Source organism: Streptomyces sp. NBC_01016 (assembly GCF_026341035.1).
Lineage (GTDB): Bacteria > Actinomycetota > Actinomycetes > Streptomycetales > Streptomycetaceae > Streptomyces.
The window spans coordinates 1,246,110-1,302,456 of record NZ_JAPEOQ010000001.1 but is presented as its reverse complement, the minus strand read 5'-3'; the positions used below and the strand labels follow the sequence as shown (position 1 = coordinate 1,302,456).

Annotated in this window: 51 protein-coding genes, 9 tRNA genes, 1 other RNA gene and 2 pseudogenes (1 of these 63 running past the window's edge); 25 read left to right on the top strand and 38 right to left on the bottom strand. The window is 69.5% G+C overall.

Going from position 1 to position 56,347, the window contains the following annotated elements; genetic code table 11:
* From OG746_RS45600 to OG746_RS06135, 4 genes and pseudogenes are all read left to right on the top strand, one after another.
* Positions 1-146 (top strand): annotated as a pseudogene (locus tag OG746_RS45600) (IS110 family transposase); its annotated part reaches 533 nt to the left of the window's first position; the annotation flags it as partial.
* A 341-nt stretch (positions 147-487) separates the two neighbouring features.
* A complete protein-coding gene (locus OG746_RS06145) occupies positions 488-994 on the top strand; it encodes a sporulation delaying protein family toxin (RefSeq protein ID WP_266712332.1) in 507 nt (168 codons plus the stop codon).
* Positions 995-1,078: 84 nt separating this feature from the next.
* On the top strand, positions 1,079-1,681 hold the full coding sequence (locus OG746_RS06140) for an SdpA family antimicrobial peptide system protein (protein ID WP_266712330.1): 603 nt from the start codon (positions 1,079-1,081) through the stop codon (positions 1,679-1,681).
* Complete coding sequence (locus OG746_RS06135) at positions 1,675-2,649, top strand: sporulation-delaying protein SdpB family protein (protein WP_266712328.1); 975 nt, start codon at positions 1,675-1,677, stop codon at positions 2,647-2,649. Before OG746_RS06140 ends, OG746_RS06135 begins: the two co-directional genes overlap by 7 nt.
* Here the strand turns inward: OG746_RS06135 and OG746_RS06130 are convergent.
* From OG746_RS06130 to OG746_RS06100, 8 genes and pseudogenes are all read right to left on the bottom strand, one after another.
* On the bottom strand, positions 2,562-2,918 hold the full coding sequence (locus OG746_RS06130) for a GntR family transcriptional regulator (protein ID WP_266712326.1): 357 nt from the start codon (positions 2,916-2,918) through the stop codon (positions 2,562-2,564). The two genes, OG746_RS06135 and OG746_RS06130, sit on opposite strands and share 88 nt — an antisense overlap.
* Position 2,919: 1 nt before the next feature.
* The gene (locus OG746_RS06125) at positions 2,920-3,696 is read right to left on the bottom strand and encodes a DUF1648 domain-containing protein (RefSeq protein ID WP_266712324.1); all 777 of its coding nucleotides are present in this window, start codon (positions 3,694-3,696) and stop codon (positions 2,920-2,922) included.
* 9 nt (positions 3,697-3,705) lie between these two features.
* Positions 3,706-3,921 (bottom strand): annotated as a pseudogene (locus tag OG746_RS45530) (DUF1648 domain-containing protein); the annotation flags it as partial.
* 995 nt (positions 3,922-4,916) lie between these two features.
* Positions 4,917-4,989: transfer RNA gene (locus OG746_RS06120), tRNA-Lys, on the bottom strand.
* A 99-nt stretch (positions 4,990-5,088) separates the two neighbouring features.
* A complete protein-coding gene (locus OG746_RS06115; RefSeq protein WP_266712322.1) occupies positions 5,089-6,585 on the bottom strand; it encodes an amino acid permease in 1,497 nt (498 codons plus the stop codon).
* 148 nt (positions 6,586-6,733) lie between these two features.
* Positions 6,734-8,980: a DEAD/DEAH box helicase gene (locus OG746_RS06110; protein WP_266712320.1), complete on the bottom strand. Its 2,247-nt coding sequence runs from the start codon at positions 8,978-8,980 to the stop codon at positions 6,734-6,736.
* A 232-nt stretch (positions 8,981-9,212) separates the two neighbouring features.
* On the bottom strand, positions 9,213-9,752 hold the full coding sequence (locus OG746_RS06105; RefSeq protein WP_266712318.1) for a hypothetical protein: 540 nt from the start codon (positions 9,750-9,752) through the stop codon (positions 9,213-9,215).
* Between the two features lie 193 nt (positions 9,753-9,945).
* Positions 9,946-10,296 (bottom strand): metallopeptidase family protein, encoded by a 351-nt coding sequence (locus OG746_RS06100; protein WP_266712316.1) that lies wholly within the window; start codon positions 10,294-10,296, stop codon positions 9,946-9,948.
* A 58-nt stretch (positions 10,297-10,354) separates the two neighbouring features.
* On the opposite strand from OG746_RS06100, the gene OG746_RS06095 reads away from it, so the two are divergent.
* The 4 genes from OG746_RS06095 to OG746_RS06080 all read left to right on the top strand — a co-directional run bounded on the left by OG746_RS06095 (position 10,355) and on the right by OG746_RS06080 (position 12,335).
* Positions 10,355-11,938, top strand: coding sequence for a metallophosphoesterase family protein (locus OG746_RS06095; protein WP_266712314.1), 1,584 nt, complete (start codon positions 10,355-10,357; stop codon positions 11,936-11,938).
* Positions 11,939-12,041: 103 nt separating this feature from the next.
* Positions 12,042-12,114, top strand: a tRNA-Glu gene (locus tag OG746_RS06090).
* A 49-nt stretch (positions 12,115-12,163) separates the two neighbouring features.
* A tRNA-Asp gene (locus tag OG746_RS06085) sits at positions 12,164-12,238 on the top strand.
* Between the two features lie 23 nt (positions 12,239-12,261).
* Positions 12,262-12,335 (top strand) — tRNA-Phe (locus tag OG746_RS06080).
* A 58-nt stretch (positions 12,336-12,393) separates the two neighbouring features.
* On the opposite strand, the gene OG746_RS06075 is transcribed toward OG746_RS06080, so the two are convergent.
* Entirely contained in the window at positions 12,394-13,515 is a 1,122-nt protein-coding gene (locus OG746_RS06075) for an ABC transporter permease (RefSeq protein ID WP_266712312.1), read from the bottom strand.
* A gap of 120 nt (positions 13,516-13,635) precedes the next feature.
* Between OG746_RS06075 and hrpA the strand changes: the two genes are divergently transcribed.
* Positions 13,636-17,667, top strand: a complete 4,032-nt coding sequence (hrpA, locus tag OG746_RS06070; RefSeq protein WP_266712310.1) for an ATP-dependent RNA helicase HrpA — start codon at positions 13,636-13,638, stop codon at positions 17,665-17,667.
* Positions 17,668-17,761: 94 nt separating this feature from the next.
* Positions 17,762-17,836, top strand: a tRNA-Asp gene (locus OG746_RS06065).
* Positions 17,837-18,549: 713 nt separating this feature from the next.
* On the opposite strand, the gene bldC is transcribed toward OG746_RS06065, so the two are convergent.
* The gene (bldC, locus tag OG746_RS06060) at positions 18,550-18,756 is read right to left on the bottom strand and encodes a developmental transcriptional regulator BldC (protein ID WP_003949541.1); all 207 of its coding nucleotides are present in this window, start codon (positions 18,754-18,756) and stop codon (positions 18,550-18,552) included.
* Between the two features lie 487 nt (positions 18,757-19,243).
* Positions 19,244-20,104 (bottom strand): DUF8083 family protein, encoded by an 861-nt coding sequence (locus OG746_RS06055; RefSeq protein ID WP_266712308.1) that lies wholly within the window; start codon positions 20,102-20,104, stop codon positions 19,244-19,246.
* Between the two features lie 234 nt (positions 20,105-20,338).
* On the opposite strand from OG746_RS06055, the gene OG746_RS06050 reads away from it, so the two are divergent.
* Both OG746_RS06050 and OG746_RS06045 read left to right on the top strand, forming a co-directional pair.
* Positions 20,339-21,460 carry a Leu/Phe/Val dehydrogenase gene (locus tag OG746_RS06050; protein WP_266712306.1) on the top strand — a complete coding sequence of 374 codons (1,122 nt, stop codon included), beginning with the start codon at positions 20,339-20,341 and terminating at the stop codon, positions 21,458-21,460.
* 263 nt (positions 21,461-21,723) lie between these two features.
* On the top strand, positions 21,724-21,987 hold the full coding sequence (locus OG746_RS06045; RefSeq protein WP_266712304.1) for a DUF3073 domain-containing protein: 264 nt from the start codon (positions 21,724-21,726) through the stop codon (positions 21,985-21,987).
* Positions 21,988-22,104: 117 nt separating this feature from the next.
* Here OG746_RS06045 and purM read toward each other — a convergent pair whose 3' ends face one another.
* Together purM and purF are read right to left on the bottom strand one after the other, a co-directional pair.
* Entirely contained in the window at positions 22,105-23,178 is a 1,074-nt protein-coding gene (gene purM / locus OG746_RS06040) for a phosphoribosylformylglycinamidine cyclo-ligase (protein WP_266712302.1), read from the bottom strand.
* A 33-nt stretch (positions 23,179-23,211) separates the two neighbouring features.
* On the bottom strand, positions 23,212-24,738 hold the full coding sequence (purF, locus tag OG746_RS06035) for an amidophosphoribosyltransferase (RefSeq protein ID WP_266712300.1): 1,527 nt from the start codon (positions 24,736-24,738) through the stop codon (positions 23,212-23,214).
* Positions 24,739-24,829: 91 nt separating this feature from the next.
* Between purF and OG746_RS45525 the strand changes: the two genes are divergently transcribed.
* Both OG746_RS45525 and OG746_RS06030 read left to right on the top strand, forming a co-directional pair.
* Entirely contained in the window at positions 24,830-24,994 is a 165-nt protein-coding gene (locus OG746_RS45525) for a putative leader peptide (protein WP_353962427.1), read from the top strand.
* Positions 24,995-25,192: 198 nt separating this feature from the next.
* Positions 25,193-26,632, top strand: coding sequence for a sulfatase family protein (locus OG746_RS06030; RefSeq protein WP_266712298.1), 1,440 nt, complete (start codon positions 25,193-25,195; stop codon positions 26,630-26,632).
* A gap of 29 nt (positions 26,633-26,661) precedes the next feature.
* Here OG746_RS06030 and OG746_RS06025 read toward each other — a convergent pair whose 3' ends face one another.
* From OG746_RS06025 to purS, 5 genes are all read right to left on the bottom strand, one after another.
* The gene (locus OG746_RS06025; RefSeq protein ID WP_266712296.1) at positions 26,662-27,483 is read right to left on the bottom strand and encodes an META domain-containing protein; all 822 of its coding nucleotides are present in this window, start codon (positions 27,481-27,483) and stop codon (positions 26,662-26,664) included.
* Between the two features lie 58 nt (positions 27,484-27,541).
* Positions 27,542-28,336, bottom strand: a complete 795-nt coding sequence (locus OG746_RS06020) for a maleylpyruvate isomerase family mycothiol-dependent enzyme (protein WP_266712294.1) — start codon at positions 28,334-28,336, stop codon at positions 27,542-27,544.
* Between the two features lie 1,103 nt (positions 28,337-29,439).
* The gene (gene purL / locus OG746_RS06015; protein WP_266712292.1) at positions 29,440-31,689 is read right to left on the bottom strand and encodes a phosphoribosylformylglycinamidine synthase subunit PurL; all 2,250 of its coding nucleotides are present in this window, start codon (positions 31,687-31,689) and stop codon (positions 29,440-29,442) included.
* Entirely contained in the window at positions 31,686-32,369 is a 684-nt protein-coding gene (gene purQ / locus OG746_RS06010; protein WP_266712290.1) for a phosphoribosylformylglycinamidine synthase subunit PurQ, read from the bottom strand. Before purQ ends, purL begins: the two co-directional genes overlap by 4 nt.
* A complete protein-coding gene (gene purS, locus OG746_RS06005; RefSeq protein ID WP_266712288.1) occupies positions 32,366-32,638 on the bottom strand; it encodes a phosphoribosylformylglycinamidine synthase subunit PurS in 273 nt (90 codons plus the stop codon). The genes purQ and purS overlap by 4 nt, the downstream gene beginning before the upstream one ends.
* 340 nt (positions 32,639-32,978) lie before the next feature.
* On the opposite strand from purS, the gene OG746_RS06000 reads away from it, so the two are divergent.
* The 8 genes from OG746_RS06000 to OG746_RS05965 all read left to right on the top strand — a co-directional run bounded on the left by OG746_RS06000 (position 32,979) and on the right by OG746_RS05965 (position 37,526).
* Positions 32,979-33,299 (top strand): histone-like nucleoid-structuring protein Lsr2, encoded by a 321-nt coding sequence (locus OG746_RS06000; protein ID WP_266712286.1) that lies wholly within the window; start codon positions 32,979-32,981, stop codon positions 33,297-33,299.
* 122 nt (positions 33,300-33,421) lie between these two features.
* Positions 33,422-33,493: transfer RNA gene (locus tag OG746_RS05995), tRNA-Gly, on the top strand.
* A gap of 52 nt (positions 33,494-33,545) precedes the next feature.
* A tRNA-Gly gene (locus OG746_RS05990) sits at positions 33,546-33,618 on the top strand.
* A gap of 129 nt (positions 33,619-33,747) precedes the next feature.
* A complete protein-coding gene (locus OG746_RS05985; RefSeq protein ID WP_266712284.1) occupies positions 33,748-34,725 on the top strand; it encodes an ABC transporter ATP-binding protein in 978 nt (325 codons plus the stop codon).
* Positions 34,722-35,540, top strand: coding sequence for an ABC transporter permease (locus OG746_RS05980; RefSeq protein ID WP_266712282.1), 819 nt, complete (start codon positions 34,722-34,724; stop codon positions 35,538-35,540). Before OG746_RS05985 ends, OG746_RS05980 begins: the two co-directional genes overlap by 4 nt.
* Before the next feature lie 16 nt (positions 35,541-35,556).
* On the top strand, positions 35,557-36,801 hold the full coding sequence (locus OG746_RS05975) for a sensor histidine kinase (protein WP_266712280.1): 1,245 nt from the start codon (positions 35,557-35,559) through the stop codon (positions 36,799-36,801).
* Positions 36,798-37,406 carry a response regulator transcription factor gene (locus tag OG746_RS05970; protein ID WP_266712278.1) on the top strand — a complete coding sequence of 203 codons (609 nt, stop codon included), beginning with the start codon at positions 36,798-36,800 and terminating at the stop codon, positions 37,404-37,406. Before OG746_RS05975 ends, OG746_RS05970 begins: the two co-directional genes overlap by 4 nt.
* 44 nt (positions 37,407-37,450) lie before the next feature.
* A tRNA-Gly gene (locus OG746_RS05965) sits at positions 37,451-37,526 on the top strand.
* 53 nt (positions 37,527-37,579) lie between these two features.
* Here OG746_RS05965 and OG746_RS05960 read toward each other — a convergent pair.
* The 6 genes from OG746_RS05960 to ffs form a co-directional block, all read right to left on the bottom strand.
* A complete protein-coding gene (locus OG746_RS05960; RefSeq protein ID WP_266712276.1) occupies positions 37,580-38,485 on the bottom strand; it encodes a phosphoribosylaminoimidazolesuccinocarboxamide synthase in 906 nt (301 codons plus the stop codon).
* A gap of 149 nt (positions 38,486-38,634) precedes the next feature.
* On the bottom strand, positions 38,635-40,122 hold the full coding sequence (locus tag OG746_RS05955; protein ID WP_266718742.1) for a N,N-dimethylformamidase beta subunit family domain-containing protein: 1,488 nt from the start codon (positions 40,120-40,122) through the stop codon (positions 38,635-38,637).
* 221 nt (positions 40,123-40,343) lie between these two features.
* Positions 40,344-42,239: a hypothetical protein gene (locus tag OG746_RS05950; RefSeq protein ID WP_266718741.1), complete on the bottom strand. Its 1,896-nt coding sequence runs from the start codon at positions 42,237-42,239 to the stop codon at positions 40,344-40,346.
* Positions 42,240-42,632: 393 nt separating this feature from the next.
* Positions 42,633-43,892, bottom strand: coding sequence for a phosphoribosylamine--glycine ligase (gene purD, locus OG746_RS05945; RefSeq protein WP_266712274.1), 1,260 nt, complete (start codon positions 43,890-43,892; stop codon positions 42,633-42,635).
* A gap of 138 nt (positions 43,893-44,030) precedes the next feature.
* Positions 44,031-46,319, bottom strand: a complete 2,289-nt coding sequence (locus OG746_RS05940) for a DNA polymerase III subunit gamma and tau (protein WP_266712272.1) — start codon at positions 46,317-46,319, stop codon at positions 44,031-44,033.
* Positions 46,320-46,388: 69 nt separating this feature from the next.
* An RNA gene (ffs, locus tag OG746_RS05935) (signal recognition particle sRNA small type) lies at positions 46,389-46,483 on the bottom strand.
* Positions 46,484-46,628: 145 nt separating this feature from the next.
* On the opposite strand from ffs, the gene OG746_RS05930 reads away from it, so the two are divergent.
* Positions 46,629-46,713: transfer RNA gene (locus tag OG746_RS05930), tRNA-Ser, on the top strand.
* Positions 46,714-46,778: 65 nt separating this feature from the next.
* On the opposite strand, the gene OG746_RS05925 is transcribed toward OG746_RS05930, so the two are convergent.
* The 13 genes from OG746_RS05925 to OG746_RS05865 all read right to left on the bottom strand — a co-directional run bounded on the left by OG746_RS05925 (position 46,779) and on the right by OG746_RS05865 (position 53,835).
* Positions 46,779-48,014, bottom strand: coding sequence for a tyrosine-type recombinase/integrase (locus OG746_RS05925; RefSeq protein ID WP_266712270.1), 1,236 nt, complete (start codon positions 48,012-48,014; stop codon positions 46,779-46,781).
* Positions 48,015-48,024: 10 nt separating this feature from the next.
* On the bottom strand, positions 48,025-48,249 hold the full coding sequence (locus OG746_RS05920; protein ID WP_266712268.1) for an excisionase family DNA-binding protein: 225 nt from the start codon (positions 48,247-48,249) through the stop codon (positions 48,025-48,027).
* Positions 48,233-49,657 carry a replication initiator protein RepSA gene (gene repSA / locus OG746_RS05915; RefSeq protein ID WP_266712266.1) on the bottom strand — a complete coding sequence of 475 codons (1,425 nt, stop codon included), beginning with the start codon at positions 49,655-49,657 and terminating at the stop codon, positions 48,233-48,235. Before repSA ends, OG746_RS05920 begins: the two co-directional genes overlap by 17 nt.
* Entirely contained in the window at positions 49,654-49,875 is a 222-nt protein-coding gene (locus tag OG746_RS05910) for a hypothetical protein (protein WP_266712264.1), read from the bottom strand. Before OG746_RS05910 ends, repSA begins: the two co-directional genes overlap by 4 nt.
* Entirely contained in the window at positions 49,872-50,069 is a 198-nt protein-coding gene (locus OG746_RS05905) for a hypothetical protein (RefSeq protein ID WP_266712262.1), read from the bottom strand. The genes OG746_RS05910 and OG746_RS05905 overlap by 4 nt, the downstream gene beginning before the upstream one ends.
* A 91-nt stretch (positions 50,070-50,160) precedes the next feature.
* The gene (locus OG746_RS05900) at positions 50,161-50,511 is read right to left on the bottom strand and encodes a SpdD-like protein (RefSeq protein ID WP_266712260.1); all 351 of its coding nucleotides are present in this window, start codon (positions 50,509-50,511) and stop codon (positions 50,161-50,163) included.
* A gap of 23 nt (positions 50,512-50,534) precedes the next feature.
* Positions 50,535-50,675, bottom strand: a complete 141-nt coding sequence (locus tag OG746_RS05895; RefSeq protein ID WP_266712258.1) for a hypothetical protein — start codon at positions 50,673-50,675, stop codon at positions 50,535-50,537.
* 15 nt (positions 50,676-50,690) lie between these two features.
* Positions 50,691-50,891, bottom strand: coding sequence for a mobile element transfer protein (locus tag OG746_RS05890; RefSeq protein WP_266712257.1), 201 nt, complete (start codon positions 50,889-50,891; stop codon positions 50,691-50,693).
* Positions 50,892-50,910: 19 nt separating this feature from the next.
* Positions 50,911-51,564 carry a DUF2637 domain-containing protein gene (locus OG746_RS05885; protein ID WP_266712255.1) on the bottom strand — a complete coding sequence of 218 codons (654 nt, stop codon included), beginning with the start codon at positions 51,562-51,564 and terminating at the stop codon, positions 50,911-50,913.
* Positions 51,565-51,640: 76 nt separating this feature from the next.
* Entirely contained in the window at positions 51,641-51,820 is a 180-nt protein-coding gene (locus OG746_RS05880; RefSeq protein WP_266712253.1) for a hypothetical protein, read from the bottom strand.
* 5 nt (positions 51,821-51,825) lie between these two features.
* A complete protein-coding gene (locus OG746_RS05875) occupies positions 51,826-52,032 on the bottom strand; it encodes a hypothetical protein (protein WP_266712251.1) in 207 nt (68 codons plus the stop codon).
* An 82-nt stretch (positions 52,033-52,114) separates the two neighbouring features.
* On the bottom strand, positions 52,115-53,473 hold the full coding sequence (locus OG746_RS05870; RefSeq protein WP_266712249.1) for an FtsK/SpoIIIE domain-containing protein: 1,359 nt from the start codon (positions 53,471-53,473) through the stop codon (positions 52,115-52,117).
* A 2-nt stretch (positions 53,474-53,475) separates the two neighbouring features.
* Positions 53,476-53,835 (bottom strand): SCO3933 family regulatory protein, encoded by a 360-nt coding sequence (locus OG746_RS05865; RefSeq protein ID WP_266712247.1) that lies wholly within the window; start codon positions 53,833-53,835, stop codon positions 53,476-53,478.
* Positions 53,836-54,016: 181 nt separating this feature from the next.
* Between OG746_RS05865 and OG746_RS05860 the strand changes: the two genes are divergently transcribed.
* Both OG746_RS05860 and OG746_RS05855 read left to right on the top strand, forming a co-directional pair.
* Complete coding sequence (locus OG746_RS05860; protein ID WP_266712245.1) at positions 54,017-54,748, top strand: XRE family transcriptional regulator; 732 nt, start codon at positions 54,017-54,019, stop codon at positions 54,746-54,748.
* Positions 54,749-54,783: 35 nt separating this feature from the next.
* Complete coding sequence (locus OG746_RS05855) at positions 54,784-55,254, top strand: NUDIX hydrolase (protein WP_266712243.1); 471 nt, start codon at positions 54,784-54,786, stop codon at positions 55,252-55,254.
* Here OG746_RS05855 and OG746_RS05850 read toward each other — a convergent pair.
* Entirely contained in the window at positions 55,242-55,805 is a 564-nt protein-coding gene (locus OG746_RS05850) for an HD domain-containing protein (RefSeq protein ID WP_266712241.1), read from the bottom strand. The genes OG746_RS05855 and OG746_RS05850 overlap by 13 nt on opposite strands.
* Positions 55,806-56,347 lie beyond the last annotated feature (542 nt).

The following is a 56,347-nucleotide window of genomic DNA, read 5'->3' as shown; positions in this document are numbered from 1 at the left end:
CTCGCCGTGCTGTTCAAGCGCCGCGAGATGCTGGAGATGCGCATCGCCGCGCTGCTGGGTGCCCACCCCCCGGAGAGGTCCTGGCCTCCATGCCCGGGGTCGCGGTCAGGACCGGCGCCCGCATCCTGGCCGACCTGACTGATGGGCGCCCACGTTCCCAGCCAAATCAGCTGCCGTAAAAAGTTAGGAACTCACTAGGGAACCATCCATTCCGCCTCCCCAGTTTATACAATCTATACAATTACCCCATTTGTCCAACGTATCCGGAGGGGCCGATTCCTTGATGTTTGGAAAGCGAATTCCATGTCCCGGCGGCGCGTACCGGAACGCGCCGCTCTCGCATTAAGAGGAGAAGAAATTCGGCATGCATAGATCCATTGTTGGTGCTGTGGTCGCTGGCGCACTCCTGGCCGGCGGAGCTGTCACGGCGTCGTACGCAGCCGACTCAACGTCGGCCTCGTCGGTACCGGCGTCAGCCCCCGTGAAGGTGGCCGACGCCAAGGCCGACGGAAAGACCCTGTTCAACGGCCTGTACTTCGGTCAGGGTGACGTCGGGGCGAAGCTCCTCAAGAGCGACGCCTACATCGGTGACGAGTCGGGCCAGCTCCAGAAGAACGACACGGCGGAGGCTCACAAGGCGATCGCGGATCTCACCGCCGCGATAGACAAGTCATCGCCTACATTCTTCAGCGATTTCTCCGCCGACATTCGCAGCGGAAACCCTTTCCGCGTCAAGGCGGCTGTCGAGAACGGCGCCGCCGAGGTGGCCAAGGTGGCCAAAGTGGAATCCCAGGACGATGCCAACAGCCCCACCTGCCTGGTCACCGTGAACGTCGGTGCGTTCGTCAACGTAGTGGCCGGTATCAACGCTGCCACCCAGGCGAACGTGGTACTGGAGCTGAACTTCTGGTGGGGCTCCTCGGCCGCATCGCCCGCCCCGGAACGCAGTGACCAGCAGATCGCCCGGTTCACCGAGCAGCTGCGCGTCATCTGACGCACTGACCACCTTGCGGCAGGCAGCTGCCCGGCTGCCTGCCGCATCCCCGGCAGCAGGGCAAGCGGGAAGGACACACAGGGCATGGCAAGGCTCAAGGACTGGCAGGACCGACTACCGCTGGCTGTGGGGGAAGCACTCTCCTTCGTTCGCTTCACCCGTCGTTGGGTGGTGCTAGCTGCCGTGGCCTGGCTGGTGCCAGTGCTGTACGTGGCCCAGATCCACCTGCCGGGCAATGTCCTCACCTTTCCCGGGCAGACGGCGATGGCGCCCGCCGTCAACCGGCTGGCTCCGCAGGGATGGAGCTTCTTCACCAAGTCGCCACGCGAGAGCGAACTACAGCCCTTCGTCCTGCGCGACGGCGTCTGGCAGGACCGGCTGCTCGCCCCGCATGGCGCCCCGCACAACGCATTCGGGGTGAACCGCCGCTCGCGCTCGCAAGGCATCGAGATGGCGCTGCTGCTCTCCAAGGCCCGCAGTCTGCGTTGGACGGCCTGCGACCGGGATTTGGAAGCGTGTCTGGGGCGTGCGACGCGGCACGGACATGTCACCAATCGCACTCCTGAGCCGACGTTGTGCGGCACGGTCGCTCTGGTCGAGCAGAAGCCGGTGCCGTTCGCGTGGCGCCACCTCCTTCCGGGTACACACACCCCCGACCGTCTCACCGTCCTGGACGTCACATGCTGAACACGTCGGTACGCATCCCCGCGCCCTGGACCAATGTCTACGGTCTGGCCCGCACTCTTCTCGCACTCGGCACACTGCTGACTCTGGCTTTCAGCGACTCCGCGACACTCTTCCGCCCAGTCGCCTTCCAGGGCGACCACCCGTCCTGTCGCGGCGTGGAAGCCGGCGGCGCCTTCTGTCTGGCCGGCCACGATCAACTGGACTGGATGCGATGGGCCTGTGTGCTGGTCCTGCTCGTGGTGGCCAGCGGCTGGCAGCCCCGGCTGACGGCACTGCCACATGCCTACGTCAGTTTCAGTGTGTTCACCGGCATCGCCATCGGTGACGGCGGCGACCAGATGACCGCTGTGCTCACCCTGCTCCTGCTGCTGCCCGCGCTCGGCGACCGCCGTCGCTGGCACTGGGCAGGCGCCGACCCAGAACGCCCGCAGGCACGTTGGGTACTCCTTGCCGGGACCACGGCCCTTGTCGTGCTGCGCCTCCAGATGTCAGTGGTGTACTTCCAGGCGTGCATCTCCAAGCTGTCGCATCCGGAATGGGCCGACGGCACCGGCATGTGGTACTGGGGCAACAGTCTGGCATTCGGCCCGTCGGGATGGCTGCACATGCTGACCGGTCCGGTGCTCGCCAACCCTGTCGGGGTCGCCGTGATGACCTGGGTGCCGCTGTTCATCGAGATCTCCCTGGCAGCCACGCTGCTGCTCTCCCAGCGCAAGCGGTACGTGGTACTCGTCGCCGGCTTCGGCTTCCACCTATGCATCGCCCTGATGATGGGACTGTGGAGCTTCGCGCTGGCCATGTGGGCGGGACTGCTGCTGTTGTGCCTGCCGCTGGGCGGGGAATTGCAGCTCCGGCAGCCACGTACGGATGAGGATCCGGGTCAAGAGCCCCCGGTCCAGGCCGAGCGCAGCAACTCGATGGTCCTGGACTCGGAGAAGCCTGCCTCGCGGGCCTCGGTCACCAGCTGAGCCGCAGCCATCTGCAGCCTCGCCCGCGCCGGGGCGGCGACCACCACCGCACCGCGCCCTCGGCGCAGGTCGATCAGCCCCTCACTGCGCAGCTGTTGGTAGCCGCGCAGCACAGTGTGCACGTTGACCCCGAGCAGTTGCGCCACGTCCCGGGCGGCGGGCAGTCGTTCGCCGGTGGCGATGGCGCCGTCCGCCAGCGCGCGCCGCACCGACGCGGCGATCTGTTCTCCCAAGGGGGCTGAGGAGCCCGGGTCGATCCTGATGAGCATCTCAGCCGCTCCGCCGGTCCTCTGCCGCCGTCAGCAGGTCGCCCAGCAGCCCTGCGGCCGTGGCCGCGTCGTCCACGACCACGACGAACTGCTTGCCGTCGTCGAGGTCCAGCCACACGGCTTCACCTGCGTGCAGGGCCAGGCCACGCCGGCCCTGAGTGATCCGATAGCCCCAGCCTCCGAGGTCGGGCAATGGCCTGGCCTGTGCCACCCATGCCCGCTCGATGCGCTGCAGCGGTACCTGGATCCGCGGGACCCGCAACAGCGGCAACCGCACGGTCAAACCCTCACCGTCGACCGTCACCCTGGCGGCGGCCAAGGCAGCGAGCAACAGACCGACCGGCCACAGCCAGTAGCCCGGGTGCCATCCCAGTCCCCCGGCAGCGACAGCCGCCACTGCGGCGAGCAGCCCCGCGCCGACCAGCCATCGCGGCCCGATGCTGCGCACCCACACGGCGCGCTCACCCTGCCGCAGCCCGATGCTGCGGGACTCCTTCGGATGCCCTGCCCCCTCCGGCAGCTCATCCGATGTCAGTACCCGCACCACCCCGGCGACCACCACGACCGCACCGACGGCAACCGCCAGATGCCACATGGGCATCCGCACATGGATCGCGCTGTCTGCACCGGCGTTCACCAGCACGGCCACACTCAGCAGATAGCCCAGGCCCACTGCGCTGGCCGCCGATGTCATGTAGAGCGCCCGCAACGAACGCGACCCACGCACCGCGCTACGAGACAACCCGACCCCCAGGCACAGCAGGACCAGTTCGGACATCAGAAACACCGCCACAGGCGACCCCGACCCGTTAGAGTCCCCGCCCGCCCCGAAATGCATGGCCATCGGGTCGGGGAGACTCGACCACGACAGGGCGAACACCACCCCCACCGCCACCGCAGCCACCACACACGGCACTCCAACGAGCACCCGCGGAAGCAGCGCACCGCGTCGGCCCGACTCACCTACCCCGGACGTCCTTGACGTCCCGTCCCGCTGTCCCATGCAACCCCCTAATTGTTCGCATAAAACTAGAACAAGTTTGAGGCTAGCGCGCACGATGGAACTTGACCAGTGGATGGCAACGAGGAACGCCGACAGGCTCCACCGGAAGCCCGGCAAGTCCCCTGCTCCGGCTCAACCATGTGGTGCCATCGGCGGGCGTCTTCTTCGTATTGGTCTTGGCCGTGGTCTTTCACGGGATTGCGCTCCTTCGGCTTCAGCGAGTCCAGGGCGTCGACCCGGACGCCTAGACGTCCCCTCACCCCCATGGAACGGGGCCCGGCACGCGTGCTGCGTGCCGGGCCCCGTTCCATGTTCACGGCAGCACAACGGCCCGCCGCAGCCGGAGGGGGATGAGGCTACGGCGTTCTGGCCACAGCCGACCTACCGACGGAGGCTGTGGGCCCAGCTCACGCAATGGTCACCCGGGGCATGGTCTACGGCCTCTGGGCCGAAGCCGTCCGCAGCCCAGGGAACGACAACCTCATCCCTGTCGTCGACTCCGTCGAGGCCATAGTCGACCGCGTGTCCCGGCGGCAATCGCTCCAGCCTCTCGTCGAGGCGGCCCGCAAGATCACCGAGACTCCGTCCGTCCAGCCCGGTCACTTCCCGTGGTGCAGGCCCGACGGTTGCGTCGTGAGCCAATACGACGACGGGGATACGTACACCGAGCACATCGGTCCCGGCATCAAAACGAGGCCTACCTCAGTGGCCCCGAAGTCTCTTCAATTCGGGCGGCAACGGCGTCCTCCTCGCCGCCGATGAGCTCGATGCCGTGATCAACGACCTCGCCGACTTCCTCGATGGTCTTCGCTCTCTGCGTGGGCAGATGGCTATCGGGTCTTCCACTCAGTCCGCCGCGCAACCGACCTCTGCCGCCCCATCCGCTCACGCATCGCTCACGCAGGCCCCCGAAAACAAAGCAGCGCCCAAGTCGACCAATGCCGACTCAGACGCTGCGTAGCAGGTCAGAGGGGGTATCCCCCACCTACTTCCTGTAGACCCTGTGGGACTCGAACCCACAACCAATGGATTAAAAGTCCACTGCTCTGCCAATTGAGCTAAGGGTCCACACGCCGACCTGAGCCGACGCACCCCCGAGCATAGCCCGACGAGACCGGGAGGCCGATCGGGTATCGGCTTCCCGGTCCTCGCGCGCCGGACGGAGCGTCAGCGCAGGAACCAGTGCCGGGCCGAGACCGCCCACCAGGTGCCCGCGAAACCGAGGACCACGAGGACCGCGATCGGGGCGTAGTTGAAGGTCTCCCAGGTGACCGGGGAGACCTGCGGCAGCATGAAGAGGATCGTGATGACGACGACCCAGGCCACCGCCACCACACCGATCACCGTCGACCAGCGGCCCAGGTGCCACGGACCCCGCTCGAACGCGTCGCCCTTGCGCAGCCGCAGCAGCGTCGGGATGACGTACGCGATGTAGAGGCCGATGACGGCGATCGAGGTCACGGCCGCGTACGCCGTGACGTTGATCAGGTACGGCAGGCCGAGGACCAGCGCGCCCGCCGCCGCGAGCCAGACCGCCGCGACGGGGGTGCGGGTGCGCGGGCTGACCGTGTGCCAGACGCGGGAGAACGGCAGGGCGCCGTCGCGCGAGAAGGCGTAGATCATGCGGCTGTTGGCGGTCACGGACGCCATCCCGCAGAACAGCTGCGCGCCGATCACGACCAGGAGCAGCAGCTTTCCGGCCGTCGCGCCGAGGGCGTCCAGGAGGATCTGGGCGGGCGGCGCGCCCGTGGGGGACTCCAGCGCCCCCTGATACGACTGGATGGCGAAGGTGAAGCCGAGCAGGAGGACGAAGCCGGCGATCCACGACGTCCAGATCGAGCGGACGATGCCCTTCGGCCCCGCCGTGGACGCGTCGTGCGTCTCCTCCGTCATATGGGCCGACGCGTCGTATCCGGTGAAGGTGTACTGCGCCATCAGCAGCCCGATGAGGACGACGTACACACCGCTGCCCCAGCCGGTGTTGTTCACGAACTCACCGAAGACGAAGGACGCCGACTGGTGGCTGTCCGGCACGAAGGCGAGCGCGCCGACGATCAGCGCGACACCCAGCACGTGCCACCACACGCTGACGCTGTTGAGGAACGCGACGATGCGTACGCCGAAGGTGTTGAGGAGGCCGTGCAGCAGCAGGATCCCGGCGAAGAGGAGGATCGTGCGGCCTGGCGTCACCTCGAAGCCGAACTGCAGGTTCAGATACGCGCCCAGGAAGGACGCCGCGCCGAAGTCGATACCGGCGGTCACCGCCACCTGACCGAGCACGTTGAACCAACCCGTGAACCAGGCCCACGCCGCCGCGCTGCGCTCCGGCGCGAGCTTGTACGCCCAGAAATACAACCCCGCCGACGTCGGATACGCCGAGCAGATCTCGGCCATCGCCAGGCCCACGAAGAGGGTCATCAGGCCGACGGCGACCCAGCCCCAGGTGATGAGCACGGGACCGCCCGTGTTCATGCCGAACAGATACAGCGTCAGACAGCCCGAGAGGACCGAGATGATCGTGAAGGAGACGGCGTAGTTCGAGAAGCCCGACATGCGGCGGGCGAGGACCTGCGTGTAGCCGAGCTGGGCGAGGCGCTCCTCGTCGGAGCCCGCGGCCACGGCCGACTGCTGCCCGTCAGTGGCTCCGCTGGCATCACTTGTCATGCCCCCAGCGATTCCCTCGCCGGGGGCACGGCATGCGGACGATCAAGGCCCAACTCCCGTACGCGTGCCGGTTACCCGGTGACGAGGAAAGGCCGCGGCCCCACCCCCGTGAGGGAGTGGGGCCGCGGCCTTGTCACTTCAGGAACGGTCAGCCGTTGCGCTTCCAGCGCGGCTTGTCGTCGCGGCGGCCGAAGGACGAACCCGAGCCGGAGCCGGAGCCCGAGCCGGCGCCACGGTGGTCGTCACGACGGCCGTAGGGGCGGTGGCCGCCGGAGGGGCGGTCGCCCTGACGGTCGCGGTTGAACGGACGGTCGCTGCCCCGGTGGCCCGAGGGACGGTCGTCGCGGCGGAAGCCGCCACGGTCGTTGTCACGGCGCTCGAAGGAACGGCCGCCACGGTCGTCGCGGTTGAAGCCGCCGCGGTCGTTGTCCCGGCGGAAGCCACCCCGGTCACCGCCACGGTCGCCACCGCGGTCGCCGCCCCGGTCGTCACGACGCTCGAAAGAACGGCCACCACGGTCGCCGTCCCGGCGGTCGTCGCGGCGGAAGCCGCCCTTGTCGCCGCCACGGTCGTCGCGACGGAAGCCGCCACGGTCGCCGCCGCGGTCGTCACGACGCTCGAAAGAACGGCCGCCACGGTCGTTGTCGCGACGCTCGAAGGAGCGCCCACCACGGTCGTTGTCCCGGCGGAAGCCGCCCTTGTCGCCGCCGCGGTCGTCGCGACGGAAGCCACCCTTGTCGCCGCCACGGTCGTCGCGACGGAAGCCACCACGGTCGCCGCCACGGTTGTCACGGCGCTCGAAGTTGCCCCGCTCGTCGCGGCGCTGACGCGGCTGGTCCGAGAACGAACGCTCCTCGCGCTGCGGCGCCTCTGCGGCAGCCGCGGCCTGGGCGACCTGCTCGGCGGCGGCCTCCTGAGCGGCGGTGACCGCCGCGGCCACGCCCTCCTCGTCCTCGCCGCGGTCACGGGCGGCGCGGGCGGTGAGGCGGTCGGCCTGCTCGCGCAGCTCGGAGGCGCGACGGGTGGCGCGCTCCAGCTGCTTGGTCAGGTCGGTGACCTCACGCTCGGCCTGCTGCGCGGCGTTGCCCGCGGACTCGGCCTCGACCTCGGTCATGGAGCGGGCACCGGTGATCTCGGCGACCTCCGGGTCGAAGGCGGCGCCGCCCTGGATGATGTGGCGACCGGCGTCGACGCCCGCGTCCTCCATGAGGCGGAAGATCTGGCGGCGCTGGTGCGGCAGCGACAGGGAGACGACCGTGCCGGTGCGGCCGGCACGCGCCGTGCGGCCCGCGCGGTGCAGGTAGTCCTTGTGGTCGCCGGCCGGGTCCACGTTCAGGACCAGGTCGATGTCGTCGACGTGGATGCCTCGGGCGGCGACGTCGGTGGCGACGAGCGCGTTGACGTAGCCCTTCTTGAAGTCCTCGAGGACACGGGTACGCGCGCCCTGCGTCATGCCGCCGTGCAGCGCGTCGGCCTTCACACCGGCGTCGCAGAGCTGCTCGGCGATGCGGTCGGCGCCCAGCTGGGTGCGGACGAAGATGATGGTGCGGCCCTTGCGGGAGGCGATGGCCGCGGTGACCGGCGCCTTGTCCTTGGGCTTCACGACGAGGATGTGGTGCGACATCGTCGTGACGTTGCCCTGGGCGCTGTCGACCTCGTGGGAGACCGGGTCCTTCAGGTAGCGGCTGACGAGCGTCTTGATCTCGTTCTCCATGGTGGCGGAGAAGAGCATGCGCTGGCCGCCGGCCGGAACCTGGTCGAGCAGCTCGGTGACCTCGGGCAGGAAGCCCAGGTCGGACATCTGGTCGGCCTCGTCGAGGACGGCGACCTCGATGTTGCTCAGGTCGCAGGCGCCGCGGTTGATGAGGTCGCGCAGGCGGCCCGGGGTGGCGACGAGGATGTCGACGCCGCGCTCCAGGGCGTAGATCTGGTTGCCCATCGACGTACCGCCGCAGACGACCTTCATCTTGAGGCCGACCTGGTCGCCGTAGGGCTGCAGGGCGTCCGCGACCTGCATGGCGAGCTCACGGGTCGGGGTGAGGATGACGGCGCGCGGCTTGTGCTTGTCGCTGCGGGCGCCGGCCAGGCGGGCCATCGTCGGCAGACCGAACGAGAGGGTCTTGCCGGAGCCGGTGCGGCCACGGCCGAGGATGTCCTTGCCGGCCAGGGCGTCCGGGATGGTCGCGGCCTGGATCGGGAACGGGGTGGTCACACCGTTCTGCGCGAGCTTGCGGACGACGGCCTCGGGGAGACCGAGGTCGGCGAACGTCTGGGTGGGCTCGTCGTTCTCGATGATGTCGACCGTCTTGGTGTCGACCGTGTTGGTGTCGACCGTGTTGGTGTCGATGTCGTTCTCGACGGCCTGGTCGATGGTGTTCTCAGTGGAAATGGACATGCGAAATGCGAAACCTTCCGGAGTCTCGGCACGCGCCCGCAACTCCGTGTATTCGCAATTCAGCAAATCGACCGCCTCAATGCGGTCCAGCCACGGCAAGGGAGAGTACGCGCCACGCGGCGCTCTCTTAACGGCGCCGGGCAAATGGGATCAAACGATCTACCACCATACGCACCCCCCACCCCCCGAGGCAAACCGGATCGCTGAGACCCGGCTCACACACCGTCCCCGGTCAGGCCGGATCCCCGGCCTGCGGCCGCGGTTCGCTCGCCCGCTCCGACGCGGTCTCCTCGTGCGCCGACGACGAGGGCTCGGCGGTCGGCGGGGACGACGAGGGTGCGGGGGACGACTTCGTGGGCGAAGGAGTGCTGGTCGCGCTGGGCCTGCTCGGCCGCTGCGAGGGCCGCTCCGAGGCGCTGCGGGACGGCGAGGTGGGCGCCGAGGGCGGGGCGGACGCCTTCGTGGGCCTGTCGGGGGAGGCCGCCGAGGGCGTGGCCGGGTCCTCGGGCGAGGCGGGCCGCCGCGAGGGCATCGGCGAGGCATCCCCGACCCGCGCGCCCACGTCCGCCCCGCCGTCCGGGACCGCGGCACCGCCGTCGGGCGCGGCGCCCGAGCCCCGCTGCGGCGGGGAGTGGGTGGGCGCTCCGCCGCCGTCGGCGCCCACGCTCATGCAGCCGGCGGCCGCGGCGACGGCCACGGTGGTCGCGGCCAACCGGCCCAGACGGAGCGCACTGAGCGACAGGGCGCGTTGCGATACGGACAGCTGGCGCACGGGCGGGCACCTCCGGTGCACGAGACGGGGTCACCAACGGGGTCACCCGGGGTCACCACGGGGGGGTACCGTGCCCAACTCCTGTCTCCCGTACGAGGACACGCGCCGCGCCGGCACCGCACAAAGCCCCCACAATCAGTGCGGGGGCCTCACCCGTGTCCCACTCGCGTCCCACCCGTGTCTCCCCCGCGCCTCACCCGTATCCGAGCGCGTGCAGCCGCGCGTCGTCGATCCCGAAGTGGTGCGCGATCTCGTGCACCACGGTCACCTCGGTCTCCGTGACCACGTCCTCCGTCGACTCGCACATCCGCAGCGTCGGCCCCCGGTAGATGGTGATCCGGTCCGGCAGCACCCCCGCGTACCACTCGCCCCGCTCGGTCAGCGGGGTCCCTTCGTAGAGCCCGAGCAGCTCGGGGTCCTCTGCGGGCGGCTCGTCCTCCACGAACACGGCCACGTTGTCCATGAGTCGGGTCAGCTCGGGCGGGATCCGGTCCAGCGCTTCGGCGACCAGTTCCTCGAACGTCTCGCGCGTCATCTCCAGCACACGGCCATTGTCCGGTACAACCCGCATATCCACCCGTGCACTTGGGCATACGGGAGCAATGGCCCGCTCGCCAGTCGCCGCCATACGTGGAGTCCGCCGCCGTATACGGAGCGTTCGAGGGACGCCCTCGGCGCTCCTGCGCCACTACCGCGACCGGCATCCCCACCCGGTCCTCCAGCTGGTCCACCCGCCGCACCCCTACGTACGCGCGCTCGGTCTGGTCGCCGTCGTGCTGCTCGGCGCCTGGCTCGGCCTGCTGATCGTCGGCAGCGTGCGGACGCCGGTGGGGCCCATGGACACGAAGATGACGCTGCGCCCCTCCTTCTCGGGCGGCACGAAGATCAATGTGTCGCCGCTCGGCGCCCTCGAACTGCACTCGCACACCGCGCCGATCCGCCTCGACGTCGACGTGGACCGCCTCGACCCGGCCCGCGCCCAGGCCCTCGTCGACCACCCCGAGCGCTTCTCCGGACTCCAGGACGAGGTCGCGCGCGACGTCCAGCACGGCACGGTCGACCTGGCCCTGCGCTCCTGCGTGGCGGTGCTCGCGGGCGCCACGACGCTCGGCCTCGTGGTCTACCGCCGCCCGCGCCGCGCCCTGGCCGCCGGCGGCCTGGCGCTCACCCTGCTCGCGGCCTCGGGCGGTACGGCGTACGCGACGTGGAACCCGGAGTCCGTCCTGGAGCCGAAGTTCTCCGGGCTGCTCTCCTCGGCGCCCTCCGTGGTCGGCAGCGCGCGCTCGATCGTGACCGAATTCGACGCGTACCAAAAGGAGTTGGCGCTCCTCGTCACGAACGTGACCAAGCTGTACGACGCGACGTCCACACTCCCCACGTACCAGCCGGACCCCTCGACGATCCGCGTCCTGCACGTGTCGGACATCCACCTCAACCCGGCGTCGTGGAAGATCATCGCCTCGCTCGTGGAGCAGTACAAGATCTCCGCGATCGTCGACACCGGCGACACGATGGACCACGGCTCGAAGGCCGAGAACGCCTTCCTGGACCCCATCAAGAACCTCGGCGTGCCCTACGTCTGGATCCGCGGCAACCACGACTCGAAGAACGCGACGCAGAAGTACCTCGCCGACCGGAAGCGCTTCAAGAACGTCCGCGTCCTCGACGACGGGAAGGCCACCACGGTCGCGGGCCTGCGCTTCGCCGGCATGGGCGACCCCCAGTACACCCCGGACCGTGCGGTGAAGGCGCAGGGCGATCCGGCCGAGCGCCTGTCGGGCATCCGACTCGCCTCCGCGCTGCGCGATCAGCGGGCGGCGGGCACCCCGGTCGACATCGCGCTCGCCCATGAGCCGGCCGCGGCCCGTGAGGTGGACGGCGAGGTGCCGCTGGTCCTTGCAGGGCACATCCACCACCAGGAGATGGACGTGCTCCCGCTCGGCACCCGGCTGCGCGTCGAGGGCTCGACCGGCGGCAGCGGTCTGCGCGCGGTGGACGACGGCAAGCCGGACCCGGTGGAGGCCTCGGTCCTCTATCTGGACCGCACGACCAAGCGCCTGCAGGCCTGGGACGAGATCCGGCTGGGTGGTCTGGGCCTGACGAAGGCGGAGGTCAGCCGCCATCTGCCGCAGGAGAACCAGCCCGGCGCGACCCCCTCGCCGAGCCCTGGGGAGAGCTCCCCCTGACCCTTGGGCAGAGCTCCCCGTAAACCGTTTTGGCGATAGCTCCCTGCATCCCATATGCTTCTCACGTCCCCGACGCGCTGCAAAGCGCGCAGGCGGGCCGATAGCCCTCATCGTCTAGCGGCCTAGGACGCCGCCCTTTCAAGGCGGTAGCACGGGTTCGAATCCCGTTGGGGGCACGCACAACCGTGTGAGAGACTTGCTCTTGCTTGTCTCGCACAACAGCTAGGTCCTGTGGAGCAGTTTGGAGTGCTCGCCACCCTGTCAAGGTGGAGGCCGCGGGTTCAAATCCCGTCAGGACCGCTGAAGTTCCTCGTGAACTTCGTGGCTGGGTAGCTCAGTTGGTACGAGCGATCGCCTGAAAAGCGATAGGTCGCCGGTTCGATCCCGGCCCCAGCCACAGGAACTAGGCCCCGTCTCCGGACGGGGCCTATTGCGTTTCCCGGTTCCCGCACGTCCTACACGGGTGCCGCGTGCAGCGGTCCCGTGCCCCGGCCGCCCGGGTGGCGATGGCGCCAGAACCAGAAGAGGGCGCAGGAGACCAGGGACCAGCCGGCAAGCACCAGAATCGGGAAGGCGTGCTGGTTGCCCTGGAAGTAGACCGCCGTGTGCTGGGCGTTGTACGAGGCACCCGGTGGCAGCCACTGGCCGAGGCGGCCGATCACCGTAGGCAGCAGCGGAGGTGCCACCGCGCCGCCTGATGCCGGGTTGCCGAGCAGGACCAGCAGGCCCCAGGTCGGGATCATCGCCCAGCGGTGGAAGAACGTGTTGAACATCGTGAAGACCATGCCGCAGGTGAACATCGTCAGCGCGAGGATCAGCCAGGACTCGACGAAGGGCAGGTCCACCGCGCCGAGCCCCCAGTCCGCGACCGCCGCCACCGCGAACCCGCCGAGCAGCGAGTAGGCGATCGTGAAGGCGATCCGCTCGGCCGGGTTGAGGCCGCGCGCGTGCACGCTGAGCTGGATCGCGCCGACGAAGCCGATGATCACCGCGGCGAGCGTGATGTAGAAGATCGTGAGGCCGCGCGGGTCCCCGCCCTGCAACGGGTTCACGTCCTTCACCGTCACCGGGATGCCGGTCGCCTTGCTGACCGGGGGCGCCGCCTCGGCGAAGACCTGGGCGACGGTGACCCCGGAGGCACCGGAGACGTCGAGGCGGACGCGGGCGCCGTTGTCCCGCACGTCGAAGACCGCGTAGATCTTCTGGGCGTCGAGAGCGTCCCGGGCCGCCTCGGGGGAGTCGTACACCTTGAGGTCGAGCTGCGCGTCGAGCGCCTTCTCCATCGCCCCGACGAACGCGCTGCGCCGCGCGGCGTCGTGCTCCCCGGTGACGCCGGTCGGGATGTGGTGCGGCGTCGGGTTCGCCATGGAGTACGTGTACGAGCCGGCGAACAGGGCGGCCGCCGCGGCCAGGATGAGGACGAGCACGCACGCCGGGAAGAACGGTGAGTCCTTGAAGCCGGACCAGCGCTCGCCCCCGCTCAGCGGGCGCCCGTGCTGGCCGTGCGGCGGGTGCTCCTTCTCCGGGGACGGCGGGGGCGCGTCGTCCGGTGCGGGCCCATCGGGCAAGTGCGACATATCCGCACGTTAAGCCACGCGTCGGCGCTCTACATCCGGACGCGGGCCCCGGCCGCCCCGGCGCACCGGCCACAAAATCGGTCGCCACACATTTCCCCGAGGTGAGATCCTTGAGGACGTATGTCTACGCAGCCTGCCCCCGCCGCCGATCAGTTCGCCGCCGTAGCGCGGCGGATCTCCGAGCTGTCCCTGCGCGATGCGCACCGCCTCGGGCGCAGGCTCGAAGGCGCCCGCAAGATCCGTAAGCCGGAGGCGCGTGCCGCCGTCGTCGCGGAGATCGACGCGGAGGCCGAGAAGGCCGCCGTCCGCACGGACACCCGTCGCGAGCGCCGTGCGGCGCTCGACGTCACGTATCCCGAGCAGCTCCCGGTCAGCCAGAAGAAGGACGAGATCGCCGAGGCGATCCGCGACCACCAGGTCGTGATCGTCGCCGGCGAGACCGGTTCCGGAAAGACGACGCAGATCCCGAAGATCTGTCTCGAACTCGGCCGTGGTGTGCGCGGCATGATCGGGCACACCCAGCCCCGCCGTATCGCGGCCCGCACGGTCGCGGAGCGCGTCGCCGACGAGCTGCACACGCCGCTGGGCGAGGCGGTCGGCTGGAAGGTCCGGTTCACCGACCAGGTGGACCAGGACGGCACGTTCGTGAAGCTGATGACGGACGGCATCCTGCTCGCCGAGATCCAGACGGACCGCGAGCTGCGCGCGTACGACACGATCATCATCGACGAGGCCCACGAGCGGTCCCTGAACATCGACTTCCTCCTCGGCTACCTGGCGCAGCTGCTGCCGAGGCGCCCGGACCTCAAGGTCGTCATCACCTCCGCGACGATCGACCCCGAGCGCTTCTCGCGGCACTTCGGGGACGCCCCGATCGTCGAGGTCAGCGGGCGTACGTATCCGGTGGAGGTGCGGTACCGCCCGCTCCTCGAAGAGGCCGGCGACGACTCCGACCGCGACCAGATCACCGCGATCACGGACGCCGTCGAGGAGCTTCAGAAGGAAGGGCCGGGCGACGTCCTGGTCTTCCTCTCCGGGGAGCGCGAGATCCGTGACACCGCGGACGCACTGGAGAAGAAGTACGCCCGCGCCGGAGGCTCTGTCGCACACAGCACCGAGGTGCTGCCGCTGTACGCGCGGCTCTCGCACGCCGAGCAGCACCGCGTCTTCCAGCGCCACACGGGCCGCCGCATCGTGCTCGCCACGAACGTCGCGGAGACCTCACTGACGGTCCCCGGCATCAAGTACGTGATCGACCCGGGCACGGCCCGCATCTCCCGCTATTCGCACCGTACGAAGGTGCAGCGGCTGCCCATCGAGCCGGTCAGTCAGGCCAGCGCCAACCAGCGCAAGGGCCGCTGCGGCCGTACGTCCGACGGCATCTGCATCCGCCTCTACTCCGAGGACGACTTCCTGTCCCGCCCGGAGTTCACGGACGCGGAGATCCTCCGTACGAACCTGGCCTCCGTCATCCTCCAGATGACCTCGGCGGGGCTCGGCGACATCGAGAAGTTCCCCTTCATCGACCCGCCGGACCACCGCAACATCCGCGACGGCGTCCAACTCCTCCAGGAACTGGGCGCGTTGGACCCCGCACAGAAAGACGTACGGAAACGGCTCACGGAGCAGGGCCGCAAGCTCGCCCAGCTCCCCGTCGACCCGCGGCTCGCCCGCATGGTCCTGGAGGCCGACAAGAACGGCTGCGTGCGCGAGGTCATGGTGATCGCCGCGGCGCTCTCCATCCAGGACCCGCGCGAGCGCCCCTCCGACAAGCAGGCGCAGGCCGACCAGCAGCACGCCCGCTTCAAGGACGAGACCAGCGACTTCCTGGCGTTCCTGAACATGTGGCGGTACGTCCGCGAACAGCAGAAGGAGCTGGGCTCCTCCGCCTTCCGCCGCATGTGCAAGCGCGAGTACCTGAACTTCCTGCGCATCCGCGAGTGGCAGGACATCTACACGCAGCTGCGGACGGTCGCGAAGCAGATGGGGATCCATCTCAACGACGCCGACACTCCCGCGGCCGACGACTCCATCCACCTCTCCCTCCTCTCCGGTTTGCTTTCGCACATCGGAATGAAGGACGTGAAGGAGTCCAAGGAGTCCACGCAGAAGGACCCCAAGCAGGCGGGCCGCGACCGCGGGCGCAACGAGTACATCGGCGCCCGCAACGCCAAGTTCGCGATCTTCCCCGGCTCGGCCCTCTTCAAGAAGCCCCCGCGGTTCGTGATGTCGGCGGAGCTCGTGGAGACCAGCCGCCTCTGGGCCCGCGTCAACGCGAAGATCGAGCCCGAGTGGGTCGAGCCGCTCGCCGAGCACCTGCTCAAGCGCACGTACAGCGAGCCGCACTGGGAGAAGGACCAGGCGGCCGTGATGGCGTACGAGAAGGTCACGCTGTACGGCGTCCCGCTCGTCGCGCAGCGCAAGGTGAACTACGGGCGGATCGACGCCGAGGTCAGCCGCGAGCTGTTCATCCGCAACGCGCTGGTCGAGGGCGACTGGCGCACGCACCACAAGTTCTTCGCCGACAACCGCCGACTCCTCACCGAGGTCGAGGAGTTGGAGCACCGGGCGCGCCGCCGCGACATCGTCGTCGACGACGAGACCCTCTTCGACTTCTACGACCAGCGGGTGCCCGAACACGTCGTGTCCGGCGCCCACTTCGACTCCTGGTGGAAGCAGAAGAAGCGCGAGGAGCCCGAACTCCTCGACTTCGAGCGCTCGATGCTGATCCGCGAGTCCGCGGAAGCGGTCACGAAGGACGACTACCCGGACTCCTGGCGTCAGGGCGGGCTGAAGTTCCGGGTGACGTACCAGTTCGAGCCGGGCGCTGACGCGGACGGCGTGACGGTCCACCTCCCCTTGCAGGTGCTCAACCAGGTCACCGACGAGGGCTTCGACTGGCAGATCCCCGGCCTGCGCGAGGACGTGGTCGTCGAGCTGATCCGGTCCCTTCCCAAGCCGATCCGCCGCAACTACGTGCCCGCGCCGAACTACGCGAAGGCGTTCCTGGACCGTGCGGTGCCGCTGCAGGAGCCGCTGCCAGTCACGCTCGCGCGCGAGCTGCAGCAGATGGTCGGCGTCCCGGTGAGCCCGGACGACTTCGACCTGGGCCGCGTACCGGACCACCTGAAGATCACCTTCCGGATCGTCGACGAGCGGCGCCGCAATCTCGCCGAGGACAAGGACCTGGAGGCGCTCAAGCTCCGGCTGAAGCCGAAGGCCCGGCAGGCGATCTCCCAGGCGGCCAAGGCCACCGCCGAGCGCTCCGGCGGCCCGTCCGTGGAGCGCAAGGGCCTCACCGACTGGAGCGTCGGGGCGCTGTCGAAGGTCTTCGAGACCCGCCGCGCCGGCCAGCCGGTGAAGGCCTTCCCGGCCCTGGTCGACGACGGCGACACCGTCTCCGTACGCCTCTTCGACAGCGAGGCCGAGCAGGCGCAGGCGATGTGGAAGGGCACGCGCCGGCTCATCCTCCGCAACATCCCGGTGAACCCGGGCAAGTTTGCCTCGGACAAGCTGAGCAACGCGCAGAAGCTCGCCCTGTCCGCGAATCCGCACGGCTCCGTCCAGGCGCTCTTCGACGACTGCGCGATGGCGGCGGCGGACAAGCTCATCGGCGACTTCGGAGGGCCCGCCTGGGACGAGGAGTCGCACCGGAAGCTCTATGACAAGGTGCGCGCGGAGATCGTCGACACCACGGTGAAGGCGGTCGGCCAGGTGCAGCAGGTCCTGGCGGCCTGGCAGGCCTGCGAGCGCCGCCTGAAGTCCACGAAGAGCGCTGTGCTGCTGCCCAACCTCCAGGACGTGCGCGCCCAGTTGAACGAGCTGGTGAAGCCGGGCTTCGTCACGGCCACCGGTCTGCGGCGGCTGCCCGACCTGATGCGCTATCTCGTCGCGGCCGACCGCCGGCTCCAGCAGATGCCGACCAGCGTCCAGCGGGACACCACCCGCATGGAGAAGGTCCACGAGATGCGGGACGAGTACCTGTGGCTGCTCGAGCAGATGCCGCAGGGGCGGCCCGTGCCGCAGGAGGTGCTCGACATCCGCTGGATGATCGAGGAGCTGCGGGTCAGCTATTTCGCCCATGCGCTGGGCACGGCGTACCCCGTCTCGGACAAGCGGATCGTGAAGGCAATCGACGCCCAGGTTCCGTAACCGGCCGACCGCACACGGTGAGTTCGACCGCACGGCCTGCGCTGCTGTAGAGTCCTGTCTCGCAGCGCAACGAGCAAGAAGCGCCGCAAAACCTGGTCCTGTGGAGCAGTTTGGAGTGCTCGCCACCCTGTCAAGGTGGAGGCCGCGGGTTCAAATCCCGTCAGGACCGCAGTAAAGAAGAACCCCCGCACCGTACGGTGCGGGGGTTCTTTCGTTTCGCGGACACACAGTCGCGGACACACAGCCCCGTGAGGCCGCTTGCGCCTGACTGCCCGGCATCTGAGTACCCGTCATCCCCCGCGGCGCTCCAGGGGCCCGCCAGGAAGGCCCCTGGAGCGCCGCGAGAGCGCCCGTGAGCCGCGTTGGGACGAAAGACCCTCGAAGGGGTGACCAAAGGCGACCCTGCGCGCCCTCAACTGGTGGCAGCCTAGGGAGAGTCGACGACGCGAGCAGGAACGCACACCGACGCCGGCGCCCATTAGCGCAAGGGCGTCACCTGCAACAAGCGACGGGGCGTGTGACGGGTGTCACCGAAGTTGTTTTGGAAACACCGTTTCTTACCCCCTCCCTACAACGGCTCAATTTAATATGTGCAATTGCACTGCCCTGGGCAGGATCCCACAGAGATCGATCAAGGTCCGACAAGGACGCGCAGGGACCCCCGCCCGGAACCGGCCCCCGCGCACAAAAAAGATCGCGCTGGACCCGGCGGAGTCCAGCGCGATCGGATGACGCTTGCGCGAGGCAGTTGAGATGACGCCTCGGCGGCCTTCATAAGAAGGAGTCCTGTTGGGGCAGGACCCGCGTCGAGTGGAGCTATGGGTGGGCGTCCGCCGGGTTGGGGGACCCGAAAACGCCCGTTTTGCTGCGTTGCGCGGTGCCTCAGGCCTCGCTGCGCTGCTGCGGGATACCCGCAAGCAGTGCGCGGACCTCGGCCTCGCGGTAGCGGCGGTGTCCGCCGAGCGTACGAATCGACGTGAGCTTGCCAGCCTTCGCCCAGCGCGTGACCGTCTTGGGGTCGACGCGGAACATCGTGGCGACCTCAGCCGGGGTCAGCAGCGGCTCGGCATCAGGGGTGCGAGCGGTCATGAGCGGCCTCCTCGGAGAACCGAACCTTCTCGGTTCATTCCTCTAAATTCTGCACCTTGACCCGCGTTGCCCGAAATGGCGGACGCGAGTCGAGTCGGTTATAGGACGAACGGCTTGTCCTCGGCACTACAACTACACCATCCGTCCAGCCACGTCGGCCAAACCGATGGAATTGCCCTCCCAGGTGTTCATCAGCGACGGAAGCCGATGGACCGTGCCATAGCGGACAGTCACGCCACAGTGACGATCAGTCACAGAGCGATCAGGAGCCATCAGACCCCCCAGCGGCAGTGCAATGCTGAGTAATCCGTCCATGGTTGGACTTAGATGGACGGAAGGAGCCCTCCCCGGACTCCTTGTCCTATTTTGGCACGAGGAGGGGTGATGGGCGCAAGGTCCCGGTAAGTGCTGTCCATCACGCTTGAGGCAAACGCCCGGATCAGGACGTAGGTCCCGAAGGTCGGTGTGAGCGCCCTCACTTGGGGATTCAGTTCGCGAACTGCCGGTCCCGCTCCGACCGCCAGCGTTCCACAAGCCTCGCGTACGCCTCTCCCGCACCGTCCTCGTCACCGACGCGCAGCGCCGCGATGCCCCCGGCGACATCCGCCGCCGAGTGGTCGTCCTCGAGAAGGTCCTGCGGCAGGGCGTGCACGAGCCCGCCGTAGTCGAGCTCGACGTACGAACGGGGGTGGAACTCCTCCAGCCAACGCCCCACATCTACCAGGCCGTCGATCAGGGGACCTTCCTCGATCGCGTCCTTCAGCGCCTTCAGACCCCGCGCGACCCGGCGCCTCGCCTGCACCATCGGAGTCCGATAGCGGAGCCGCGGGACGCCGACGCCCTCCGCCCCGTCCTCGTCGCTCTTCGGCTCGTACTCGCGCTCGTCGTCCGACACCAGCACGAACCAGTTGATCGGCACCTGCCACGTGGACGTACGGATCCAGGGGCGGGCGTCCGGATTCCGCTCCAGCCAGCGCTCGTAGTCGGCGGACGACTGCCGGCGCACCACCGGGGGGATCGCCGCGTCCAGGACCGGGGCCGGCAGCTCGCCCGGCAACTCGTCCAGGGCCTGCCAGCCGCGCAGCCGGGTGCGCCACGGGCAGACGCACACCACCCCGTCGATCACGATCACGAACGCGTCGTCGCTCTCGTGCACCGGCACGGGCACCGGTGGCGTGGGCAACAGATCAGCCAAAGAACGGCGCAATTCATCCTGATAAGAGGGGAGGCTGTCGCGTTTCGCGTAGCGCTCCCAATGGCCCCGCTCCGGCTGCGGGAAAGCTGCGAGGGGTTCGTACACGCGCAGATACGCCGCGTACGGGACGGTCACCGAGGACACCTTGGGCACGGCTGCTCCCTCCCCCACCCGCCAGCTGGAAAACACTCCAAATCGTCCCACGTGGCGACGCGGCGGGATTCGACCGTGCTTCCGGCCTCCACGCGCGCGCGGGGGTGATCCTTGGCGGCGCGGCCGTGGCGGGCCCGCGCACGCTCTAATCTCTTGCCCACAAGCACCGACGGAAGGCCCGCCACCCGCACGGGATTCCGCCCAACCGCCGCTATGTACTTGGGAGTCACCACAGTGACCGATGTGACCGGCGACGCTGTCACCACCTCTGACACCTCCGGCGCCTCTGGCGTCCTGCACACGCTCTTCCACTCGGAACAGGGCGGCCACGAGCAGGTCGTCCTCTGCCAGGACCGCGCCAGCGGCCTCAAGGCCGTCATCGCCCTCCACAACACCGCCCTGGGCCCGGCCCTCGGCGGCACGCGCTTCTATCCGTACGCCTCCGAGGAGGCAGCGGTCGCCGACGCGCTGAACCTCGCGCGCGGCATGTCCTACAAGAACGCCATGGCCGGGCTCGACCACGGCGGCGGCAAGGCCGTGATCATCGGTGATCCGCACACGGTGAAGAGCGAGCAGCTGCTGCTCGCCTATGGCCGGTTCGTGGCCTCGCTCGGCGGCCGGTACGTGACCGCGTGCGACGTCGGTACGTACGTCGCCGACATGGACGTCGTGGCGCGCGAGTGCCGCTGGACCACCGGACGCTCCCCCGAGAACGGCGGCGCGGGCGACTCCTCCGTGCTCACCGCCTTCGGTGTCTTCCAGGGCATGCGGGCCAGCGCCCAGTACCTGTGGGGCGATCCCACGCTGCGCGGCCGCAAGGTCGGCATCGCCGGTGTGGGCAAGGTGGGGCACCACCTCGTGGAGCACCTCCTGGAGGACGGCGCCGAGGTCGTGGTGACCGATGTCCGCGAGGAGTCCGTGCGGCAGATCACCGACCGGCACCCCGAGGTCGCGGTCGCCGCCGACACCGAGGCCCTGATCCGGGAGGCGGGGCTCGACATCTACGCGCCCTGCGCCCTGGGCGGCGCGCTGAACGACGACTCCGTGCCGGTGCTGACCGCGAAGGTGGTGTGCGGCGCGGCCAACAACCAGCTCGCGCACCCGGGCGTCGAGAAGGACCTCGCGGACCGCGGGATCCTCTACGCGCCGGACTACGTGGTGAATGCGGGCGGCGTCATCCAGGTCGCCGACGAGCTGCACGGCTTCGACTTCGACCGGTGCAGGGCGAAGGCCGCGAAGATCTTCGACACGACGCTCGCCATCTTTGCTCGTGCGAAGGTGGACGGGATTCCGCCGGCCGCCGCGGCCGACCGGATCGCCGAGCAGCGGATGGCCGAGGCCCGCGGAAGGGGCTGATGGGGCCCGGCGCGTAACGAGCATCACGCCCCTCGGCGGGTCGCTCGTCATGAAGAGGTTAAAATCGCAGCTGACCAGCGAGGAAAGGGCTCCTGGCTGGTCCTGCGCGCAGGCGCGTCCTGCGGGCGACGTACCGTATGGGCGTGGGCTCAGGTACCGTGGAAGCCCTACGGACCGGTCTCCCTGCGGGGAGTCCGTTCCAGATCATGTACGCGTGTCAAGACTCTGGGGCCATGAAGCCCCATCACCGAGGGGGTCGAGCCATGGGGCGCGGCCGGGCCAAGGCCAAGCAGACGAAGGTCGCCCGCCAGCTGAAGTACAACAGCGGCGGGACCGACCTGTCGCGTCTGGCCAACGAGCTAGGCGCATCCACGTCGGATCCAGTGTCGAATCAGCCGCCGAACGGCGAGCCTTTCGACGATGACGACGAGGAAGACGACCCGTACGCCCGCTACGCGGATACGTACGACGAGGACGAGGGCGAGGACGGCGAGTCCGGTCCTTCGTCACAGCGCCGCGGCGCTTGACCTCGTAACACGTCAGCGGCCTAACAGTCGCTGCACTTCACCCGGTCCGGGGTGGTCACCACGCCGGACCGGGTTTTGTGCTGTCCAAGCACGGGGGCGGGGGCGCCCCCACGGGGACTACTTGGCGTAGTCCCCGGTGAGCTCGGCGCCCGTGGTGTGCTCGCCGCGGTCGACGATCTCGCCGGCCACCCAGGAGTCCACTCCGCGGTCGGCCAGGGTCGCCAGGGCGACCTCCACCGACTCCTGCGGCACGATCGCCATCATGCCGACGCCCATGTTCAGCGTCTTCTCCAGCTCCAGGCGCTCGACCTGACCCTTCTCCCCGACCAGGTCGAAGATCGGGTCCGGGGTCCACGTGGAGCGGTCGACCGTGGCGTGCAGGCCGTCCGGGATCACGCGGGCCAGGTTCGCCGCGAGGCCGCCGCCCGTGATGTGGCTGAAGGCGTGGACCTCGGTGGTGCTGATGAGCGAGAGGCAGTCCAGGGAGTAGATCTTCGTCGGCTCCAGGAGCTCCTCGCCGAGCGTGCGGCCGAGTTCCTCGACGTGCTCGCCCAGGTCCATCCCCGCGCGCTCCAGGAGGACGTGGCGGACCAGCGAGTACCCGTTCGAGTGAAGACCGGAGGACGCCATGGCGATCACCGCGTCACCCTTACGGATGCGATCCGGGCCCAGCAGGTTGTCGTGCTCCACGACGCCCGTACCGGCACCCGCGACATCGAAGTCGTCCGGGCCCAGCAGGCCCGGGTGCTCGGCCGTCTCGCCGCCGACGAGGGAGCAGCCCGCGAGGACGCAGCCCTCGGCGATGCCCTTCACGATGCCGGCGACCCGCTCCGGGTGGACCTTGCCCACGCAGATGTAGTCGGTCATGAAGAGCGGCTCGGCGCCGCACACCACGATGTCGTCCATGACCATCGCGACGAGGTCATGGCCGATCGTGTCGTATACGCCCAGCTGACGGGCGATGTCGACCTTCGTGCCGACGCCGTCGGTGGCCGAGGCGAGCAGCGGACGCTCGTACTTCTTCAGGGCGGAGGCGTCGAAGAGGCCGGCGAAGCCGCCGAGGCCACCGAGGACCTCGGGGCGCTGCGTCTTCTTCACCCACTCCTTCATGAGCTCCACGGCGCGGTCGCCGGCTTCGATGTCGACGCCTGCGGACGCGTAGGAGGCACCGGAGGGCTGGGTCTCAGACATTGCCTGGGATCTTTCGGGTTGGCGAATCGGGGTCTACGGGCGACGGATCGCGTCGGACGCAGCCGTGGACGCAGGACCTGCGGCCAGTTCCGTCTCCAGGAGCTGCTTGCCGAGGAGCTCCGGGTCGGGGAGGTCCATCGGGTACTCGCCGTCGAAGCAGGCACGGCAGAGGTTCGGCTTGGCGATGGTGGTCGCCTCGATCATGCCGTCGATGGAGATGTACGAGAGCGAGTCGACCCCGAGCGAGGTACCGATCTCCTCGACCGACATGCCGTTGGCGATCAGCTCCGCGCGGGTCGCGAAGTCGATGCCGAAGAAGCAGGGCCACTTGATGGGCGGGGAGGAGATCCGCACGTGGATCTCGGCCGCACCGGCCTCGCGGAGCATGCGGACCAGGGCGCGCTGCGTGTTGCCGCGCACGATCGAGTCGTCGACGACGACCAGACGCTTGCCCTTGATGACTTCCTTGAGCGGGTTCAGCTTCAGACGGATGCCGAGCTGGCGGATCGTCTGTGAAGGCTGGATGAAGGTTCGGCCCACGTAGGCGTTCTTCACCAGGCCGTTGCCGAACGGGATGCCGGATGCCTCGGCGTAACCGACCGCGGCCGGAGTCCCGGATTCCGGGGTGGCTATGACGAGGTCCGCATCGGCCGGAGCTTCCTTCGCGAGCCTGCGGCCCATCTCCACACGGGAGAGATACACGTTCCGACCCGCGATGTCCGTGTCCGGGCGGGCCAGGTACACGTACTCGAAGACGCAGCCCTTGGGCTTTGCTTCGGCGAATCGGGACGTTCGCAGGCCGTTCTCGTCGATGGCGACGAACTCGCCCGGCTCGATCTCGCGGACATAGGAGGCGCCGCAGATGTCGAGCGCCGCGGACTCCGAGGCGACGACCCAGCCGCGCTCCAGGCGGCCGAGGACCAGCGGGCGGATGCCCTGCGGGTCACGGCCGGCGTACAGGGTGTTCTCGTCCATGAAGACGAGCGAGAAGGCGCCCTTGACCTGGGGCAGCACCTTGGCGGCCGCCTCTTCCACGGTCAGCGGCTTGCCGTCCTCGTCGACCTGGCCCGCGAGCAGCGCGGTGATCAGGTCGGTGTCGTTGGTGGCCGCGACCTGGGTCGCGCGGCCACTCTCCTTGGGGAGCTCGGCGACCATCTCGGCGAGGTGCGCCGTGTTGACCAGGTTGCCGTTGTGCCCGAGGGCGATCGAACCGTGCGCGGTGGCACGGAACGTCGGCTGGGCGTTCTCCCATACGGAGGCCCCGGTGGTCGAGTAGCGGGCGTGACCGACCGCGATATGACCTTGGAGGGACCCTAGGGATGTCTCGTCGAAGACCTGGGAAACGAGCCCCATGTCCTTGAAGACGAGGATCTGGGAGCCATTGCTGACCGCGATTCCCGCGGATTCCTGACCCCGATGTTGGAGGGCGTAGAGCCCGAAGTAAGTGAGCTTTGCGACCTCTTCACCCGGAGCCCAGACACCGAAGACGCCACAAGCGTCCTGGGGGCCTTTCTCACCGGGAAGCAGGTCGTGATTGAGTCGACCGTCACCACGTGGCACGCAACCGAGTGTAGACGTGATCCCACAGTGGTCCGAATTGGGGACCGGGGCTACGCGGGTTGACCGGGGCGGATGTGACCGAACTCATCGGATGTCCGGAGTACGTCCGGAGTACGGATGCGTGGTTGACAGGTGTACGTCACTGTCGGCAGAGTCCCGGTCCATGCAGCCACTCCGTGATCGTGAGGTCACCCTTGTGGAGCGCCGCCACGTCGACCTGGTCCGTGTCGCGAGCGCGATCTGTCTCTGTGCGTGACCCTTCCCTGCCAATGACGTCCGTCTGACGTCGTCGGTTCAGGCCGGTTCGCACCTGCTCGGGCTGGTTTCTCCGCGGCGTGCGAGCCGTCCGCCGTGGCTCGCGCCCCGCGTGGCGGAGCCGCACATCAACGCAGCTCGCGCCCTCTGAGGCGCGCGCTTCGCATGCCGCCCCTGCGGCCCCAACCCCGGAGACCCCATGCCCTCGCATGCCTCTCACCTGTCCCGTCGTGCCCTCGGCGGGGCCGCCGTCGCCACCGTCGCCGCTGCCGGAGTCGGAGTCGGAGTCGGAGGAGCCACGGCCGGCACCGCCCAGGCGGCCGCGCCCCGTGAGACGCCCTTCCGGGCCGACACCGGGCGCAGGTCACGGCGGCCCAACATCCTGTTCATCCTGGGCGACGACCTGGGCTGGGCCGACCTGTCCTCGTACGGCGCCCCGCACATCAGGACCCCCAACCTGGACCGGCTCGCCCGCCAGGGCGTCCGCTTCACCGACGCCTACAGCGGCTCCGCGACCTGCTCCCCGACCCGCTTCAGCCTCTACACCGGCCGCTATCCGGGCCGTACGAAGGGCGGTCTCGCGGAGCCGATAGCCGACCGGTCCGTCGGGCTCGACCCGAACCACCCCACGCTCGCCTCGCTATTGCGCGGCGCCGGCTATGCGACGGCCCTGATCGGCAAGTGGCACTGCGGCTATCTGCCGGACCACTCGCCCACCAAGTCGGGCTGGGACGAGTTCTTCGGGAACTTCGGCGGGGCCCTGGAGTACTACTCGAAGCTCGGCCTCGGCGGCGAGTACGACCTCTACGAGGGCGAGGTGAAGGAGGGCGACGCCGAGTACAAGGACCTGCGGTACTACACACGGATCCTGACCGAGCGGGCGAGCGAGTACGTGAAGCGGGACCACGGGGATCAGCCGTGGCTGCTCAACCTCAACTTCACGACCCCGCACTGGCCGTGGATCGCCGACGGCGACGAGGAGGCGAGCGCCGAGGTCGTACGGCGGATCAAGGCGGGCGACAAGCGGGCCCTCTTCCACGACGACGGCGGATCGGTCGAGAAGTACACGGAGATGGTGCAGGACCTGGACCGGTCGGTCGGGCAGGTGCTGAAGGCGCTGAAGGAGTCCGGGCAGGAGCAGGACACCCTCGTCTTCTTCGCCTCGGACAACGGCGGTGAGCGCTTCTCCTACAACTGGCCGCTGTCCGGCAACAAGTCGTCCCTCCAGGAGGGCGGCATCCGCGTCCCGACGATCGTGCGCTGGCCCGCCCGGATCGGCGGCGGGCAGGTCAGCCACGAGCCGGTGTTCACCCCTGACTGGACGGCGACACTGCTGGAGATCGGCGGGGCCAGGGCCGACCGGTCGTATCCGCTCGACGGCACCAGCCTCGCGGGGTACCTGCTGCGCGGCGAGGAGTTGACGCAGCGCGAGCTGTTCTGGCGGGTGCGCGGGGAGCGGGCCGTGCGGCGCGGCAACTGGAAGTACTACCGGGGCAAGGGCGGCACCGACCAGCTGTTCGATCTCGCGGCCGACCGGCGCGAGCAGGCGGACCGGGCGGCCGACGAGCCGAAGGTGCTGGCCGAGTTGAAGGCGGCGTGGGAGCGGACGGACGCGGAGCTGCTCCCGTATCCGTCCTGAGGGGTGCTTTGTTGGGTCCTGAGGGCCCGTCACTCGGCGGCGGCGAGGCCGATCCCGTTGCCGCCGGGTGCCTTCAGCGTGAGGGAGCCCCCCTGGATGTCGTACGACACCTTGCCCTTCAGGACATCGAGCATCGTCTGCTCCAGCTTCGCGGCCTCTCCGATACAGCCCATACGGGTGCTGCTCAGCGGGCCGAAGGTGATGTCGTCACCCTTGACGGTGGCCTTGGCGCGGCCGCTGTTGCAGCCCAGGCGGGCGCTGACGTGGCCGTCCTTGTCGAAGACGAGCCGGGCCCGGCCCTGCGCGGCCTTCGGCACGGAGCTGGTGGTGTCATCGGCGCTCAGGCTCGTGACGTTCCACTTGGTACCGACGAGCTTGGCGTCACGCTGCTTGGCGAGGGAGACGGTGTCGCCATTCGCCCGGGTGAGGGTCAGTTCGCCGCCCTTGGCCTCGACCGTGTTCTTCTCGGCGAGGGTGCGGGCCAGGGTCTTCTCGAAGGCGGCCACGTCCTTGCCCTCGCAGAGCATCATGGTCCGCTTCGCCTTGCCGAGGTCGACGCTGTCCCCGGTGACCTCTGCGTCGGCGTCGAAGTGGTTGCAGCCGTAGTTGCCGCGCACCCGCTCGTCCGAGACGAACTCGAGGTACGCGCTGCCCGGGGCCTTCGTCGTCTTGCCGTCCACCGTCGCGCTCTGCACGCTCCAGTGGACGCCGGTTATCGATTCTCCCCCGGCCGCCTTCGAGCCGGGGGCCTTCTCGTCGCCGCAGGCGGTCACGGTCGCCAGCGCGGCGAGCGGCAGGACGGCGGTGCTGATCAGGGCACGTGTACGGGATGTACGTAGCGTCGTGAGCATGGCAATGGGACGTGGCGGGCCGCGTTCCGGTTCCGGCCCGCCGGGCATCCCGTGCGCATCACGCCATGATCGGCAGCAGGTCCGCGAGGTTCGCCCGCTCGCCGCTGGCGCTGACCAGCGCGGCCTCGACCGCCGCCGCCCAGGTCGTACGCCCCGTGGCCAGGCGGATCCAGGTGAGCGGGTCGGTCTCCACGACGTTCGGCGGGGTGCCGCGGGTGTGCCGGGGGCCCTCGACGCACTGCACGACGGCGAACGGCGGGACGCGGACCTCGGTGGAGGCGCCGGGGGCCTTGGTGGCGAGGGCGTCGGCGAGGATCCGGGTGCAGGCGGCCAGGGCCTGGCGGTCGTACGGGATGTCGAGGTCCGGCACGGCGTCGTTCAGGTCGTCGGTGTGGACGATCAACTCGACGGTGCGGGTGGGCAGGTAGTCCGCGAGGGTCATGACGCCGGTGCGGTTGGCGACGAGTTGGTCGCCGGGGTGGTCCGCGAGGGCTTGTTCGAGGCTGCTCGTGGCGTCGGCGTACAGCGCGGCGAGGTCGTTGTCCGCCGCGAGGCCCGTCACGTACGCGGCGATGTCCTGCGCGTGCGGGGCGGAGGTCATCGGCCAGTCCTGCGGGGTGAGTTCGGCCTTGGCCAGGCCGGGCACGGCGAGGCCGCGGGCGATGGCACTCGTCGCCATCGTGATGTGCGCGGCGAGCTCCCGCACGGTCCAGTCCCCGAGCCGCGTCGGACCGGCGAGCTGCTCGGGCGTGAGGCCCTCGACCGCCTTCCGTACGTTGCCGAACTGGGCGAGCACGGCGGTGCGAGTCTTGTCGAGGCTGTAGACGCGGGACTTCCTCTTGGCCGGTGGCATGCGCCGAGCCTACGACTGCGTGGGGCGTGGCGGTGCCGGGGTGGGCGCCTTCCGTGGGGGCGGGCTGCACCGGGGGGGGGGCGGGGTCGGCGCCTTTCGTAGGTGCGGGCTGCACCGGGGTACCGGGGCTGGCGCCTTCCATAAGTGCAGCCCGAACCGGGGACCGGGGTCGGCGCCTTCCGTAGATGCGGCCCGCACCGGGGACCGGAGCTGGCGCCTTCCATAGATGCGGCCCGAACCGGGGTACCGGGGCTGGCGCCTTCCATAAGTGCAGCCCGAACCGGGGACCGGGGTTGGCGCCTCCCGTGGACGGCGCGCGGCACCGGGCGCCGCCTTGCCCACCCTGCCGCCCAAGGCGGCAGATTGCCCAAGGCGCGTGCGGTCGACCGCTGAGGTGGGGAGCCGTGGTCGCCGTCGGATCGCCCAAGGCGCGTGCGGTCGACCCAGCGGGTGGGGAGCCGTGGTGGGCGTTGCCCAAGGCGGGGCGGCGTCGACCGCGTCGAGCGGGAGCCGCGGTTGGCGACGGAATACCCAAGGCGGGGGCGGCACCCCGTCGGGCCGACGCCCCCGGAGGGGGCGGGCGGGTGGGAGATGGGCGGGAGCCGGGCGATCGCCCTGCGGGCGGGCAAATCAAGCCCCGCTCTGGGACGAGACTCGCGGGGCCCGGGGCAGAGCCCCGAATCTTTCAGCCCCGGACACGATTGAGGCTCAGGCGGGGGCAGAGCCCCGATCTTTTAAGCCCCGCCGGCGATTGAGGCGCGGGGTCCGGGGCGGAGCCCCGTGTCCGTAACACCGGTTCGGCAAAATCAGCCCCGCTCTTGGACGAGAGCCCGCGGGGTCCGGGGCAGAGCCCCGTGTCCGTAACGCCGGTTCCGCACAATCAGCCCCGCTCTTGGACGAGAGCCCGCGGGGTCCGGGGCAGAGCCCCGTGTCCGTAACGCCGGTTCCGCACAATCAGCCCCGCTCTTGGACGAGAGCCCGCGGGGTCCGGGGCGGAGCCCCGTGGCGTAGGACCCGCCCACCGAAACAGGCGGGCAGAGCCCCGAGACGTAGGGACCGCCCACCGGTACAGGCCGGCGGCCCCACGCCACACGCGAACCGCTCTACGCCAGCAGCGCCGGAATCGTGCCCTCGAACGCCTCACGCAGCTCGTCGAGGGAGAGCGCGAACTCACCCTGGACGTCCACCACGTCACCGTCCACGACACCGATGCGGGTGACGGGCAGACCGCGCGCCCCACACATGTCGTTGAAGCGGAGCTCCTCGCTGCGCGGAATCGACACGACCGCACGGCCCGCCGACTCCGAGAAGAGGAACGTGAACGCGTCCAGACCCTCCGGCACGATCAGCCGCGCGCCCTTCCCCCCGAGCAGCGCCGACTCGACCACGGCCTGGATCAGACCACCGTCGGACAGGTCGTGCGCGGCGTCGATCATGCCGTCGCGGGAGGCCGAGATGAGGATCTCGCCGAGCAGCCGCTCGCGCTCCAGGTCGACGACCGGCGGCAGACCGCCGAGGTGCTCGTGGATGACCTGCGACCAGGCCGAACCGCCGAACTCCTCGCGGGTGTCACCGAGCAGGTAGAGGAGCTGGCCCTCTTCCTGGAAGGCAACCGGCGTGCGCCGCGCCACGTCGTCGATGACACCGAGGACCGCGACGACCGGCGTCGGGTGGATCGCCGCCTCGCCCGTCTGGTTGTAGAGCGAGACGTTGCCACCGGTCACCGGGGTGCCGAGCTGCTGGCAGCCGTCGGCGAGGCCACGGATGGCCTCGGCGAACTGCCACATGACGGCCGGGTCCTCGGGCGAACCGAAGTTCAAGCAGTCGGAGACGGCGAGCGGCTTGGCACCGGTCGTCGCGACGTTCCGGTACGCCTCCGCGAGCGCGAGCTGCGCACCCGTGTACGGGTCGAGCTTCGCGAACCGGCCGTTGCCGTCCGTCGCGATGGCGACGCCGAGCCCGGTCTCCTCGTCGATGCGGATCATGCCCGAGTCCTCGGGCTGCGCGAGGACGGTGTTGCCCTGCACGAAGTGGTCGTACTGCTGGGTGATCCACTTCTTCGACGCCTGGTTCGGCGAGGAGACGAGCTTGAGGACCTGGTCCTTCAGCTCGTCACCCGAGGACGGCCGCGGCAGCTTGCCCGCATCGTCGGCCTGCAGCGCGTCCTGCCAGTCGGGGCGGGCGAGCGGGCGCTCGTAGACCGGGCCGTCGTGCGCGACCGTGCGCGGGTCGACGTCGACGATCTTCTCGCCGTGCCAGAAGATCTCCAGGCGGTCGCCGTCGGTCACCTCACCGATGACGGTGGCGATGACGTCCCACTTCTCGCAGATCTCCAGGAAGCGGTCGACCTTCTCCGGCTCGACCACGGCGCACATGCGCTCCTGCGACTCGCTCATGAGGATCTCCTCAGGAGAGAGCGTGGAGTCGCGCAGCGGTACGTCGTCCAGCTCGACGCGCATACCGCCGGAGCCGTTGGACGCCAGCTCGGAGGTGGCGCAGGAGATGCCCGCCGCACCCAGGTCCTGGATGCCGACCACGAGCTTCTCGGCGAAGGCCTCCAGGGTGCACTCGATGAGGAGCTTCTCCTGGAAGGGGTCGCCGACCTGCACGGCCGGACGCTTCGACGGCTTCGCGTCGTCGAAGGTCTCGGAGGCGAGGATCGAGGCGCCACCGATGCCGTCGCCGCCCGTGCGGGCGCCGTACATGATGACCTTGTTGCCCGTGCCGGACGCCTTCGCGAGGTGGATGTCCTCGTGCCGCATGACGCCGATGGCGCCGGCGTTGACCAGCGGGTTGCCCTGGTAGCAGGCGTCGAAGACGAGCTCGCCGCCGATGTTCGGCAGGCCCAGGCAGTTGCCGTAGCCGCCGATGCCGGCGACGACGCCGGGCAGCACGCGCTTCGTGTCGGGGTGGTCGGCGGCGCCCATGCGCAGCGGGTCGACCACGGCGACCGGGCGGGCACCCATCGCGATGATGTCGCGGACGATGCCGCCGACGCCGGTGGCCGCCCCCTGGTAGGGCTCGACGTACGACGGGTGGTTGTGCGACTCGACCTTGAAGGTGACGGCGTAGCCGTTGCCCACGTCGACGACGCCGGCGTTCTCGCCGATGCCGACGAGCAGCGCGTCGGACTCCGGGGCCTTCTCGCCGAACTGGCGCAGGTGGACCTTGGAGGACTTGTACGAGCAGTGCTCGGACCACATGACCGAGTACATGGCGAGCTCGGCGCCGGTGGGACGGCGGCCGAGGATCTCCACGACCCGCTCGTACTCGTCCTTCTTCAGGCCGAGTTCGGCCCAGGGCAGCTCGACGTCGGGAGTCTTCGCGGCGTTCTCTGTGGTGTCGAGGCTCATGAGGCGGCGACCAGCTTCTTGAGGATCGAGGTGAAGAACGGGAGGCCGTCGGTGCGGCCGGACCCGATGAGGGGCTCGACGGCGTGCTCCGGGTGCGGCATCAGACCGACGACGTTGCCCGCCTCGTTCGTGATGCCGGCGATGTCACGGAGCGAACCGTTGGGGTTGTAGTCCACGTACCGGAAAGCGACGCGGCCCTCCGCCTCCAACATGTCGAGCGTGCGCTCGTCGGCGACGTAGCGGCCGTCCATGTTCTTCAGCGGGATGTGGATCTCCTGGCCCGCCTCGTAGTCGGACGTCCAGGCCGTACCGGCGTTCTCCACCCGCAGCTTCTGATCGCGGCAGATGAAGTGCAGGTGGTCGTTGCCGAGCATGGCGCCGGGGAGCAGGTGGGCCTCGGTGAGGACCTGGAATCCGTTGCAGATCCCGAGGACGGGAAGGCCCGCCTTCGCCTGCTCGATCAGCGTCTCCATGACGGGCGAGAAACGCGAAATGGCGCCCGCGCGCAGGTAATCGCCGTACGAGAAACCACCGGGCAGGACGACCGCGTCGACCTGCTTCAGGTCCTTGTCCTTGTGCCAGAGCGCGACCGGCTCCGCACCGGCAAGCCGGATCGCGCGCTGAGTGTCGCGATCATCGAGGGAACCGGGAAAGGTGACGACGCCAATACGAGCGGTCACTTTTCGGCCCCCACCGCAGGCTCTTCCACCTTCACGGTGAAGTTTTCGATCACGGTGTTGGCGAGGAAGGTTTCCGCCAGCTCATGGATACGGGCAAGAGCGGCGTCATCCACCGGCCCGTCCACTTCGAGCTCGAAACGCTTTCCCTGACGTACGTCGGAGATGCCGTCGAAACCGAGGCGCGGCAGCGCGCGCTGCACCGCCTGGCCCTGGGGGTCGAGGATCTCCGGCTTGAGCATGACGTCGACTACGACGCGTGCCACTGGCACTCCCGGTGTGTGGTTGAGCTGGTCCGTTCAGCGTACCTGCCCAAATTTTCTACTCGCGTAGACAGTAGGAAGCTACGAGATGCGGATCACGTTATGGCAACGACATGAGATCCGCACGGAAAATTAAGGGAAAGACTCCGGATAACAACCACGCGAGACACACCGAGACTTTTAACTGGTCTTCCCACTGCATTGCCGGACAGGGTAAAAAGGAATTGGCAGATACAGGCACTCGGCCTGAACTCGGGGCACCGCATTGCCCGGGCATTGCCTGACAACAGCCGGACAGTCTGCATCACCGCACGTCAAAGCGGGATGCTGGACGAAGGGACCGATATTCGTGGCGCAGCGTGTCGTGGTCACTCTCTCTGACGACATCGACGGCGGGGAAGCGGCGGAAACCATTCGCTTCGGTCTCGACGGCTCGTCGTACGAGATCGACCTCAATCGAGCCAATGCGCATCAGCTCCGCGAGGCGCTGGCCCCCTACCTGGAGGCGGGCCGCAAGCGTTCGGGGAAGACCGGCAAGGCGTACAAGCGCACGGATCTGAGCCCGGACCCGGCCGCCGTCCGCGCCTGGGCCCGCTCGAACCACTTCGACGTACCGCCGCGCGGTCGCATCCCGAAGCGGGTCTACGAGGCATTCGCCGCGGCCAACTGAGCCGCGGAACCCACCCCATGAGGCCCCTCGGTGACCGGACTTGCGCTGCACCCCGGGCAGTCGGCTAAAGTCTGGAGCACGCCGAGGGGCGAGGCCGCAGGGCCGGACCTCACGGAGTACATGCGGGTGTAGTTCAGTAGTAGAACATCCCCCTTCCAGGGGGAAGGCGCAGTGTGCAATTCCTGTCACCCGCTCTGCATCGCGTACCGACCACTTCGGTGGGTACGGTAGGCTGATGCAAGCAGTGCGAACGTAGCTCAGTTGGTAGAGCGCAACCTTGCCAAGGTTGAGGTCGCGAGTTCGAACCTCGTCGTTCGCTCAAAGATCGAAGGCCCCGGTCCTCTTGGACCGGGGCCTTCGGCGTTCCCGGCCGCGTTCTGACATTTGTCATGCGAGCCGATGACAGCACGCACTGCCGACCTCCCGCCCCAGGCGGAAGGCTGGACCCATGACCACCAACGAGCGCGTGATCGACGTCACTGATCTGCGCCGCGTGTACGGGGACAAGACCAAGGGTTCCTTCGAGGCGGTGCGCGGAGTCAGCTTCTCCGTGGGCCGCGGCGAGCTCTTCGCCCTCCTCGGCACGAACGGCGCCGGAAAGACCTCCACGGTCGAACTCATCGAAGGACTCGCGGCCCCTGCCGGTGGCCGGGTGCGGGTGCTCGGACACGACCCGCACACCGAACGGGACCGGGTACGGCCCCGGATCGGGGTGATGCTGCAGGACGGCGGCTTCCCCAGCGAGCTGTCCGTCACCGAGACCGTACGGATGTGGGCCGGCTGCACGAGCGGGGCCCGGCCGATCGGCGAGGCCCTGGAGGCCGTGGGGCTCGCCAAGCGGGGGAAGGTGCGCGTCAAGCAGCTGTCCGGCGGCGAGAAGCGGCGGCTCGACCTCGCGCTCGCGCTGCTCGGCCGGCCCGAGGTGCTCTTCCTCGACGAGCCGACCACCGGGCTCGACGCCGAAGGGCGCCGCGACACCTGGGAGTTGGTGCGCCGGCTGCGCGCCGAGGGCACCACCGTGCTGCTGACCACGCACTACCTCGAAGAGGCCGAGGAGCTCGCCGACCGGCTCGCGATCCTGCACGAGGGCCGGATCGCCGCCGAGGGCCGCGTCGACGAGGTCGTCGCGTCGCAGCCCTCGCACATCTCCTTCGAACTGCCCGACGGGTACTTCGTGGGCGACCTGCCTCCGCTGGGCTCGCTCGGTGTCGAGGCGCACGAGGTCGAGGGCCGGCTGATCCGGCTGCGCACCGACGATCTGCAGCGGGCCGCCACCGGGGTGCTCGTGTGGGCCAGGGACGCGGGCGTCGAACTGCGGCGCCTCGATGTACGCGGCGCCTCGCTGGAGGAGGCGTTCCTGCGAATCGCGCAGGACGCCAAGGGCTCCGCGGGGACTCCGGACCGTGAGAAGGAGATGGCGGTATGAGTACGGCTACGAGTACGGGTACAGGTACGAGTACGGGTACGGCAGCACCGACGACGACCTCCGCGGGACGGCTCGGAGCGCTCGCGCGGGCCGAGTTCACGCTCCTCGGGCGGAGCAAGGGCGTGCTGTTCACGGCGGTGTTCGTGCCGCTCGTCCTGCCCTTCAGCGTCTCCCGGACGGTGGACAAGGGCGATCTGCAGGGCGCCGGGCTGAACATCGGCACCGTCATGGCCTCCTCGGCGATCGCGTTCTCGCTGCTGTTCGCCGTGTACAGCTCGCTGGTGAGCGTGTACGCGTCGCGGCGCGAGGAGCTCGTCCTCAAGCGGCTGCGCACCGGGGAGCTGCGCGATCTGGAGATCCTCAGCGGGGCCGCGGTGCCGTCCGTCGTGATCGGGCTCGTGCAGTGCGCGGCGGTGGCCGTCGTGTGCGCGTTCGCGCTGGACGCGGGGGCGCCCGACGCGCCTCAACTGGTCCTGCTCGGCGTGCTGTTGGGCATCCCGCTGTGTGTCGCGCTGGCCGCCCTCACCACGGTCTTCAGCCGCAGTGTGGAAAGCGCCCAGGTCGCCGCGATGCCCATGCTGCTCGTGTCGATGGCCTGCTCCGGCGCCGTCGTGCCGCTCGAGGTCCTTCCGGACAAGATGGCGGCCGTGTGCGAGCTGCTGCCGCTGACGTCGGCGCTCACGCTGGTGCGGGGCGGCTGGAGCGGGAGCCTGTCCGGCGGGGAGTCCGTGAAGGCGATCGTCATCGCAGTGGCCTGGATTCTGGTCGCGGTGTTTGCTGTGCAGAAGCGGTTCCGGTGGGAACCGCGGCGTTGAGGCGAGAGGCGTAGCGGTGCGCAAGCGGTGGCGGGACCGGAGCAAGGTCGAGCGGGTCGAGTGGCAGACCCGGATCACGCTCAGCGTCATGAACTGGGTGTACCTCGTGGCCTGGTCGGGGACGGCGCTGCACGGATCGCTGCGCCAGGACGGCGTCGCGCTCACCCTGGGGGCCTGCCTGATCTCGGTGAGCGTCGTCCAGTGCCTCGTCGCCCACCCCCACCTGGGGGCCGCGCTCGACGAGTACCTCGGACGAGGACCCGTCCCGCGCCGGCAGAGCCACCTCGCGGGGGCACTGTTGCTGTGCGCGCTCGGCCTGATCGCCGCGCTGATCGCCACCGGCAGTGTCACCGGCGGCATGATCGTGATGCCGCTGCTGTTCGCCCCCATGCCGTTCGGCTGCGCCTACGCCCTGACCGTGCCGGTTCGCACGTTCGTGGCGCGGAGCCTCGTCGTCGGCGCGGTGACGATCGGCCTGTTCGCCGCGACGGGCGCGCCCATGGGACAGCTCCTCGCCATCGCCATCGTGCTGGCCATCGCGATCCCGCTCGCCCTGGTCACCACCCGCTGCAGCGCCTGGACCCTCTCCGTCATGTGGGAGTCGGAGCGGGCCCGCGAGGTCGAGGCCCGGCTCGCCGTCGCCGAGGAGCGGCTGCGGTTCGGGCGCGATCTGCACGACGTGATGGGGCGCAATCTGTCCGTCGTCGCGCTCAAGAGCGAGCTCGCGGTGCAGCTCGCGCGGCGTGGGAAGACCGAGGCGGCCGTGGAGCAAATGATCGAAGTGCAGCGCATCGCGCAGGAGTCGCAGAAGGAGGTGCGTGATGTCGTACGCGGATATCGCCAGGCCGATCTCGCGGTCGAACTCGCCGGTGCGCAGGGCGTGTTGAACGCCGCCGGGATCACCTGCACGGTGACGGGCTCGGCGGCCGGCCTGCCCTCCGACGTCCAGGCGGCGCTCGCCTGGGTGGTGCGGGAGACCACCACGAACGTATTGCGGCACGGCGACGCGAAGGCCTGCCGGGTGGAGTTGGCGACCGGGGACGAGGGTGTGGTGCTGACCGTGGAGAACGACGGGGCGGGCGATGTCGTCGCGACCGGTCGCGGATCCGGACTCGCGGGGCTGCGGGAGCGACTCGCCGCGGTGGACGGGACGTTGGAGTCGGGAGCGGTCCGCAAAGGGGTGTTTCGCGTGAGGGTGTCCGTACCGGTGACCGGGCTCGTGGACGAGGCGGCGCCGGAGAAACAGGAGGCCGGCCGATGAGCCTGCGCGTACTGCTGGCCGACGACGAGCACCTCATCCGAGGGGCGCTCGCCGCACTGCTCGCGCTCGAGGACGATCTCTTCGTGGTCGCCGAGGCCGCCACCGGGCCCGAGGCGCTCGCCATGGCGCGGGCGCACCGGCCGGACGTCGCCGTGCTCGATCTGCAGATGCCGGGCGCCGACGGTGTGAGTGTGGCCACATCGATCCGGGACGAACTGCCCGGCTGCCGCACCATGATCGTGACCAGTCACGGGCGTCCGGGGCACCTGAAGCGGGCCCTCGCCGCGGGCGTGCGCGGCTTCGTACCGAAGACGGTGAGCGCGCAGCGGCTCGCCGAGATCATTCGCACCGTGCACGCCGGAAACCGCTATGTGGACCCGGAGTTGGCGGCCGACGCGATCTCCGCGGGGGACACGCCGCTGACCGCGCGTGAGGCCGAGGTCCTGGAGCTCGCGGCCGACGGCGCACCCGTATCGGAGATCGCGGAGCGGGCCGCGCTGTCCCAGGGGACGGTCCGGAACTATCTCTCGTCGGCCGTCTCGAAGCTCGGCGTGGAGAACCGTCACGCGGCGGTGCGTCTCGCGCGCGAGCGAGGTTGGGTATAGTTGGCGTCGCGCCACGGCGCAGCAGCACCGCGAAAGCGGCGTTTGCGAACGTAGCTCAGTTGGTAGAGCGCAACCTTGCCAAGGTTGAGGTCGCGAGTTCGAACCTCGTCGTTCGCTCCATCGAAGAAAGACCCCCGGTCCTCGGACCGGGGGTCTTTCTCTTTGTCATGCCGTTACGCGTCCCAGCTCAGGCCGGTCAGCAGCTCGTACGCCTCGATGTACTTGGCGCGGGTCGCGGTGACGACCTCGTCCGGGAGCGCCGGCGGCGGCTGCTCGCTCTTGCGGTCCCAACCGGAGGCCGGCGAGGTCAGCCAGTCCCGCACGAACTGCTTGTCGTAACTCGGCTGGGCGCGGCCCGGCTGCCACTGGTCGGCGGGCCAGAAGCGGGAGGAGTCCGGGGTCAGCACCTCGTCGGCGAGGATCAGCGAGCCGTCCTTGTCGAAGCCGAACTCGAACTTCGTGTCCGCCAGAATGATGCCGCGCTCGCGCGCGATGTCCCGGGCGCGGCTGTAGACGGCGAGCGTGGACTGGCGCAGTTGGGCGGCCGTGTCGGCGCCGACCTGGCGGGCCACCTCCTCGTAGCTCACGTTCTCGTCGTGCTCGCCGACCTCGGCCTTGGTGGCGGGGGTGAAGACGGGGGCCGGGAGCTCGGAGCCGTCCTCCAGGCCCTCGGGGAGGGCGAGGCCGCAGACCGTACGCGACTCGTTGTACTCGACCAGGCCCGAGCCGGTGAGGTAGCCGCGGGCCACCGCCTCGACCGGGACCATGTCCAGCGACTTGCAGACGAGGGTGCGGCCCGCCCAGTCGGCGGGGGCGCCCTCGGGGAGCTCCTGCGAGATGACGTGGTTCGGGATCAGGTCCTGGAGCTGGTCGAACCACCACAGGGACAGCTGCGTGAGCACCTTGCCCTTGTCCGGGATCGGGCTGGGCAGCACCCAGTCGTAGGCCGAGATGCGGTCGGTGGCGACCATGACGAGGTCGCCCGCCTCGTTCCGGTACAGGTCCCGCACCTTGCCGGTGTGGAGATGCACCAGGCCCGGCACCTGTACTGGCTCGGGCTTTTCGACGAATCCGGACATGGTTCCTCCCCGTGGCTGAAGACTAAGGGCGCCCGCAGGGCTCGAGTAGGGCGGTGGTGGGAGACGGGCGGGCGAGTACCCCGATTCTCCCGTACGTGGGGGCGGGTTTTGGCCACGGGGTGAGCCGACGCCCTGTGGGCTCGGTCTCGTCAGTCGCGTTTGCAGATGCGGTCGAGGAGATTCGCCGTCGCCCGCTGGATCCGGGGGTCGACGTGGCCGGGGCGGTCCAGGGCCGGGGACCAGGCGAACGTCCCGGACGCGAAGACCAGCGCTCCGGACGGCGAGCGGTAGAGGGATGTCTCCTGGTGTCTGCGGGCCTTGTCGCTGTCGCGGTACGGGGAGTGCGCGAGCAGGATGCGGTCCTGGTGCTCGGGCAACGATGTCCGAGGGAAGTAGCGGTCGGCCTCACCGGCGACCAGGTCCGCTATCTCGTCCCCCTCGTGCGCCCCCGTCGCCTCCCACAGCCAGTGCTCCGCGTTCCGCACGATCAGGGGGTGCGGGTCGGGGACCCGGCCCGCGTACTGGATGCCCATCAGCTGCTGCTCCGGCTTGTCGATCTCCCGCCACAGCGTCGGCTTTCCGGGGCCCCTGCGCTTGCGGCAGGTGAGCAGCCGGTCCGGGACCCCGGACGCCGACGGGCCCAACTCCACCTGCCAGTACATGGTGTTGGCGGAGAGGAAGACGAGCGATGTCCCGTTCTCCCGGGCCAGCTCGGTCGTGCGGCGCATGTTCGCCGACCAGTACTCGTCGTGCCCCGGGAAGACCAGGCCCCGGTAGCGGGTCGGGTCGATGCGGCCCGCGTGCAGATCGCGGGCGTCGGCGTACGCCAGGTCGTAGCCGTAGCGCTCCGCCCAGCGGATGAAGTCGTAGGCGTGCCCCACGTGCAGGGGGAGGCCCGCGCCCGCGTACGGGCGGTCGAAGGAGACCGTGATCGCGGCCTCGCTCTCGCCGAGCAGCCGGCCGTCCTCGTCCCACGCGTGGTACAGGCTGGCGCCCGTCCGCCCGTCCTCCGGGTAGAGGTTGTACGCCTGCCAGGTGATGTCCGGGAGCAGGAGCAGCAGGTCGGCGGGCTCGGCGTCGCGGACCGTGAAGGGGATGTGCGAGCGGTACCCGTCGAGCGTCGTGAGGACGGCGACGTACGCGCCGACATTCCAGTACGACGGGATGTGCAGCCGCCAGGAGAGCCACCAGTGGTGGCAGGAGACCGTGCGGTCCGCGGTCAGCGGGGGCGGCTGGACGATGCCGGACAGGCGCGGGCTCGTGGTGATCTTGCGGGCGCCGTCGCCGCCGTAGTGGCCGATGCGGTAGATGTCCACGGTGAACTGCTGGGGCGGGTCCACCGTGATGTGGAAGTCGATCGCCTCGCCGGGGGCCGCCGCGCCGGTCGAGGCGAAGCCCTTGATCTGGCGGTGCACGTCGTCGGCGGTGCGGGGGCCGCTGGTGCGGGGGGCCGGGATGTCGCGGGAGCCGGGCTGCGACACATGGTCGACGTACCAGGGAACGACATGGCCGGTGTCGTCGAAATAGTGCTCACTTCCGCGCAGCCAGGGGAGCGGTCCCTGTCCGAACGGGTCCGTGACCGCGTGCGCCAGCGCGCCTGATTCCCAGCGGGGCGTGTGCGCGCGGGGCGGGGGCATGTCGTTGCTCGCCAGGTCTTTCGGGTGTTCCTCCCTGTCCGGCCCCATGCCTGCTCCCCTCCCTCGCTCCCCCGAGCCCTCACCCGCGGCGTCGTCATGTCCGCGACCGGTCCCAGCACATCACATTACGCACGCACTCCGTCACCGTTCGTCGCGAATTGACGAGAGTGGAACGATTCCCTCCGGATTTCCGGGAGTTGGGACACCGACGGGGCGGCGGCTCACACGAGGCGCACCGGCTTCTCCGCGCGGACGCCACGGCGGGTCAGCCAGTCCTTGAGCGGCTCCACGTCACCGTCCTCCACGAGGCTCAGGACGCGGGGCGTCAGGTCGGCCGTGCGCTCCCCGTCGACCAGCAGCGACGGGCCGTCCAGCCAGTCCAGGCCCGGCGCCGCGCCCGCCGTGTCCACTGCGGCGCAGCAGACCATCGCGGTGACGTGGTCGGCCAGCAACTCCCGCCCGCTGCGCGGCGGTTGCAACGGGAACAGGGGCAACGCCCCTTCGTCCCACAACGCCCCGTCCGGACTCCCCTGCCCCGCCGGAGGCCCGGCCGCCACGGGCCGCGCACTCTCCTCACGGGCCACCTCGGCGGCGAGAGTGGCCGAGAGCGCACCCAGCGGCCCCCCATCCGCCTCACCCTCATCAGACCCGTCGGCCAACTCAAGCCCATCGGCCAAATCAAGCCCATCGGTGCCGGGCGCGGGCGCATCAAGCCGGTCGGCCTTTTCAAGCCCATCGGCGCCAGGTGCCGCCAAATCAAGCCCCTGCGGCGATTGAGCAGCGGGGCCCGGGGCGGAGCCCCGAGACGTGGGCGCGGAGGGCCGATCCGAAACGGGATCCCGAGGCACAGGCGCCGCGAGATGATCCAGCACCCGCGCCAACGTCGGCCCCTCCGCACCCCCGGAGGGAACCCGCACGCCCAAGCTGTCCAGCACCCGATGCAGCCGAGCCGCATCCATCCGCCACTTCCGGTCCACGACCTCGTCCGGATACTCCTGCCAGTCCACCGGCGCCCAGTCCGGGCCACGCTCGGCGGGCCCGCCGTGGAAGAGACGGGCGGCGAGCAGCGACGCCGCCTCGTCGACGGTCCCGGGCTCTTCGAGCAGATCGCACGCCGGGCGCTCGCCGAGCCGCGACGCGAAGGTCCCGTCCTGCGCCGCGAGGCGGTCACGCCGGGACAGCTCGGTCAGCGCCGCCACCACGCCCGCGTCCAGCCGGGCGGGCCAGCGGCCCATCCGCCAGGCCGGCAGCGCGACCCGCGTGAGCAGCCGGTCCCAGCCCGCGTACGCGAGCCCGACCTGCTCCTGGGCGACGATCCGCAGGCCGTAGTCCACCGCCTGGGCACGCTCGGCCGCGGCCGCGGCGACGCCGCGCTCCATCTCGGCGGCGTGCACCCGGCAGCCGGTCAGCAGCAGCCGGGCGACCCGGCCGACACCGCCGAGCACGGCGCGGGCGACCGGCCCGCGGCCGCCGTCGGAGGAGACCGCCACCGCCGCGTCGAGGCCGCGGATGAAGCGCCGGGCCGCCGCTATGTCGGGGTGCGCCGAGGGGCCCGTACCGGCGACGACCGGGGCCAGGACCGCGCGCAGCTCGGCCACCCGCATCCACCACAGGAACGGGGATCCGATGACGAGGACGGGCGCGGCGGGAGCCTTGGGATCACCGGCCCCGTCCGCGGCGCTCCGCCCGTCGGCAGGGCTCTGGCCGCGGCGCGTGGGCGGGCCGTGGGCCGGATGCGTACGGTCCTCGAGCCAGCTGTCGCAGTCCGGGGTGAGCGCTATCGCCGAGGGCGCCGGAACGTCGAGCCGGTCGGCCAGGTCGCGCACCAGCCGGTACAGGTCGGGGGCGGTGTTCTCGGCGATCGGGATCGTCGGGCTGACGGCCGGGCGGGCGCGCGCCACGACGAGGGCGACAGCGGCGGCCGCGAGCAGGACGACGAGGGCGATCGCGCTCACGACGCCGCGCGCGACGTCCCAGCCCCCGCCCGTCAGATGGCCGGTGGTGCCGCCCGCGAGCAGCACCACGGAGGCGGCTGCGGGAAGCAACGCGACGGCCGTCGCCCTGCTGCGGATGCGCAGCACGGCGAGGGCTCGGGAGCGCGCGCTCTGCGCACCCATCTCCACACCCGTACCGGACACGACCGATGTCACCCCCTGCTGCCCTTGCCTATTGCCCAACCAGGGACCGAGGCCCGCGGCAGAACACTGGTGGCGTTGCTCACTCCCCCACAATGGCACCCGCCACTGACATCGCAATGCCGGTGGTCCGTCTGGTTCTGCGCGGCTCGCACGGGTGCCGTAACTCCGTGCGCCGCACCCTAGTTGGGGGTTCCGGCCTCGTCAGCCGGTTGGGCCAGCGGTCACTCGATGGAATGGCTTTGGGCAGAGGTGGGTGACATCGGGCGCCGGGCAAGCGAGGGTGTGGCCTGCCCGGCGGCGGGTCCGTGTCAGCGGCCGAAGTCGGCCTTCGGAGCGGATGTCACCGCCCAGAAGTGGCCACCGGCCCCGATGTCACTGGCCGGAAGCGGCCTTCGCGGCGATGTCCTTGCGGTGCTGCGAGCCGTCGAGGCCGATGCGGTCCACGGCGGCGTACGCGCGCTCGCGGGCCTGCGTCAGATCGCCGCCGACCGCGGTGACGGACAGCACGCGGCCGCCCGCGCTGACGACCGCGCCGCTCTCGCCGTCGCGCTTGGTACCGGCGTGCAGCACGTACGCGTTCGGGGCGTCCTGCGCGGCCACCTCGTCGAGCCCGGTGATCGGGTCGCCGGTACGCGGGGTGCCCGGGTAGTTGTGCGAGGCGACGACGACGGTGACGGCCGCGTCATCGCTCCAGCGCAGCGGCTCGAGGTCGGCCAGCGTGCCGTTCGCCGACGCCAGCAGGACACCGGCGAGCGGGGTCCTGAGGCGGGCCAGCACGACCTGCGTCTCGGGGTCGCCGAAGCGGGCGTTGAACTCGATGACGCGGACGCCGCGGCCGGTGATCGCGAGACCGGCGTAGAGCAGGCCCGAGAACGGGGTGCCGCGCCGCGCCATCTCGTCGACCGTCGGCTGCAGCACCGTGTCGAGGACTTCCCCGACCAGCTTCGGGTCGGCCCACGGGAGCGGCGAATAGGCGCCCATGCCACCGGTGTTGGGGCCTTCGTCGTTGTCGAGCGCGCGCTTGAAGTCCTGGGCGGGCTGGAGCGGGACGACGGTGGTGCCGTCGGTGATCGCGAAGAGGGAGACCTCGGGGCCGTCGAGGAACTCCTCGATGACGACGCGCTCACAGGCCTTCGCGTGGGCGCGGGCCTCCTCGATGTCCCCGGTCACGACGACGCCCTTGCCGGCGGCGAGACCGTCGTCCTTCACGACGTACGGGGCGCCGAACGCGTCGAGCGCCTCGTCGATCTCCGCCGCGTTGGTGCACACGTACGAGCGGGCGGTGGGCACGCCGGCGCCGGCCATGACGTCCTTGGCGAACGCCTTGGAGCCCTCCAGCTGGGCGGCCTCGCCGGACGGGCCGAAGACGGGGATGCCGGCGGCACGGACCGCGTCGGCGACACCGGCGACCAGGGGCGCCTCAGGTCCGACGACAACAAGGTCGGCCTCCAGCTCCTGGGCGAGGGCGGTGACCGCTGCGCCGTCGAGGGCGTCGACCGCGTGCAGCTCGGCGACCTCGGCGATGCCTGCGTTGCCTGGAGCACAGTGCAGGGCGGTGACGTCGGGGTCGAGGGACATTGAGCGGCACAGGGCGTGTTCGCGGGCGCCGCTGCCGATGACGAGGACCTTCACGCCGGTCAGCCTATCCGCACGACCGGGGTGGTCTTGTACGGGCTACCCAAGGCGGGAGAAGCGGAGGTTTGTGGATTCCTCCAGGTTCCTCCATGCGAACGGGTCCATGGGCAGGGGTCCATGGGCAGAGGCCCCGCACTACTCGTTCGTGAACTCCTCGACCACCGTCGCGCCCAGTTCGCGGACGATCAGGTCGTGGCCCGACAGGGATTTCTCGTCGAGGTCCGGGTCGTCGTCCTCCGGGATGTCGTCCTCCACCGACACCGAGCGGCGGGGCGGTTCCTGAGGAGCGGGGGCCGGGGCGGGCTCCGCGCTGGACGCAGCGGGCTGGGCGGCGGACGACTGGGACCGGTCCGGGGCGGGCGCGGGGGCCGGGGTGGGCGCCGGTGCCGGTGCGGGCGCGTAGCCGCCTCCGCCGTAGCCACCGCCGCCGCCGTATCCGCCGCCGGGACCGGGCGGCGGGGGTGCGCCGCCTCCGCCCGAGGTGTCGACGACGGCGTCGATCTTCCAGTTCGCCCCGAACTGCTCGGACAGTGCCGCCTTCAGCACGTCCTCGCTGCCGCTGCTCACGAAGTTGTCACGGGCGCCCGCATTCACGAAGCCGAGCTGGAGTGTGGTGCCGTCGAAGCCCGTGACCTGCGCGTTCTGACTGAGCAGGATCCAGGTGAAGCGGCGCTTGTTCTTGACCGCCTCCAGGATGTTCGGCCAGAGCGTACGGGGGTCAGGGCCGCCGGCCGGGGCCGCCGCCATGGGCGCGGGGGCCGGCTGCTGCGGGGTGGGGGTCGGCGCGGGGGCGGGGGCCGCCGCCTGCGGTGCGGCCGGGGCGGGCGGCTGGCCGGAACCCGCGGCCGCGGCCGTGGGCCACCCACCGGGCTTGCGACCGGCACCGCCGCCGGCCGGGGCAGCCGTGGGCCAGGAGCCGGGGGTGGCGGCCGGGGCGGGCTGGGCCTCCGCGGGCGGGGCGGGAGCCGGGGTGGGGCTCGGCGCGGGAGCCGGGGCCTGGGCCGGAGCTGGAGTCGGAGCCGGAGCAGCGGGGGCCTGGGCCTGCGGAGCCACCGGCGCCGCCGGGGCCGGGGCCTGGGCCGCGCCGGGGCCGCCACCCGGCCCGCCGCCGCCTCGCACCGCGGCCCGAGCCGCCGCGGGCCCGCCACCCGGTTCGACGACGGGCGCAGGCGCCTGCATGGGGGCCGCGGGAGGAGCGGCATGGGCATCGGGCCCGGGAACGTACGCCATGGAGGGCGCGGGACCCTGCCCGCCCGGCGTGAAGACTCCGCCGCGCTCGATGCGGTCGAGGCGGGCCATGACCGAACGTTCGTCGTTGTACGCCGCGGGCAGCAGCACGCGCGCGCAGATCAGCTCGAGCTGGAGCCGCGGAGCGTTGGCGCCGCGCAACTCGGTCAGGCCCTCGTTGACGAGATCGGCGGCCCGGCTGAGCTCGGCGGCGCCGAACGTGCCCGCCTGCGCCTGCATCCGCTCCACCACATCGGCCGGGGCGTCGATGAGCCCCTTCTCCCCGGCGTCGGGAACGGCGGCCAGGATCACGAGATCCCGCAGCCGCTCGAGCAGGTCGGCCACGAAGCGCCGCGGGTCGTTGCCGCCCTCGATGACCCGGTCCACGACCTCGAAGGCGGCGGCGCCGTCACCGGTGGCGAACGCCTCGACGACGGAGTCGAGCAGCGAACCGTCCGTGTACCCGAGCAGACCTGTCGCCATGGCATACGTCACACCGTCGTCACCCGCGCCGGCGAGCAGCTGGTCCATGACGGACATGGAGTCACGCACGGAACCCGCGCCGGCCCGGACGACGAGCGGCAGCACGCCCTCCTCGACGGCCATGGCCTCCTTGCCGCACACCTCGCCCAGGTAGTCGCGCAGCGTTCCCGGCGGCACGAGCCGGAAGGGGTAGTGGTGCGTCCTGGACCGGATCGTCCCGATGACCTTCTCGGGCTCGGTGGTCGCGAAGATGAACTTGAGGTGCTCCGGGGGCTCCTCGACCACCTTCAGCAGCGCGTTGAATCCCGCCGACGTGACCATGTGGGCCTCGTCGATGATGTAGATCTTGTAGCGGCTGGAGGCGGGCCCGAAGAAGGCCTTCTCGCGCAGATCACGGGCGTCGTCCACACCACCGTGCGAAGCGGCGTCGATCTCGATGACGTCGATCGAACCCGGCCCGTTGCGCGCGAGGTCCTGGCACGACTGGCACTCCCCGCACGGATTCGGGGTGGGACCCTGCGCACAGTTGAGACAGCGGGCCAGGATGCGCGCGCTGGTCGTCTTGCCGCAGCCGCGCGGGCCCGAAAACAGGTACGCGTGATTGACCCGGTTGTTCCGCAGCGCCTGCTGCAGCGGGTCGGTTACATGTTCCTGCCCGATGACCTCGGCGAACGACTCCGGGCGGTAACGGCGGTAGAGCGCGAGAGACGACACGCATACGAGGTTATAGGCGCCCACTGACAACCGGACCCGCCCACGGGTATCGGGAAGCCGCCCGGGAACGTAAACGCCCCCCACGCACCCGCCAGAGCCGACTTACCCTTGCTGCCTTCCGGCCCTGGGGGAGTTCAGTCAGATAGCGCCACGTGAGGGGCTGACGCCAACAGTACCCGATCCCCCACCGTGGAAAGAACCCGGAGGTCCGACCCCCGGATCGGCGACGGATCGGCCGACCGATCCGTCGCCGACCTTGATCATCAACGTGGTCGCGAGCACCCTTCAGCGTCTTGTATTGTTTGCGGCGGAGGATTCGCCTAGTGGCCTAGGGCGCACGCTTGGAAAGCGTGTTGGGGGCAACCCCTCACGAGTTCGAATCTCGTATCCTCCGCAGGCAGAAGGCCCGGACCGAGTGATCGGTCCGGGCCTTCGTCTTTGTCCGTCTCAGTTTCCGTCTCACTTGAGGTCTGGCGGGCCCCAGAGCGCTTCGCCGACCTGATCGGCCACCTTCTTCAGCATCGGGCCCGTGACGTGCATGTACCGGGCGCGCATCCGGGCGGCTCCCCCAGGCTCCCAACCCATGATCGCGTCGACCACGACGTCCGGAACGCCGAGCAGTAGGAGCACGGTCCCGGCAGTGTGCCGAGCGTCATGCAGCCGACCATCACGGACGCCAGCGTCGGCAAGGAGATCCTTCCAGCGGTGATAGTCCGTGTTCGGGATCAACGGGCCACCGGTCTCGGAGGCGAAGACATAGCCCTTGTCCTCCCACCGTTCCCCGGCTTCCTGCCGCTCTCGTTCCTGCTCCTCCTGATGCTTCCGTAGGAGCTTGATCAACGGATCGGGCAGGCCGATCGTCCGACGCCCGGCACGAGACTTGGTGTTCTTGAACTCGCGGCGGATCTGTTGACGCTCCGGGCAGTAACCCGCCTTCCGGCCGCACGTGTCGCCGCAGCCGTGCGCGTACCTGGGGCGCAGCCGGTTCTTCCTCGTACGCAGGTAGCCGGCATCGAGATACACGTCTTCCCACTTGAGCCCGAGCGCTTCACCCTGCCGCAGACCGAGGGCGAGCGCGACGACCCATCGAGTGCTGTTGCGGAGCTTGGACGCCTCCAAGAGCAGGCTCTGCACTTCCTCGATCGTGTACGGCTCGATGTCCTCCTCTTCCAGCCGAGGAGCACGGGCGATCTCTGCGACGTTGGTCGTGATGTGACCGCGCCGGACCGCTTCACCTAGCGCCACCCGAATCGTGCGGTGAACGTGATGGGCCGTACCCGCCGAGCTCCCGGACGCCTGCATCTTGGCGTAGAAGGTCTCCAGGTGCTCAGGCTCCAAGCGATCGAGCTTGTGCGCACCGAGGCCGGGCACGAGGTGCACACGCACGTCGACCTCGTAGCCGTCGTAGCTGTTCTCACTCACGTACTTCTTGGCGATGTTCTCGACCCAGTGTTCAAGCCAGGTGCCGAGCGTCCATGCCTTGCCGGCTTTCCTGACCCGCCCCGCATCACGAGCCTTTTCCAGCTCCCGTACGGCCCTGGTGACCTCTGCTTTGGTCTTGCGCTCGACATGCCGCCGGTCGGGCTTGCCGTCGTCACGGACCCCGACAGTCACACGGCCGTGCCACTTGCCATCCTTGCCCTCGTAGATCGACGAGGCGCCGTTGGGCTGTCGAGTCCTCTTCTTGTCGGCCACGGTCACTCCCTCACGCAGCCAAGGCGGCGCGGCGAAGCGTCGCGACGTACACGGGCAGGGCAGCGGCAGGGACACGGCGCAGACGCCCCACGGTGACCGACTCCAGTTCGCCCGTACTGACGAGCCTGAAGCAGGTCGTACGACCGATCCCGAGGCGTCGTGCTGCCTCTTCAACGGTCAACAGGACCAACGTGGGGTCCACGGCAACCACTGCCAGCTCAGATGCTTTGTTCACAGTCGGTACCCCTCGTTTCGTCGCTGAAGTTGGGTTGATCGTTGAGCGCTTCGCGTGCTGTCTCTCGGTTCAGTTGGAGGTCTCGGGCGATCGAGGCGGCCAGGGCGGATTCGCCGGGGGTGTGTCCGTGGCCGGCGTACTCCCAGGAGGCGAGGACGAGCACGGTGTCCGGCTCGTGTCCGTCGAGGCCGAGGGCTTCGCGTTCTTGGGCGGCGCGGTAATCAGCGCGGATCTGTCGGAGGACGCCGAGGGTGGTCGAGTAGGCGCGGGACTTTGAGGAGAAGTGGCCGCGGAAGCCGAGCATGTGAGCCCAGGCGCTCAGCCGGCGTTCCGGATAGAACGGATCGAGATCGAAGCAGGCTTCAATCAGGCGGCGCGGGTGATCCGGCAGGCCGAGCAGGAGGGCAGCCTCACGGTTGCCGATCCGGCGGTCCACCGTGCCCGTGTTCTCTGCCGCCTTGGTGGCGTACTTGGCCACGTACGAGGCGACTGCCTGCTCTTTGATCTCCTTGCCGTCCCCGAACGCCGTGATCGGCCGTACGTCGAGTTGCTGGCCCCAGCGCAGCCGCCAGCCGTTGCGGTGGCCGGCGTCCGGGGCGGGCGGCACGTTCACCGTGACGTACGGGTGCACGGCAGCCGCCTGGATGGCGCGGGTGAGCAGTTCCGTACTCGCCCACGACGGGGGCGCGGTGTCGGGACCGTCCGGCCCGTCGAGACGGATCACAGCGTGAAAGTGGACGGCACCGCGCTTCTGGAACTCTGCGACCTTGCCGTACGAGAGCCGGGCAACCTCCTTGAACTCCCGCTGTGTGATGCCGACACGGGCCGCGATCTCACGGCGCAGCCGGTTGACGAAGCGGTGCCACAGGTCGCTCGCATGGTTGTTGAACAGCACGGCGCCGGCGTAGTCGTACGTCGCCGGGTCAAGCGGGGTGCCGAGTGCCGGATCGTCGTCACGGTGTGCGGTGCCGCAGCGACAGGTCCCGCGGGTGGGTTGGTTGTGGACCGGGCCGAAGGACGGCGCGGTGAGGGTGGCGAAGACACGGGGCCGGTTGCGGATCGCGGCCGGGATCTCGTGGCGGGAATCGCCGACGAGGCCGGCCCGGATCAGGTGGAAGGTGTCGCCGGCGTAGGTCCAGGCGCAGGAAGGGCAGCGCGAGGCCCGGCGGTTGCCGCACGCGATCCGAAGCCGCCCACCGGGTTCGGTGTCGGTGCTGTAGTGCCGCAGCGTCTCGCCGGTGGCGCGGTCTTTGGTGATCGACCAGCCGGTGAGGTGGATCGGGTCGGAGCATCCGCCGGTGCGTTTGATCTGGTCTTGCCAGCGGTCGAAGCCGGTGGAGCCGGCCACCCGCAGCATGTCGCCGAGGGTGGCCGTATCCAGGCCCGCCAGGGTGGCGGTGTCGGTCATGCGCTCACCTCGGAGGAGGTGGCCATGGTGTCGAGGACCTGCGCGGCCTCATTGAGGCGAGCGGCCAAGTCCCGCAGAACCGTGGACGTTCCGGGTGTGGCCAGCAGAGTGATTTCTACATCCCTGCCGCCGACGCGGACGATCACAAAGTTGTCGAAGACGACGAGCCGCGATGCGCTGTCCGGCTCCACGTGGGCGGAAACGGTCAGGCCCTTCACGCAGCCACCTCCAACGGCGAGACATGACCGCGGCGGACCGAGGTGTGCCCGGTGCCGTGGCAGGTGTCGCAGGTGATCGTGAGGGTGCGCAGGTTCCCGTGGTCGTCGCGGCCGAGGCCGGAGGATACGGAGACGATGGGGAAGCCGTCGCAGTTCGGGCAGACCCGTCCCAGGTAGGGGATGCGGTCGGTCATGATGAGAGTTCCTTCCGGATCAGTGAGTTCGGGCAGGAGGCACGGCGCCGGAGCGGGCGAAGTTTGGCGACCGAGGCCGCTCCGGGGCCGGTCAACGGCGGTGCTGTTTCTGCTCGGAGGCGATCAGCGAGCGGACCACGAGGGCGACGATGGCGAGCGCGCCGGCGGTGATGGCGACCGCGAGGAGCATGGAGACCAGCACGGCGCCGACCACGAGCACGGCAGCGGTGCCGCCGCCGACGAGAAGCAGGAGCGCGCCGGGGGTGAGCTGCACGGCCGGACGCGAGGCCGCTGGAGCGGCGGGCGCCGGGGCGTGATGCTGACAGCCGCACGGCGCGTGAGCCTGAGCCTGGTTGTGCGGGACGACAGTCCCGAGGGTGGTGATGGTCGGGATGATCTCGCCCGTGGGCTGCTCGTTGAGCGGGACGCGAGGCCGGAACATGGCTGATCTCCTTCCGAGTCGGGCTAGTTGATGAAGGTGCCGATGGCGGGGGCAAGGAAGTAGCCGCCGATGAGCAGGACCAGGACGAGCCAGGCCGGCGGGCGGACGAGCTTGATGCCGAGCGCGCCGACGACGGCGATGAAGAACCAGAACGGAACATCCACGGCAGTGCCTCCCGCTCAGCGGTTCTTGATCCGGCAGTGGTGACCCTTGGCCGCCACGCAGGCAGAGCCGTAGCTGGAGTAGTCCGAGGACCAGCCGCAGCCGTCAGCGGTGCACACGGTGCTGTAGCCCTTGTCGCCGTCGTCGCGGACGGCGCGCGCGATCTCTACGGGGCCGTAGCTCTGGACTCGCTGGAAGAGGAAGAAGCGGTGTCCCATGACCTTGATTCCTTGTCTCTCAGGTGAGTTGTGCGGCGATGGCGTCCGCCATGGCGGGCGGGACGTTGAGGCGGGCGCGCAGGGTGTCGATGTCGATGCGCTGTCCGGTCTGGGCCTGGTGGTCGTCGGCGACCTTGCGGGCGTGCGCGACAAGCGCCGGCGGAGCCTCGACAGTGGGCGCCGGAGGTTCCGGCAGTGCGGCCGGAGCCGGGGCGGGAACGGCGATCTGCTCGGGGTCCGGAGCGGGTTCGGGGGTGCGCGTCACGGTGGCCGACTCGACGACCTCCGGAGCCGGGTCCGCGGCCGTCGCGCGGGCAGGGCTGTGAGTCAGAAGGGTGCCGCCGAGAAAGGCGAGCGCGGGCCAGCCGGCGACGCCGAAGCGCAGCCACGCGGGCGGGTGCGCCAGATCGAGGAAGCCGGCGGTGGCGACGTTGGCACCGAGCGAGGCGACCAGAGCGACCACGAACCAGCACCAGGCCAGCCGCGAGGGTCCGTCGTTGCGCAGCCGGCGCCATGCGGCGACCAAGAGCAGGTCGACGCTGATCGGGTAGGCCCACGCTTTCCAGCCGGTCTGTCCGGCCGCGTAGGCGAGGTCGTGCAGGTGGGCGAAGGACAGGGCCCCGGCAATCACGGCTTGGATCAGTACAGCGTCCGGACGGATCTTGGAGTTCATCGTTCTTCACCTCCTTCAGGGATGTGGGGCCGGGGCGCGGCGGGGAGCGGTGTCCGGCCGCCGTGCCCCAGCAGATTCAGTCGGTGGCTTCACCGGAACCGAGGCAGGTCAGGCACAGGCCGGTCTGAGCACCCACGGAGCGCTGCTTGCGGCCGACCCGGACCGTGATCGAGACCTCTCCGGAGCCCTTGCAGACGCGGCACTTGGCCGGAGCGGGCGCGGGAGCCGGGGTCTTCTTCCGGCGGGTGGTGGCCATGACGCTCACCAGCCCCGGCGCGGGTAGCCGTGGCCGCAAGGCGGGTACTCGCCGACATACTCAGCTCGGATCTGGGCCCGCATCACGTTGCCGATCCAAGCCGCGAAGGCTTCCGTCTCCGAGTCGTCATCGGCGTCGTAGTACAAGTGCGCAGCGTCTTGGATCAGGCGGTTGCTGCGTTCTTCGTCGTCCTGCTGTTGGAGGCTCAACATGAGGTTCTCCCTCCGGCCTCAGGCATGGGTGGGGTAGGGACTTGGCGCGAGGCGGTCGCGCCGACCGTTGGTGCGGGAGGGTTCAGGCAGGTTCGGCGACGGGTTCGAGCGTCACGGGCGCCTTGGGCAGATCGGTGTCGAAGACCGGCCGGAAGCGGGTCAACTCCGGGATGTCCGGGGTCAGATCATCGTGCTTGTTGCACGCGGTCACCGCTTCGCGCATCGTCGTGTGCGGGGTGCGGATACGGGCCCACTCGCCATTCGAGTAGCCGACCACGGCCATGCCGGGGCGGTCGTTGCGGATCTGCGTCGCGGCGAACACCGCATGCGGGGACACGTCGCCGAAGGCCATCTTGGAGGAGGATTCGTCGTTGACCCGGTGCGCGGTCCGGCCGGTCAACTGGGCGCGCAGCATGGTGATGCCGTCGCCGAGTTCGGAGCCGAAGCGCTGCCCGTAGATGTCGAGGAAGATGCCGGCGGCGCGGCCGAGTTGGGCCAACCGGACCAGGGCGACGATGATCCGTGTGCGGCGCTTCTCATCCGCACGCGAAGTCGTCAGGGCCAGTTCCGCGATCTCGTCGATGGTCAGCACGATCGGTACCGGCCGCTCGTTCTCGGGCAGGTCCCAGATGTTCGCGGCGATCTCCGCATCCGGCGTGTCCGCACTCACCCGTTGCACCCGACGGATCACCTGATAGATCTCGTCCATCCGGTCCACGAGCGCTTCCAGCAGTTCGGCGGCATCGTCGGGGTTGTCGGCCAGAGCGGAGAACCGGCGGGCGAGCGGGGAGAGTTCGACGCCCTGCTTGCAGTCGATTCCGACCAGTGCCACCCGTAGCGCGGCGAGTTCCTTGATCACGCGCCGCTGGTAGACCGACTTGCCGGATCCGGACGCGCCGATGGTGATCGAGTGCGGCACCGACCAGTAGTCGCGGAAGTACACCGACCCGTCTTCCACCAGCGCGACCGGAACCTTCAGGCCCTTTCGTTCGATCTTTGCCGGCATCTGCACGCGGCGCAGCACGTCGTATCCCGTCATGGCGATCTCGACGACACCCGGCTTGATCTCACGTGAGGTGACCTGGTGGACGCCGAAGGCGTGCCGCAGCCGGTCGACCGCGGAGGAGTAGTCGAAGGCGTCCTGTCCCGGCTGCATCCGGATCCGCAGCCGCAGACCGGTACGCGTCGGCTTGATCCACATCAGGCGAGGAACCCGCTGCCGCGGAATCTCCTGATTCAGCAGCCGCGCGAGCCAGAGCCTAAAGCGGGACGCCGGCACCGTCAGATCACAGGCATCCATCACGGACGCGTACCGGAACCGGACCTTGAGGACCGAGTAGACGACACCGAAGGTCATCCAGAACCAGGCGGGGCGGCGCCACCGAAGCAGCAGCGCCAGCCCGACAACGACCGCGAGCACGCTGATCGTTAACCAGCCCATGATCAGGCCGCCTTCAGGTTCTTCGAGCCGCCGGCGTCCACGGCCGTCGCAGCGACCGCGCGGAAGCTGATGCCGTGCCGCTTCTGGCCGTTGAACTCGTTCTCCCACGGCCGAGCGATCAGGCCGGTCAGGGCGACCGGCGCACCCATCGCGAGCTCACCGGAGATGGCCGACTCAGCCACGGCGACCCTCACGACCTCGGCGTTGCCGTCCTTCACGAACAGCACGTCCAGTGTCGAGAGGAGCTCACCGGTACCCCTGTCGGCGGCCCGCTCCTGGGTCTTCGGGTTCGAGTACTTGGGCTGCGGAGGCGTCGCGACCATCAACATCGCGCCGGCGGTGTCCACGGGGATCTGCTGCATCGTCAGTTCTCCTGATCTCGCTGGGAGTTGCACCGCCGTTTGGCGGTGAGATCAGGAAACTCCCGAGAGGGGTGGACGGAGCACCGACTCTATGGACCTTTGGGGACGTCTTCGCTATCGTCGAAAACGTCCCAGCGTCCCAACAAGCCGTCTCATACGGCGAGTTAGAGGGAGCGGCACCATGGCGAACGACCGTCTGCGCTCAGCGATCTCCGCGAAGGGCGAGACCATCCAGACCCTTGCCGACCACGTCGGCATCGACCCCAAGAGCGTCGAGCGGTGGATCTCCAAGGACCGGACGCCGCACCGGACTCACCGCTGGAAGGCGGCGCAATACCTCGGAGCGGATGAGGTCTATCTGTGGCCCGCGATCGAGAAGCAGGCGGACACGGCCAGCGCATCTGAGCTGATCACGTACTACCCGCACCGAGGAGCAGTTCCGACGAACCTGTGGGACTACCTCATCGAGAACGCAACGAGCCACGTCGAGATCCTCGTGTACGCAGGACTCTTCCTCTTCGACGGGCACCCGGACCTAGCGGACCAGTTGGCCGAGAAGGCCGAATCAGGAACCGAGGTGCGCATCCTCCTCGGCGACCCTGACGCACCAATGATCAAGCAGCGCGGCGAAGAGGAAGGGATCGGGGACGGCTTGGCGGCCCGAGCCCGAATCACGCGCCAGTACCTCGAACCAGCGATGAACGTCCCCGGCGTCGAGGTCAGGCTTCACGACACGATCCTGTACAACTCGATCTACCGGTTCGACGACGACGTTTTGGTGAATCCGCACGTTCTCGGAGCGCCTGCCGGGCAGAACCCGGTCATGCACTTCCGGTACCTGGCCGGCGCCCGGACGTTCCGGCACTACATGAAGAGCTTTGACTACGCGTGGGAACGAGGACGACCCGCGTAAGACCGTCGGCCGACCGGACGTGCGACGCTGTGGGTATGGCCCGCATCGACTACGTGAACGATCCGAACGCCCCGAAGGCAAACAGCATCGTCCCTTCGGTGGTCGCCGTCGCCGTCAACGAGGCCGGAGAAATCCTGCTGATCCACAAGACGGACAATGATCTGTGGGCGCTCCCCGGTGGCGGGGTTGAGGTAGGCGAGGCAGTCGCCGATGCCGCCGTACGGGAGACCAAGGAAGAAACCGGATTCGACGTCGAGGTGACGGGCCTGGTGGGTCTCTACACCAACCCCGGTCACGTCATGGCATACGACGACGGAGAGGTACGCCAACAGTTCTCGATCTGCTTCACCGCCCGCATCGTCGGCGGAGAACCGCGCACCAGCAGCGAGAGTAAGGAAGTCGCGTTCGTCGCCCCAGAGCGGCTGAACGAGCTAAGCATCCACCCATCGATGCGCATGCGGATCGAGCACGGCTTGTCCAACCGCCCAACGCCCTACATCGGTTGATCGCTACGAAGCCGGTCACGAGTGCGCTCAACAGCCGCACCAAGGTACGGACGGGCCTTGCTGATCGCCACGTGTACCACGCTGCCCACCTCGTACCGGTCGAGGATCTCGTCCATGCGACGGTCGAAGTCGAAGGACTGCCCAGCGGGACCGGTTGTCATGTCGGCATAGATCAGCGCGTCAAGGATCGGGGAGTCTTCCCGATCGTAGACGTCCAACTCGGCTGACAGGCCGCGCTGTTCTGCCTCGTACACGGCACCGGAGTGATGAGCGACCAGGCGAACGAGTCGGTCAGGTGCGCCGAGCGATTCGAGGTGCCGAGCGCCGTCGAGCGGGTGAAAGCCCGTGTCGCGTAGCTCTGGGGCGTACCCGATGTCGTGCAGCCAGGCAGAGGCAACGAGGAGATCCCGTTCAGCCTCAGGTACCGCGGCCGATGCCTCGCGTGCGCGTGCCGCCACGGCCTGAGTGTGCAGCCAGCGGTTCCCGAGCGGGGGCAACAGGGACTCAGCCAGTTCGGCCGCTCCCTGAGACGTGTCCAGTGCAAGAGGCATGAATCGCACCATAACTGAGACCGCAGTCCGGCGAACAGGCCAGCGTCAGCCCTCCGAATCATGGCGCGGACAGAGTTTCCCTACTTCATCAAGGCTCGCTCCGCTCGCGGCACGGGTTCGACCCGCGCCGTCGATCATTGCCGGTCTAGGCCGCTTTTGCGGATCAGGCAGCGCCGGCCCGCCGGTTGACGCCACCATGATCCGGCCTTGTAGGGGGAAAACCTCAACACCCGTAAGACCACAAGGCGCACGTCCAAGAGCACCCCCGTAAACACCACCAGGCCCGAGCCGTCCCGAAGGATCGAGGGCCCCACCACGGGGCGGCGCCGGGCGGGCGCCGCCCCGCCGCCTAAATGTCTCCGCCGTCGGCAGCGGGGCGGCGCCCGCCCGGCACACCCCAAGGGCCATATCCAGCAACGAGCCATGGGGAACCGGAGAGACTTCCGCACCACAGGTCAACGACGCTTTGGGTTACCGATCAGGCCGGATCATGGTGGCGTCAACCGGCGGGCCAACGCCACGTGATCCTCAACTGCTCATCG

Excerpts from the sequence above, each read along its gene's own strand:
- OG746_RS06140 (WP_266712330.1), top strand. The coding sequence starts at position 1,079 with ATGGCAAGGCTCAAGGACTGGCAGGACCGACTACCGCTGGCTGTGGGG.
- OG746_RS06135 (WP_266712328.1), top strand. The coding sequence starts at position 1,675 with ATGCTGAACACGTCGGTACGCATCCCCGCGCCCTGGACCAATGTCTAC.
- OG746_RS06130 (WP_266712326.1), bottom strand. The coding sequence starts at position 2,918 with ATGCTCATCAGGATCGACCCGGGCTCCTCAGCCCCCTTGGGAGAACAG.
- OG746_RS06125 (WP_266712324.1), bottom strand. The coding sequence starts at position 3,696 with ATGTCCGAACTGGTCCTGCTGTGCCTGGGGGTCGGGTTGTCTCGTAGC.
- OG746_RS06115 (WP_266712322.1), bottom strand. The coding sequence starts at position 6,585 with ATGACAAGTGATGCCAGCGGAGCCACTGACGGGCAGCAGTCGGCCGTG.
- OG746_RS06110 (WP_266712320.1), bottom strand. The coding sequence starts at position 8,980 with ATGTCCATTTCCACTGAGAACACCATCGACCAGGCCGTCGAGAACGAC.
- OG746_RS06095 (WP_266712314.1), top strand. The coding sequence starts at position 10,355 with ATGGCCCGCTCGCCAGTCGCCGCCATACGTGGAGTCCGCCGCCGTATA.
- OG746_RS06075 (WP_266712312.1), bottom strand. The coding sequence starts at position 13,515 with ATGTCGCACTTGCCCGATGGGCCCGCACCGGACGACGCGCCCCCGCCG.
- hrpA (WP_266712310.1), top strand. The coding sequence starts at position 13,636 with ATGTCTACGCAGCCTGCCCCCGCCGCCGATCAGTTCGCCGCCGTAGCG.
- bldC (WP_003949541.1), bottom strand. The coding sequence starts at position 18,756 with ATGACCGCTCGCACCCCTGATGCCGAGCCGCTGCTGACCCCGGCTGAG.
- OG746_RS06045 (WP_266712304.1), top strand. The coding sequence starts at position 21,724 with ATGGGGCGCGGCCGGGCCAAGGCCAAGCAGACGAAGGTCGCCCGCCAG.
- purM (WP_266712302.1), bottom strand. The coding sequence starts at position 23,178 with ATGTCTGAGACCCAGCCCTCCGGTGCCTCCTACGCGTCCGCAGGCGTC.
- OG746_RS45525 (WP_353962427.1), top strand. The coding sequence starts at position 24,830 with ATGTCCGGAGTACGTCCGGAGTACGGATGCGTGGTTGACAGGTGTACG.
- OG746_RS06030 (WP_266712298.1), top strand. The coding sequence starts at position 25,193 with ATGCCCTCGCATGCCTCTCACCTGTCCCGTCGTGCCCTCGGCGGGGCC.
- OG746_RS06025 (WP_266712296.1), bottom strand. The coding sequence starts at position 27,483 with ATGCTCACGACGCTACGTACATCCCGTACACGTGCCCTGATCAGCACC.
- OG746_RS06020 (WP_266712294.1), bottom strand. The coding sequence starts at position 28,336 with ATGCCACCGGCCAAGAGGAAGTCCCGCGTCTACAGCCTCGACAAGACT.
- purL (WP_266712292.1), bottom strand. The coding sequence starts at position 31,689 with ATGAGCCTCGACACCACAGAGAACGCCGCGAAGACTCCCGACGTCGAG.
- OG746_RS05985 (WP_266712284.1), top strand. The coding sequence starts at position 33,748 with ATGACCACCAACGAGCGCGTGATCGACGTCACTGATCTGCGCCGCGTG.
- OG746_RS05980 (WP_266712282.1), top strand. The coding sequence starts at position 34,722 with ATGAGTACGGCTACGAGTACGGGTACAGGTACGAGTACGGGTACGGCA.
- OG746_RS05970 (WP_266712278.1), top strand. The coding sequence starts at position 36,798 with ATGAGCCTGCGCGTACTGCTGGCCGACGACGAGCACCTCATCCGAGGG.
- OG746_RS05960 (WP_266712276.1), bottom strand. The coding sequence starts at position 38,485 with ATGTCCGGATTCGTCGAAAAGCCCGAGCCAGTACAGGTGCCGGGCCTG.
- OG746_RS05955 (WP_266718742.1), bottom strand. The coding sequence starts at position 40,122 with ATGCCCCCGCCCCGCGCGCACACGCCCCGCTGGGAATCAGGCGCGCTG.
- OG746_RS05950 (WP_266718741.1), bottom strand. The coding sequence starts at position 42,239 with ATGGGTGCGCAGAGCGCGCGCTCCCGAGCCCTCGCCGTGCTGCGCATC.
- repSA (WP_266712266.1), bottom strand. The coding sequence starts at position 49,657 with ATGACCGACACCGCCACCCTGGCGGGCCTGGATACGGCCACCCTCGGC.
- OG746_RS05905 (WP_266712262.1), bottom strand. The coding sequence starts at position 50,069 with ATGACCGACCGCATCCCCTACCTGGGACGGGTCTGCCCGAACTGCGAC.
- OG746_RS05900 (WP_266712260.1), bottom strand. The coding sequence starts at position 50,511 with ATGTTCCGGCCTCGCGTCCCGCTCAACGAGCAGCCCACGGGCGAGATC.
- OG746_RS05890 (WP_266712257.1), bottom strand. The coding sequence starts at position 50,891 with ATGGGACACCGCTTCTTCCTCTTCCAGCGAGTCCAGAGCTACGGCCCC.
- OG746_RS05885 (WP_266712255.1), bottom strand. The coding sequence starts at position 51,564 with ATGAACTCCAAGATCCGTCCGGACGCTGTACTGATCCAAGCCGTGATT.
- OG746_RS05880 (WP_266712253.1), bottom strand. The coding sequence starts at position 51,820 with ATGGCCACCACCCGCCGGAAGAAGACCCCGGCTCCCGCGCCCGCTCCG.
- OG746_RS05875 (WP_266712251.1), bottom strand. The coding sequence starts at position 52,032 with ATGTTGAGCCTCCAACAGCAGGACGACGAAGAACGCAGCAACCGCCTG.
- OG746_RS05870 (WP_266712249.1), bottom strand. The coding sequence starts at position 53,473 with ATGGGCTGGTTAACGATCAGCGTGCTCGCGGTCGTTGTCGGGCTGGCG.
- OG746_RS05865 (WP_266712247.1), bottom strand. The coding sequence starts at position 53,835 with ATGCAGCAGATCCCCGTGGACACCGCCGGCGCGATGTTGATGGTCGCG.
- OG746_RS05860 (WP_266712245.1), top strand. The coding sequence starts at position 54,017 with ATGGCGAACGACCGTCTGCGCTCAGCGATCTCCGCGAAGGGCGAGACC.
- OG746_RS05855 (WP_266712243.1), top strand. The coding sequence starts at position 54,784 with ATGGCCCGCATCGACTACGTGAACGATCCGAACGCCCCGAAGGCAAAC.
- OG746_RS05850 (WP_266712241.1), bottom strand. The coding sequence starts at position 55,805 with ATGCCTCTTGCACTGGACACGTCTCAGGGAGCGGCCGAACTGGCTGAG.